The sequence below is a fragment of the Paenibacillus barcinonensis genome (genome assembly GCF_003217495.1).
In the GTDB taxonomy this organism is placed as follows: domain Bacteria; phylum Bacillota; class Bacilli; order Paenibacillales; family Paenibacillaceae; genus Paenibacillus; species Paenibacillus barcinonensis.
This window is the reverse complement of record NZ_QJSW01000007.1, coordinates 1-57,671: the sequence shown is the minus strand read 5'-3', so window position 1 is coordinate 57,671 and position 57,671 is coordinate 1. Positions and strand designations below refer to the sequence as shown.

Annotated in this window: 52 protein-coding genes, 1 tRNA gene and 1 rRNA gene (1 of these 54 running past the window's edge); 14 read left to right on the top strand and 40 right to left on the bottom strand. The window is 46.0% G+C overall.

Annotation, left to right across the window (positions count from 1 at the left end; genetic code table 11):
- The 23 genes from DFQ00_RS13080 to rpsF form a co-directional block, all read right to left on the bottom strand.
- Positions 1 to 1,368: the 5' portion of a peptidoglycan DD-metalloendopeptidase family protein gene (locus tag DFQ00_RS13080; RefSeq protein WP_110896932.1), read on the bottom strand. The gene continues 165 nt to the left of window position 1, outside the view; 1,368 of the gene's 1,533 nt are visible here — the first part of the coding sequence; its start codon is at positions 1,366 to 1,368; the stop codon falls past the left edge of the window.
- A 149-nt stretch (positions 1,369 to 1,517) separates the two neighbouring features.
- Positions 1,518 to 1,646, bottom strand: a complete 129-nt coding sequence (locus DFQ00_RS30150; protein WP_279630408.1) for a hypothetical protein — start codon at positions 1,644 to 1,646, stop codon at positions 1,518 to 1,520.
- 156 nt (positions 1,647 to 1,802) lie between these two features.
- Positions 1,803 to 2,459: a hypothetical protein gene (locus tag DFQ00_RS13075; RefSeq protein ID WP_110896931.1), complete on the bottom strand. Its 657-nt coding sequence runs from the start codon at positions 2,457 to 2,459 to the stop codon at positions 1,803 to 1,805.
- Positions 2,460 to 2,644: 185 nt separating this feature from the next.
- Complete coding sequence (locus DFQ00_RS13070) at positions 2,645 to 3,931, bottom strand: adenylosuccinate synthase (RefSeq protein ID WP_110896930.1); 1,287 nt, start codon at positions 3,929 to 3,931, stop codon at positions 2,645 to 2,647.
- A gap of 368 nt (positions 3,932 to 4,299) precedes the next feature.
- Positions 4,300 to 5,661, bottom strand: a complete 1,362-nt coding sequence (dnaB, locus tag DFQ00_RS13065) for a replicative DNA helicase (protein WP_110896929.1) — start codon at positions 5,659 to 5,661, stop codon at positions 4,300 to 4,302.
- Between the two features lies 1 nt (position 5,662).
- A complete protein-coding gene (gene rplI / locus DFQ00_RS13060; RefSeq protein ID WP_110896928.1) occupies positions 5,663 to 6,106 on the bottom strand; it encodes a 50S ribosomal protein L9 in 444 nt (147 codons plus the stop codon).
- Complete coding sequence (locus DFQ00_RS13055) at positions 6,103 to 8,094, bottom strand: DHH family phosphoesterase (protein WP_110896927.1); 1,992 nt, start codon at positions 8,092 to 8,094, stop codon at positions 6,103 to 6,105. The genes rplI and DFQ00_RS13055 overlap by 4 nt, the downstream gene beginning before the upstream one ends.
- Positions 8,095 to 8,105: 11 nt before the next feature.
- Positions 8,106 to 9,026: a DUF2232 domain-containing protein gene (locus DFQ00_RS13050; protein ID WP_244213825.1), complete on the bottom strand. Its 921-nt coding sequence runs from the start codon at positions 9,024 to 9,026 to the stop codon at positions 8,106 to 8,108.
- A complete protein-coding gene (locus DFQ00_RS13045) occupies positions 9,023 to 9,325 on the bottom strand; it encodes a MazG-like family protein (protein WP_090923575.1) in 303 nt (100 codons plus the stop codon). The genes DFQ00_RS13050 and DFQ00_RS13045 overlap by 4 nt, the downstream gene beginning before the upstream one ends.
- Positions 9,326 to 9,532: 207 nt before the next feature.
- Positions 9,533 to 9,958 carry a CBS domain-containing protein gene (locus tag DFQ00_RS13040; RefSeq protein ID WP_090923576.1) on the bottom strand — a complete coding sequence of 142 codons (426 nt, stop codon included), beginning with the start codon at positions 9,956 to 9,958 and terminating at the stop codon, positions 9,533 to 9,535.
- A 195-nt stretch (positions 9,959 to 10,153) separates the two neighbouring features.
- Positions 10,154 to 11,188 (bottom strand): LCP family protein, encoded by a 1,035-nt coding sequence (locus DFQ00_RS13035; RefSeq protein WP_110896926.1) that lies wholly within the window; start codon positions 11,186 to 11,188, stop codon positions 10,154 to 10,156.
- 253 nt (positions 11,189 to 11,441) lie between these two features.
- Positions 11,442 to 13,034: an MFS transporter gene (locus DFQ00_RS13030; RefSeq protein ID WP_110896925.1), complete on the bottom strand. Its 1,593-nt coding sequence runs from the start codon at positions 13,032 to 13,034 to the stop codon at positions 11,442 to 11,444.
- Positions 13,035 to 13,310: 276 nt separating this feature from the next.
- The gene (locus DFQ00_RS13025) at positions 13,311 to 15,737 is read right to left on the bottom strand and encodes a S9 family peptidase (protein ID WP_110896924.1); all 2,427 of its coding nucleotides are present in this window, start codon (positions 15,735 to 15,737) and stop codon (positions 13,311 to 13,313) included.
- A 111-nt stretch (positions 15,738 to 15,848) separates the two neighbouring features.
- Complete coding sequence (locus DFQ00_RS13020; protein ID WP_110896923.1) at positions 15,849 to 16,745, bottom strand: D-alanyl-D-alanine carboxypeptidase family protein; 897 nt, start codon at positions 16,743 to 16,745, stop codon at positions 15,849 to 15,851.
- Positions 16,746 to 16,917: 172 nt separating this feature from the next.
- Positions 16,918 to 18,744: an oligopeptide ABC transporter substrate-binding protein gene (locus DFQ00_RS13015; protein ID WP_110896922.1), complete on the bottom strand. Its 1,827-nt coding sequence runs from the start codon at positions 18,742 to 18,744 to the stop codon at positions 16,918 to 16,920.
- Positions 18,745 to 18,763: 19 nt separating this feature from the next.
- Positions 18,764 to 19,669, bottom strand: coding sequence for an ABC transporter permease (locus DFQ00_RS13010; RefSeq protein ID WP_110896921.1), 906 nt, complete (start codon positions 19,667 to 19,669; stop codon positions 18,764 to 18,766).
- A 28-nt stretch (positions 19,670 to 19,697) separates the two neighbouring features.
- Positions 19,698 to 20,660: an oligopeptide ABC transporter permease gene (gene opp4B / locus DFQ00_RS13005; RefSeq protein ID WP_110896920.1), complete on the bottom strand. Its 963-nt coding sequence runs from the start codon at positions 20,658 to 20,660 to the stop codon at positions 19,698 to 19,700.
- A gap of 7 nt (positions 20,661 to 20,667) precedes the next feature.
- The gene (locus DFQ00_RS13000) at positions 20,668 to 21,600 is read right to left on the bottom strand and encodes an ABC transporter ATP-binding protein (RefSeq protein WP_110896919.1); all 933 of its coding nucleotides are present in this window, start codon (positions 21,598 to 21,600) and stop codon (positions 20,668 to 20,670) included.
- A gap of 4 nt (positions 21,601 to 21,604) precedes the next feature.
- Complete coding sequence (locus tag DFQ00_RS12995) at positions 21,605 to 22,603, bottom strand: ABC transporter ATP-binding protein (RefSeq protein ID WP_110897080.1); 999 nt, start codon at positions 22,601 to 22,603, stop codon at positions 21,605 to 21,607.
- 752 nt (positions 22,604 to 23,355) lie between these two features.
- Entirely contained in the window at positions 23,356 to 23,841 is a 486-nt protein-coding gene (locus tag DFQ00_RS12990) for a M15 family metallopeptidase (RefSeq protein WP_425271021.1), read from the bottom strand.
- A gap of 361 nt (positions 23,842 to 24,202) precedes the next feature.
- Positions 24,203 to 24,472: a 30S ribosomal protein S18 gene (rpsR, locus tag DFQ00_RS12985; RefSeq protein WP_090923587.1), complete on the bottom strand. Its 270-nt coding sequence runs from the start codon at positions 24,470 to 24,472 to the stop codon at positions 24,203 to 24,205.
- Between the two features lie 57 nt (positions 24,473 to 24,529).
- Positions 24,530 to 25,012: a single-stranded DNA-binding protein gene (gene ssb / locus DFQ00_RS12980; RefSeq protein ID WP_110896917.1), complete on the bottom strand. Its 483-nt coding sequence runs from the start codon at positions 25,010 to 25,012 to the stop codon at positions 24,530 to 24,532.
- Positions 25,013 to 25,064: 52 nt separating this feature from the next.
- Positions 25,065 to 25,358, bottom strand: coding sequence for a 30S ribosomal protein S6 (rpsF, locus tag DFQ00_RS12975; protein ID WP_024629534.1), 294 nt, complete (start codon positions 25,356 to 25,358; stop codon positions 25,065 to 25,067).
- A gap of 215 nt (positions 25,359 to 25,573) precedes the next feature.
- Between rpsF and DFQ00_RS12970 the strand changes: the two genes are divergently transcribed.
- Positions 25,574 to 25,768, top strand: coding sequence for a YjzC family protein (locus DFQ00_RS12970; RefSeq protein ID WP_110896916.1), 195 nt, complete (start codon positions 25,574 to 25,576; stop codon positions 25,766 to 25,768).
- Positions 25,769 to 26,170: 402 nt separating this feature from the next.
- Here the strand turns inward: DFQ00_RS12970 and DFQ00_RS12965 are convergent.
- From DFQ00_RS12965 to DFQ00_RS12950, 4 genes are all read right to left on the bottom strand, one after another.
- Positions 26,171 to 26,261: transfer RNA gene (locus tag DFQ00_RS12965), tRNA-Ser, on the bottom strand.
- A 158-nt stretch (positions 26,262 to 26,419) separates the two neighbouring features.
- Positions 26,420 to 26,629, bottom strand: coding sequence for a DUF951 domain-containing protein (locus DFQ00_RS12960; RefSeq protein WP_110896915.1), 210 nt, complete (start codon positions 26,627 to 26,629; stop codon positions 26,420 to 26,422).
- The gene (locus DFQ00_RS12955) at positions 26,619 to 27,563 is read right to left on the bottom strand and encodes a mechanosensitive ion channel family protein (protein ID WP_244213824.1); all 945 of its coding nucleotides are present in this window, start codon (positions 27,561 to 27,563) and stop codon (positions 26,619 to 26,621) included. Before DFQ00_RS12955 ends, DFQ00_RS12960 begins: the two co-directional genes overlap by 11 nt.
- 14 nt (positions 27,564 to 27,577) lie before the next feature.
- On the bottom strand, positions 27,578 to 27,841 hold the full coding sequence (locus DFQ00_RS12950; RefSeq protein WP_174812198.1) for a putative Se/S carrier protein: 264 nt from the start codon (positions 27,839 to 27,841) through the stop codon (positions 27,578 to 27,580).
- Between the two features lie 125 nt (positions 27,842 to 27,966).
- On the opposite strand from DFQ00_RS12950, the gene yyaC reads away from it, so the two are divergent.
- Positions 27,967 to 28,572 carry a spore protease YyaC gene (gene yyaC / locus DFQ00_RS12945; protein ID WP_110896914.1) on the top strand — a complete coding sequence of 202 codons (606 nt, stop codon included), beginning with the start codon at positions 27,967 to 27,969 and terminating at the stop codon, positions 28,570 to 28,572.
- Here yyaC and DFQ00_RS12940 read toward each other — a convergent pair.
- The 12 genes from DFQ00_RS12940 to rpmH form a co-directional block, all read right to left on the bottom strand.
- Positions 28,547 to 29,047, bottom strand: a complete 501-nt coding sequence (locus tag DFQ00_RS12940) for a DUF4446 family protein (RefSeq protein ID WP_110896913.1) — start codon at positions 29,045 to 29,047, stop codon at positions 28,547 to 28,549. The two genes, yyaC and DFQ00_RS12940, sit on opposite strands and share 26 nt — an antisense overlap.
- Positions 29,048 to 29,188: 141 nt before the next feature.
- Positions 29,189 to 30,343 (bottom strand): aminotransferase class V-fold PLP-dependent enzyme, encoded by a 1,155-nt coding sequence (locus tag DFQ00_RS12935; RefSeq protein WP_110896912.1) that lies wholly within the window; start codon positions 30,341 to 30,343, stop codon positions 29,189 to 29,191.
- Positions 30,344 to 30,480: 137 nt separating this feature from the next.
- Positions 30,481 to 31,329: a ParB/RepB/Spo0J family partition protein gene (locus DFQ00_RS12930; RefSeq protein WP_110896911.1), complete on the bottom strand. Its 849-nt coding sequence runs from the start codon at positions 31,327 to 31,329 to the stop codon at positions 30,481 to 30,483.
- Positions 31,322 to 32,083: a ParA family protein gene (locus tag DFQ00_RS12925; RefSeq protein ID WP_110896910.1), complete on the bottom strand. Its 762-nt coding sequence runs from the start codon at positions 32,081 to 32,083 to the stop codon at positions 31,322 to 31,324. Before DFQ00_RS12925 ends, DFQ00_RS12930 begins: the two co-directional genes overlap by 8 nt.
- Before the next feature lie 189 nt (positions 32,084 to 32,272).
- Positions 32,273 to 33,091: a nucleoid occlusion protein gene (noc, locus tag DFQ00_RS12920; protein ID WP_110896909.1), complete on the bottom strand. Its 819-nt coding sequence runs from the start codon at positions 33,089 to 33,091 to the stop codon at positions 32,273 to 32,275.
- A gap of 413 nt (positions 33,092 to 33,504) precedes the next feature.
- Complete coding sequence (gene rsmG, locus DFQ00_RS12915) at positions 33,505 to 34,227, bottom strand: 16S rRNA (guanine(527)-N(7))-methyltransferase RsmG (RefSeq protein ID WP_110896908.1); 723 nt, start codon at positions 34,225 to 34,227, stop codon at positions 33,505 to 33,507.
- Positions 34,227 to 36,116, bottom strand: coding sequence for a tRNA uridine-5-carboxymethylaminomethyl(34) synthesis enzyme MnmG (mnmG, locus tag DFQ00_RS12910; RefSeq protein ID WP_110896907.1), 1,890 nt, complete (start codon positions 36,114 to 36,116; stop codon positions 34,227 to 34,229). The genes rsmG and mnmG overlap by 1 nt, the downstream gene beginning before the upstream one ends.
- 142 nt (positions 36,117 to 36,258) lie before the next feature.
- On the bottom strand, positions 36,259 to 37,635 hold the full coding sequence (gene mnmE / locus DFQ00_RS12905) for a tRNA uridine-5-carboxymethylaminomethyl(34) synthesis GTPase MnmE (protein WP_110896906.1): 1,377 nt from the start codon (positions 37,633 to 37,635) through the stop codon (positions 36,259 to 36,261).
- Between the two features lie 136 nt (positions 37,636 to 37,771).
- The gene (jag, locus tag DFQ00_RS12900; protein ID WP_110896905.1) at positions 37,772 to 38,476 is read right to left on the bottom strand and encodes an RNA-binding cell elongation regulator Jag/EloR; all 705 of its coding nucleotides are present in this window, start codon (positions 38,474 to 38,476) and stop codon (positions 37,772 to 37,774) included.
- Complete coding sequence (locus tag DFQ00_RS12895; protein WP_110896904.1) at positions 38,473 to 39,351, bottom strand: YidC/Oxa1 family membrane protein insertase; 879 nt, start codon at positions 39,349 to 39,351, stop codon at positions 38,473 to 38,475. Before DFQ00_RS12895 ends, jag begins: the two co-directional genes overlap by 4 nt.
- 74 nt (positions 39,352 to 39,425) lie before the next feature.
- Entirely contained in the window at positions 39,426 to 39,776 is a 351-nt protein-coding gene (gene rnpA, locus DFQ00_RS12890; protein ID WP_110896903.1) for a ribonuclease P protein component, read from the bottom strand.
- A gap of 201 nt (positions 39,777 to 39,977) precedes the next feature.
- Positions 39,978 to 40,112, bottom strand: coding sequence for a 50S ribosomal protein L34 (gene rpmH / locus DFQ00_RS12885; protein WP_019914530.1), 135 nt, complete (start codon positions 40,110 to 40,112; stop codon positions 39,978 to 39,980).
- A 527-nt stretch (positions 40,113 to 40,639) separates the two neighbouring features.
- On the opposite strand from rpmH, the gene DFQ00_RS12880 reads away from it, so the two are divergent.
- The 9 genes from DFQ00_RS12880 (at position 40,640) to gyrB (ending at position 51,642) form a co-directional block, all read left to right on the top strand.
- Positions 40,640 to 41,314, top strand: coding sequence for a GntR family transcriptional regulator (locus tag DFQ00_RS12880; protein WP_110896902.1), 675 nt, complete (start codon positions 40,640 to 40,642; stop codon positions 41,312 to 41,314).
- 225 nt (positions 41,315 to 41,539) lie between these two features.
- Positions 41,540 to 42,901 carry a GntP family permease gene (locus DFQ00_RS12875; RefSeq protein WP_110896901.1) on the top strand — a complete coding sequence of 454 codons (1,362 nt, stop codon included), beginning with the start codon at positions 41,540 to 41,542 and terminating at the stop codon, positions 42,899 to 42,901.
- A gap of 87 nt (positions 42,902 to 42,988) precedes the next feature.
- Complete coding sequence (gene gntK / locus DFQ00_RS12870) at positions 42,989 to 44,536, top strand: gluconokinase (RefSeq protein WP_110896900.1); 1,548 nt, start codon at positions 42,989 to 42,991, stop codon at positions 44,534 to 44,536.
- 721 nt (positions 44,537 to 45,257) lie between these two features.
- Positions 45,258 to 46,604, top strand: coding sequence for a chromosomal replication initiator protein DnaA (gene dnaA / locus DFQ00_RS12865; RefSeq protein WP_110896899.1), 1,347 nt, complete (start codon positions 45,258 to 45,260; stop codon positions 46,602 to 46,604).
- 232 nt (positions 46,605 to 46,836) lie between these two features.
- The gene (gene dnaN, locus DFQ00_RS12860) at positions 46,837 to 47,979 is read left to right on the top strand and encodes a DNA polymerase III subunit beta (protein WP_110896898.1); all 1,143 of its coding nucleotides are present in this window, start codon (positions 46,837 to 46,839) and stop codon (positions 47,977 to 47,979) included.
- A gap of 16 nt (positions 47,980 to 47,995) precedes the next feature.
- A complete protein-coding gene (gene yaaA / locus DFQ00_RS12855) occupies positions 47,996 to 48,211 on the top strand; it encodes a S4 domain-containing protein YaaA (RefSeq protein ID WP_110896897.1) in 216 nt (71 codons plus the stop codon).
- A 59-nt stretch (positions 48,212 to 48,270) separates the two neighbouring features.
- Positions 48,271 to 49,383, top strand: coding sequence for a DNA replication/repair protein RecF (gene recF, locus DFQ00_RS12850; protein ID WP_110896896.1), 1,113 nt, complete (start codon positions 48,271 to 48,273; stop codon positions 49,381 to 49,383).
- 13 nt (positions 49,384 to 49,396) lie between these two features.
- Positions 49,397 to 49,645, top strand: a complete 249-nt coding sequence (remB, locus tag DFQ00_RS12845; protein WP_090923610.1) for an extracellular matrix regulator RemB — start codon at positions 49,397 to 49,399, stop codon at positions 49,643 to 49,645.
- Positions 49,646 to 49,731: 86 nt separating this feature from the next.
- Positions 49,732 to 51,642: a DNA topoisomerase (ATP-hydrolyzing) subunit B gene (gene gyrB / locus DFQ00_RS12840; protein WP_110896895.1), complete on the top strand. Its 1,911-nt coding sequence runs from the start codon at positions 49,732 to 49,734 to the stop codon at positions 51,640 to 51,642.
- Between the two features lie 56 nt (positions 51,643 to 51,698).
- Here gyrB and DFQ00_RS12835 read toward each other — a convergent pair whose 3' ends face one another.
- On the bottom strand, positions 51,699 to 52,646 hold the full coding sequence (locus DFQ00_RS12835) for a YheC/YheD family protein (RefSeq protein ID WP_110896894.1): 948 nt from the start codon (positions 52,644 to 52,646) through the stop codon (positions 51,699 to 51,701).
- 427 nt (positions 52,647 to 53,073) lie between these two features.
- Between DFQ00_RS12835 and gyrA the strand changes: the two genes are divergently transcribed.
- The 3 genes from gyrA to DFQ00_RS12820 all read left to right on the top strand — a co-directional run.
- Complete coding sequence (gyrA, locus tag DFQ00_RS12830; protein WP_110896893.1) at positions 53,074 to 55,626, top strand: DNA gyrase subunit A; 2,553 nt, start codon at positions 53,074 to 53,076, stop codon at positions 55,624 to 55,626.
- 225 nt (positions 55,627 to 55,851) lie between these two features.
- The gene (locus DFQ00_RS12825; RefSeq protein ID WP_110896892.1) at positions 55,852 to 56,961 is read left to right on the top strand and encodes an HD-GYP domain-containing protein; all 1,110 of its coding nucleotides are present in this window, start codon (positions 55,852 to 55,854) and stop codon (positions 56,959 to 56,961) included.
- A 539-nt stretch (positions 56,962 to 57,500) separates the two neighbouring features.
- Positions 57,501 to 57,671 (top strand): 16S ribosomal RNA (locus DFQ00_RS12820); the annotation flags it as partial.

Sequence of the window (57,671 nt, the reverse complement as noted above, 5' to 3'; positions counted from 1 at the left end):
CGTTTCGTATCCGTTACGATGATTAATAATGATCACATTCCCGTAACCGCTCTTCTGTCCTGCAAAAGTAACCACGCCTTCATCAGCAGACTTGATGTCCCGGCTACCCACCAGATCGACGCCTTTGTGCTGACGGCCCCAACGCTGTCCAAAGCTGCTGCTCAGAGTAGCATTGGATACAGGCCATGCAAATTGTCCTGTGCCCTCACCAACAACCTTGGTTCCTTTGAGCACAACCTCCGTCACGGCCGGTTTGATCACTTCCTGACCCAGCCATTCTTCACGAACCACTTCACCATTCTCTTTGGTGATGCGATACTGCATGTTTTTCAGTCCGCTTTGGCCTGGGCGAACGACTTTCGTTGTACCTGCCTTCAGCTCGGCACTTTTACGCACCTCAACCTGCGGCTTCACTTCAATCTGCTCCACCATTTGCTCCACCGATTGAACCGTAATTGCCGGCTTCGGTACAGTCAGCGTTAGCTCTTGTCCGATCTGAAGAGAAGTCTCCTTGATTCCGGGGTTATGTTGGCGAATCTCGGCTTGTGTAATACCGTAACGGGTTGCAATGGAAGAGATGGTATCTCCTTCATGAACCTCGTAGATTAAAGGCGCATCTTTACCAACGGTTAACGCTTTAACCGCCTCCGACACATCCCATATTTTATTCGGATCAGCCTTCACTGCATCCGTGGTGACATCTTCTTTAATGTCTACCGACTTTAATGTAGTGCTCGGGCCTTTATCCTTTTTGGAAGAATTGGCTGATACCGACTTGGTCTTCAGTGAGCTTCGAACAGCCGACGCCGGTATGTATTTGCTCTGTACCTGCTGCAGGATCGCGTCTGCCGTCTCTTGATCCTTCACAATACCGATGACTTCACCGTTAACCTTGAGCTCTACACCTTTAGCATAAGCGGTTAACATTTGACCGAGTTTATCCAGAGTTTCCTCGCTGTGTACCTCCGGCTTATAGGCCTGTACCGTTTCCGTTGTAATCCCGTCTGTATTCAACACCATCTGCGCATCCGGATATTTACCCTGATATTCTTCGGTTTTCTGGGCAAAAAGCTGCTGCAGTTGTGCTTCATTAGCGATTGTACCGATCTCCTGGCCTTTAACCATGACCTTATAGTATGGCACAGTATTGGAAGCAATATATTGTTTGACACCGAATCCGACGGATGCCGCTATCAGAATACCGCACGCTGTCGTGATGATCCATTTACGCGATGCCAGCATTCTTTTCTTATTTGAACTGAAGTTGGACATGCTCATGTTGTTTTTGTCTTCGGCCGTCCGGTGTTCTCCGGATTGTTCGTGTACCCGGTTTTTGCCCGGTTGGCGTATGCCTCTGAAACCTTTCATGATTCTCTCCTTTTCAGCACTTCATTGTTCGTGTTCTGATTAGACATTACTTGCGAATTAGTCATGTGCATGCAAGTCCATTAGTATGAGTTAAATATACATTTCAGTAAAAACAGGACTTTAGCTGTGTTTATAAAAGTGTCAAAATTTTAACCTTTTATCACACCCGTATACTTTAACACAGGTTTTACAATCATTTCAACTCCTATCCTCACATCATAAAGCCGCGTCACATCTGGTTTTCCTGAAATACCCATCCATATGATCGTTTGTTCCATCACCCATTATGCCTCAACCTCAGCCCCACTATGTACTTTTTGTCTCAATCTAGGACTAGGTTCTAAGACCTATGTAATGATTATGAAATTTTTCATGTAAACACAAAAAAACCTCACCAGAGGAGCTCTGATGAGGATCATACTAAGGTTATGCCTTTATTCCGATTGCAGTACTTCTATGAGACTGTTGTACTCTTCACTTGTCAGGTACTTGGAGATCACCTGCTCAATCTCCCGCAGCTCCTGCTCTGTCAGCCCACCCTCCATTGCACCGGAGATCTGCTGCATTTCCTTTTGCGGCAGCTTGTTCATAAGCAAAGTGAAGATACGTTCCTTTTCTTCCGTTGGCAGCTTGTTTTTAGCGCCTGTTATGTCATCAGGTGATACGACAATAGCATCATCAGAGCCCGCTGCCGCACCTGAATTGCTGTCTGTTTGAGCTGCGCCCGCATTTGAAGCCTCCGGGGTTGATTCCTTGCCTGCATCCACACCTGCAGAGTCGTTCTTCGTCCCGTTAGCGTTGCCCATGACTGAAATTGAATTCTCCGGTGCTTGCTCCTTCTCCGCTCCAGTTGGCTGATTGGCTGGTGCATTCCCCTTCTTCTCACCCTCGGTGGATAAATCAGATTTACTACCTAATGCCCCTTGAAACATACCCAGCAGACCCATGGACTGCCCTTCCCACTGTATATTAAAACTGGCAAGCAATGACTTGGCATAGGATTGCACAATTAGTCCTGTCGTAAGCAGAGTCAGGGAACTGACCAGCATCACGATAAGTACAATTTTGACAAACCATAACAGCAACTTCATATCTGTTTCTCTCCCTCCAACGATACTTCCCTTTATCCAGGTGGATTGTGGGATATATGATTGATATACTGTTAGCCAGTATTGACGAAAATCTCGGGATTATATCCGATACAGACACAAAAAAACCTCCAGCCACCGCTATTTCTAGCAGTGACCGGAGGTGATTGTATGAAAAGCAAATTCATTTAAACATAGATTGGCAGAACCTGATTTGTTTGCTCACGATTACGACCTACAGAGAAGATGGCGATTGGAATGCCTGTCAACTCAGCTACACGTTTCACATAATTCTGTGTATTCACCGGCAGATCCTCCAGCTTCTTCGCTCCCGTAATGTCCTCGCTCCAGCCTGGCATTTCTTCGTACACTGCTTCGCATTCTGCCAGCATTTTCAGGCTTGCCGGATAGTGAGTGATAACCTCGCCACGGAACTTGTAACCTGTGCAGATTTTTACCGTATCCAGACCTGTCATCACGTCCAGGGAGTTCAGGGACAAACCTGTAATCCCGCTCACACGACGAGCATGGCGAACAACAACGCTGTCAAACCAGCCTACACGGCGCGGGCGTCCAGTTACCGTTCCATACTCATGACCTGTCTCACGAATCTGGTCTCCGATTGCATCATGCAATTCTGTCGGGAATGGGCCGTCACCTACACGTGTTGTGTATGCCTTGGCTACGCCGATAACTTGCTGAATACGCGCTGGGCCAACGCCGGAACCGATACATACGCCGCCTGCAGACGGGTTGGATGAAGTCACGTAAGGATACGTACCTTGGTCAAGGTCAAGCATGACACCCTGCGCACCTTCAAACAATACCTTTTTGTTCTCGTCGATAGAATCGTTCAGTACCACAGATGTATCCTTCACATAAGGACGAAGGATTTCTGCATAGCCGAGGTAATTCTTCAAAATCTCTTCAACATCTACCGGCGTACCGTTGTACACTTGCTCGATAACACGATTTTTTTCTTTGACCAGATGGCGCAGCTTCAGTTCGAATTCCTCTGCATCCAGCAGGTCCACCATGCGAATACCAATCCGTGCGGATTTGTCCATGTAACAAGGGCCGATCCCTTTTCCTGTTGTGCCAATTTTGTTCGGGCCTTTGCTCTCTTCCTCCAGCGCATCCAGAACCATGTGGTATGGCAGGATGATATGTGCGCGTTCACTGATGGACAGATTTTTCGTTGTAAAGCCATTATCATGAATATAATTAATCTCTTCAATAAGTGCCTTCGGGTTGATAACCATACCGTTACCAATCACACATGCTTTGTCTGTGTAAAAGATACCCGATGGAATCATCGTCAATTTATATTTTTTGTTGTCGATCAGGATTGTATGGCCTGCATTGTTACCACCTTGATAACGAGCAACCACATCAGCGCTTTCAGCCAAATAATCCGTAATTTTACCTTTTCCTTCGTCTCCCCATTGCGTTCCCACTACAACTACCGTTGACATAGTTAACATACCTCCGTGGGTGCCTTGCGCACCTTTGTATTGGTCTGTCCGTCCTCTATCCCGGTAGGCATGTTACGCAATAAACCAACTGAGAAGCGTGCTAACGGACAGTAGAAATGTCCTTCCTTTACATTGAAGGGAAGGTTTGCACTGCTTTAACGCAGCAGTATTAGTGTAACAGTCCGCTTTTTCAAAGTCAAATGAAATGGCGAACAATTATAATCTGTATATCTTTAATGTTCGGAATTACACCTGTATTTCAACGTAAAAAACCGGTGATGCCAGTCGTTATACCCTTGACCGCATTCACCGGTACTTTTACACTTACTGCTTATACCGTATTGCTTCATGCATATACTGCTCGTCCGCTACATCGCGAAGGCGTCGTTATGTGCCCGCTCGTAGTTGACGAATTTGTTAAAGTTTTTCAGGAAGACCAGCTCCACCGTGCCTACCGGACCATTACGCTGCTTGGCGATAATAATCTCGATAATATTTTTTTTCTCGGTTTCCTGGTTGTAGTAGTCATCCCGGTACAGGAACGCTACGATGTCCGCATCCTGCTCGATCGAGCCCGATTCCCGCAGGTCACTCATCATCGGACGTTTATCCTGACGCTGCTCTACACCCCGGCTGAGCTGGGACAAAGCAATAACCGGAACTTCCAGTTCCCTACCAATCTGCTTCAGAGTACGTGAAATCTCGGATACCTCTTGTTGACGGTTCTCTCCGGCTTTACCTCGTCCACTGATCAATTGCAGGTAGTCGATCAGAATCATGCCGAGACCCTTTTCTTTCTTGAGACGACGGCATTTGGCACGAATATCGGCCACCGTAATACCTGGCGTATCATCAATAAAGATGTTGGCCTCGTTCAGGGCCGCGATCCCCATCGTCAGCTTCTGCCAATCCTCATCACCTTTAAATTCCCCGGTACGAAGAACTCCCGCGTCCAGATTGGCTTCGGCACAGATCATACGCTGGACAAGCTGGGCAGCCGACATCTCCAGACTGAAGATGGCCACCGTCTCTTGCGCCCGAATACCTACATTCTGAGCGATGTTCAAAGCAAAGGCCGTTTTACCTACAGATGGACGGGCAGCAACAATGATCAAGTCACTGCGCTGGAATCCCGCGGTCATCTTGTCCAGATCAATGAAGCCCGATGGAATACCCGTTGTATTTCCCCGGTTCTGATGCAGCGTTTCGACTTTATCGAACACTTCCATCAGCACGTCCTGAATAGCAATAAAACCGCTGCTGGAGCGTCTGTTCGAAATTTCAAGAATGCGGCGCTCTGCTTCACCAAGCATGGCTGCCACATCTTCGCCGCCTGTGTACCCTTCACTTACAATCTGTGTTGCAGTACGAATCAAACGACGCAGCATCGATTTCTCCTCGATAATCTGCGCATAATAATCCACGTTGGCCGCCGTTGGCACACCGTGAGCGAGCTTGGCCAGATAGCTGACACCGCCAATGTCCTCCAGCTCGCCTTTATCCTTCAGACGTGAAGTCAGCGTAACAAGGTCAATCGGTTGATTTTCCTCACCCAGCTGAATCATCGCTTCATAGATCAATTGATGGGGCTTGTCATAGAAATCCTCGGTTTGCACCCGTTCCATCGCTGTAATCAGAGCCTCGCCCTGAAGCAGGATTGCACCCAGCACAGCCTGTTCGGCCTCCAGGTTCTGCGGGGGAATCCGGTCGAATAACATTTCGCCGCCCATTTTACTCCTCCGTTACCTGAACCTTCAAAGTTGCCTTCACTTCAGGATGCACCTTAACGGTCACTTGCGTTACACCAAGCGTACGGATCGGCTCCTCCAGCTCAATTTTACGTTTATCCACTTTCAGACCTTTTTTGGATAAGGCTTCTGCGATCTGTTTGCTTGTAATTGCGCCAAAGAGACGACCACCCTCGCCAGCTTTTGCTTTCAGCTCCGTCACTTCTGCCTCCAGCTTTTTCGCCAGAACCTCGGCTTCCGCCTTCTCTTCCTGTTTACGTCTTTCTTCCGCCGCATTCTGGTTATCCAGCGTTTTCATGTTACCTTCTGTAGCCAGACGTACGATTCCCCGTGGCAGCAAGAAATTCTGTGCGTATCCTTCAGATACTTCCTTCACTTGCCCTTTCTTGCCTTGACCCTTCATATCTTTTATAAAAATGACTTTCATTCGAACAACCCCTCTTCCTTTTCGATTTCAGCCAGGACGTTCATCAGCCGCTTCTCCGCTTCTCCCAGCGTTCCTTCAAGCTGCACAGCCGCATTGGTTAAATGGCCGCCACCGCCAAGCCGTTCCATCACCACTTGCACGTTCATACGGCCCAGTGATCTCGCACTGATGCCAATCAGTCCATCTGGACGCTCACTAATGACAAATGATGCGGCTACGTCCTTCATGTTCAGCAATGTGTCCGCCACCTGGGCGATCATCATCTGTGAAATTTTGCTGCCAGGTCCAGTGACCGCAAGCGCAATATTCCCATATACCATTTTAGCATGCTTTATGATTTCTGCCTTAGCAATATATTCTGACAGATCCTCTTTCATCAGCTTCTGCACCATAATCGTGTCCGCACCGCTGCGACGAAGGAAACCCGCCGCTTCAAACGTCCGGGAGCCTGTATGCAGTGCAAAATGCTTCGTATCAAGCGTTATGCCAGCCAGAAGGGCTGTTGCTTCAAGTGGAGTAAACTGTACCTTTTCATGAATATACTGCAAAAGCTCGGTTACCAGCTCAGACGCAGAGGATGCATATGGCTCCAGATAGATCAATACCGCGTCATTAATAAACTCCTCACCCCGGCGATGATGATCGACCACCACCACTCGCGTTGCGGCTTGAACCAGTTTTGGCTCCATCGTCATGGAGGCCTTATGCGTATCTACCACAACCAATAGCGTGTGCTCCGTCATTAGCTGGGTAGCCTGCTCCGGTGAGACAAGTGCTTTAGACAGCCTCTCGTCCTTGTTCACCTGCTCCATCAGCCGTTCAATGGATGGATTCACCCCATCGAGCACGATACGTGCCTCGACGTTGTACAGACTTGCAGCCTTCCACACCCCGATGGATGCACCAATCGCGTCCATATCCGGCATCTTATGCCCCATAATCAGCACGCGATCACTTTCCTGCATCAGATCACGCAGCGCATGAGCAATGACCCTCGCTCTGACCCGCGTACGCTTCTCCACTGCATTTGACTTACCGCCGTAAAAAGATAAACGCTGTCCAGACTTCACAGCCGCCTGGTCACCGCCTCGTCCAAGTGCCATATCCAGACTGGATTGCGCAAGCTCTCCCAGCTCACTGATGCTGTCCGAGCCAAATGCAAGTCCAACGCTCAGCGTCATCGGCACCTTCAGATCAGCTGTCATCTCCCGTACCTCATCCAAAATAACAAACCGGCTCTGCTCAAGCTCCTGCAGCGATTTATGATTGAGCATCATCAGATAACGATCAGATGAAAGACGACGAAGATACACTTCGTAACGCTTCGCCCAAGCTGTTATTTCGCTGGTGACTCTGGCAATGAGTGCTGTGCGCTGCTGATCATCCATACCCTGAGCAGCCTCATCCAGATTGTCCAGAATAAGAATACCCAACGCAATACGTTCATTCTCATATTTATCTCGCAGAATAGCGAGTTCAGTAATCTCATACACATACACGTACCGCTCCTGCGGGTTATGAATTACACCGTAATAACGATCATCCAGCTGAAATTCATCATGAAACTCCTTGGATGAGGGCTCTTTTGATGCTTCCTTCTTCTCCTTCGGTTGAGGAAGATTCGGAAACAGATTAGGCAGTGAGCTACCCACCAATGTTTTCTCATGAAACATCTCTGCTACAAAGCGGTTATGCCACTCTACCGTACGATCCTCACTGTACAGCACGATGCCGAATGGAAGCATGCTGACAGCCTCACCCTCCATTCGCTTAATACGAATCGTCAGGCCGTTAATGTAGTCGTTCAGCTCCCGGCGGAACGCGAGTTCTGCCTTAATCATGATAATTCCCAGCAACGAAGCCAGTATCAGACTAATCAAACCAAGCGTCCAGTTGTAGATCGTAACGAACATCACAAGCAGCAGCAGCAGTATGAACGCCCATACGGTATAATAGCCGTGCCAGCGTTTCTTCAGAAATTTAGGCATGACTCATCACCCTATCGTTTTGATTTCGATATTGCCTCACGGAGCGGGAACGCCAGATCAATAATTCCGACAATGCGAAGCGGGCCAATGAAGAAGACCGCTGCTCCCAATAGATACGGAATAACCGGGTTCCATCTTTTCAGATGTGAGAGGAAGAAGAAAAAGCCAATCGCCTGAATCATAAAGCCAAGGTTAATGAGCGGCGACATGTTCATTGCGATCATCTTCCAGTACGTACCGTCACTTTGTCTGGAGACCACTTCAATAATCAGTGCAAGGAAGTAATACCAGATCAACGAACGTGGCATACGCCACTCTCTTGCAGGTGGAAGCTTAGGCACATTCATACCCATCACGCTCAGAATAGGACGAGCAATAACATGTGTAATAAAGGCCATGACCATCGAGGTCACCACTAAAGCAAATGGAATCATTAGCTGTGTCTGCTTGGCCACATCCTCTGTCATCTCAGGTGTCCATACAAAACCATTAATCATCTGGCTGGATGAATTGGTAAGTGGTTCAATCGTAAGCTGTACCACATCTTTAATGTATGAAGACAGGTCGAAGTGGAATATGAGACTGCCCACCAAAAGCAAGAGCAGATACTCTGCCAGCATCGTACCGCCGCCAGTCATTAAAGTGAACAACGCTGACTTTTGCTTCTTATACGCATTGCCCATGACAATTGCCGGAAGTATAAAGACCAGCATAAATAACAGATAAATCGGATGTACCACTGCTAACACAACAGCAACCGGCAGAATATGCCATATAAATGATTTTACAGATAATGAAGCATACAAAATTACACCTGGAACCATCATGAAGAAAATGGAGAGTACCGATAACGGAGTGAGTAGCGATAGTAGCAAAAGTAGCCATGCTACACTCCAGACAGCTGTTTTAAAGCTAAATTTCAACAAATTCACCTCTTACGCATATGATCTTCGAGCGCGGAAATATCCTGGTACCAGTCTTCGAGCTGGTGACCTTCCTGTTTATGCTTTTTCAACTTCTCAACAAGCAGTGCATCCAGGTCTTTGAACGGAATACCGAGCCTTCGGCCCAATATGTAACTGCTCATCATTAAGCTGGCAAGACTATCTCCGATTCGAATCGTGCTGCCTTCCCACAATGCTTTGAATAATCGGGATACCTGATCAAGTACTTCGGTTTTCAGCCATTCAATCACTTTAGCCCTCTTGGCTACATCCAGTTCTTTAGGCATTTGGCGAAAGTCACTCTCCCCGAAAAAGCTTTATTCTCGATTATAGCATAAAAAGAGGGCCCGCAAAATTACCCCAAAAAGCGGAGAAATTCTCCAAAACTCAATGTCAGGTACGATGCGGAGCCCCGTACGTCTTATTCATATATATTAGTAATAATCGCTGTGATTATCCCTAAGGGCCCCATCCTTTTTTGAAAAGAATGCAAATTACTTAGCCTTCATGGACTCCTTGGCCACAATACCTTCACAATATTCGATAATCTGACTGCGTCTCACAATCCCGATAAAGCGCTCCATATCATCCACAACGGGCACAAAGTTTTGTACCTTGGCCAGATTGATCAAATCCTCCATATTGGCATCAATAGACACCGGCTTTATATCCAGTCTTAGTGGAACGTCCTTGAGTAGAAATTTTGAAGCGTTTTCAAAGCTTATCTTTCCCTCGGCATTTTTCATATACCACAGAAGATCACCTTCCGTAACCGTACCGATATACTTGCCTTCCTTATTTAAAATAGGCACTGCTGTAAAACGATGATATTCCATCCGTTCCAGCGTTTGCCGCAGCGTAGAGTCCGACGTCACACATGTAACCTCTTGTTTGGGTAGCAAAAAAAATGCGATGTTCATACCCCTGTGTATCCTCCTTGTGTATTTCTCGTTCAACTGGCTCGCTCAACTTATATTATACGTTATAGAACGATACATGTTCCAAAAAGATGGAAATCTAACATTGTAGAACGCTCCATACAAAGAAAAAAACAGCAGCCCGCTCAAAACGTACTGCTGATTGCTGTGTAATATACACCCTCTGTATGGAATTAACTATTCAATCATCTTCCGGTCAGGAATCATGACTTCACCGGCTGGAGTCGATTGATCCATCCAGTTTTTAATCAGCTCTTTGGCGTATTGGACATCCTTCTTGTCGGCACGACCATAATATACACCGTTTTTACGCATACCTTCGCTCATAATCGTGAAGCTGGAAACCTGAGGTTTGTCCTGTGTCAGCACCTGCTTTGCCAGATCAATAATGAAGGTCGGTTGCATATCAGTCTGAAAATTATCACCCATGATCTGGAACAGCTCCGGAATCTTCGCAATCTGACCCAGATTCAGCATCTTGTTTGCAAAAGCGTTCAGGAAAATTTGCTGCCGATTCGTACGGTTGAAGTCACTGTCTTCGCGGTATCTCACGTAATACAATGCTTCCTGTCCATCATAGATCGGTTTGCCACCCTGAATTGTAAATTTCTCATGATTCGGATCTTTGTTCACGATATCCTTATCAATGGGCAACGATATGCCTCCGAGCGCATCAACGACCTTTTTAATTCCCTGAAAGTCAATCGTTGCATAGTAACCTACATCTGCATCAAGGAACTTTTCTACCGTGTTGATGGACATATTCTCCCCACCGAAGGCGTAAGCATGCGCGATTTTGTCATAATCATCCGCACCGTCCTTGTCGGCATCCCTTCCGACAATCTGAACATAGGTGTCACGCGGAATGGATACCAGCAGCACCCGAGACTCCTTAGGCCTTACAACCGCGTAAATGACTGCATCCGAACGTCCGCGGGAATTCTCATAGTCACGTTTATCCGAGCCCAAAAGCAACACAGAGAAGGGCTCCTTACGATAGACTGTTGGATCAGGCGTATTGTTGCCCTCCTGCGGCACGTAAGAATGAGTTAACTGTGCTTCCACCGTATCCGCGAGAAACAGGTCAAATGCGGCTACAGCGAGCTGCTGACGAAACACATAACCGCCAATGAGCAAAACGACAAGTGAAATCAGTGTTATATATAGGCCTTTGCGACTTTTCTTCTTCTTTTCTTTAGTTCTGCTTTTCATCCATCGATTCCTTCTTCACTCTCAAAATTGAAAATCAATACTACACATTAAACGTTCAACACGTCTGATGACACGCAGTCCCCCGAACTTTTCTATCTTTTCTTCCAGAGCACCGCTGATGCTCGTTCTATTGTAATCATTCCTGCACAATGAAAAGTTACAATCGGGTTAAATTAAAAAGAACAGTATCCTCTTTTTGGGTTACAAAAGGGTCACTGTTCTTCCTTATATTGATTTCACATGTTTATCTTCGTTACACGGAGTGCAGAGGCTCCTTCTGCTTCATCTGCTGCTTCTCCTTCTGACGAAGACGTCCAGTAACAAGTGCTACAATCAAGGTAAGCACGCTAAAAATAACTGCGGACCAGAATAGCCCATTGTACCCTTGGCCTGTCGTTTCATGTACTGCCTGAAGCAGTGCTTCACGTAGATTGGCATCTGGAATTTTAGATAATCCCGTCATGAGGCTGGAGACGTCATTTGCCGATGACCCTCCTGAAGCATATTGCTCCAGCATGGCTGGTGGAACCTCGATGCCTCTTGATGCAAGACCCGCTTGAGTATTAGAACCGAGATTGGAGAACGAACGTGCCAGAAATCCGGCAAAAATCGTTGGAGCAATCGCCATCGCCATCTGGCGGAACAGGGAGCTTGTCGCCACCGCAATGCCTTTATTGTTTTCGCCCGCCTGCTCCGTAACCAGCACGTTGACCGGCGCACCCAGCATCATACCGAAACCAATCCCCACCAGAGTGCTCGCAATAACAAACTGCCATATGTGTTCCACCCACAGCGGAAATAACAGAAAACCGATCGCAGAGAGTAATCCTGCTGCAGATAACGTCCAGATTGGGCCTTTACGGTCCACGAGGTAACCCCCTCCGCCAGCTCCAATCCCCGAAGCCAGAGCAAGAGGAGTAAACCAGTACCCTGAAGCCGTGCTGGATACACCCAGATATTGCTCTACAAAACCTGGAATGAAAATAACCGAGGCCAGAATGGCTCCCGAGAAAAAAGCAATAAGCAGCGTCCAGCGAAAGGACGCAATGCCAAGCAGTTGTGTGGAAACGACCGGTTCACGGTCTGATCCCTCCAGCCTTTTTTCCATATAATAAAAAACAACCAATACAGCCACTCCGGCCAAAAAGAAGCCATAGAACATTGGCGAAGTCATGCTTTGAAGCATGTTCACACCGTTCAGATTACTGAAGCTGTACATCAGACTCAACACACCCAAGCTCAAGACCGCGATACCGCTCCAATCGACAGCTGCACGGCTAAGCTCCTGCTCCTCCTGAATATATTTGATTCCAGCGAGGAACAGCAATATTGCAATCGGTACGTTAATAAGGAACAACCCGTGCCAATTCCCGGTTACATCAAGGATAAACGCCCCGATATTGGGCCCGAGAATAGCTGCAATACCGTTCATACCTCCCAGAAGCCCAAGTGCAGTCCCTTGTCGCTGGGCAGGAAATTTACGAAGTACATAGGAGCTTGCTATGATAAATATCCCGCCACCACCGAGTGCCTGAATGACCCGGGCGATCAGGAAAAAGGTAAATGAAGTGCTCAGCGCCACAAGAAGTGACCCTATCCCAAATAAAGCTACTTCAATTAAAAACAGCTTTTTGCGTCCGAAGCGATCTGACAGCTTGCCTGCAATTGGTACGCTGATCGCAAGTCCTAATGTATAGAGCGTAATTGTCCATGCTCCCCATGTAGGCGATACGCCAAATGAAGCATTCAGCGTAGTCAGCGACGAAGTTATAATTCCGTTATCGAGTGCTGCCATAAATACACCCACCGCAAACAGAATCAACGGCCATTTCATTTCTTTTTGCATCCCTAGTTACCTCCCGTACCAATCTTTTGTTCTGCCCTCGCACCAACGGAATAATACTTAGATATAACTGTTACGAATAACAATGACTCACTGGTCATTTTAAAATAAAATCTATCCTTATGTCAATTGATGAATATAGTTCTAAGCTGTATTTAAAAAAGCTGCACCCTGATTCACAACGAATCAGAGTACAGCACCAACGATGTTTAACCTCTTTTATCACGAAGTACGTCCTTGTGATACCTTCGTTTTTATTGGATCGTTTTCCTAATCCAGCTACTGCATCAGATGGCGGCTAAGAAACTTCTCCATAGCACGATAGAGATCAAGCTGGTTATCTACGTTCGCGAAGCCGTGACCTTCGTTCGTTTTCAGCATATAAGGTACATCGACCCCGCGTTTACGCAGTGCTTCAACAATCTGATCCGACTCGGCCTGTTTGACACGTGGATCATTGGCCCCTTGAACGACAAACAGCGGTGCCTTCATCTGATCAACATGAAACAACGGCGAGATTGCTGTGAGCAATTCTTTATCTTTGACAGGATCACCTACACGTTCATAGAACATATTACGCTCAGATTCCCAGTAAGGCGGCAGAGAGTTAAGCAGTGTAAAGATATTGGATGGCCCAACATAACTGATCCCTGCAGCATAGACTTCCGGCGTGAAGGCAAGGCCCGCCAGTGCTGCATAACCTCCGTACGACCCGCCGTAGATCGCCACCCGCTTCGGATCAACCGTTCCTTCTTTGACCAGCCAGTTCACACCATCTGTAAGATCATCCTGCATTGCTTTGCCCCACTGTTTATTGCCTGCATCCAGAAACTTTTTGCCATAACCTGCAGATCCCCGGAAGTTGACTTGCAGCACGGCATATCCGCGACTTGCCAAAAACTGAATTTCTGGACTATATCCCCATGTATCCCGGGCCCAGGGTCCTCCATGCGGAAGAACGACGAGCGGAAGCTCAGAAGCCTTTGCTCCCGGTGGGAGCGTGAGATACCCATGGAGATCCAGACCATCACGAGATTTATACGTAACAGGCTTCATATCGGCCATTTTCGACTCATCAATCCACGGAGCGGTGTCTGCGAGTTTATCCAGCTTGCCTGTTTTGGAATCATAGAAATAATAGGTGCCCATCGCCTTGTCACTATAGGAGATAAACAGCACCTGACCATTATCACTTGTGCTTAAAATGCTGACCTCCTTGCCTGGAACCTTGGCTTGAATATCCTGCATTAATGTTTTGAACCCATTATCAAAGTACTCATAGTTCACCTTATCAGTCACGTAGACTGCGGCAAGAATCTTTCCTTTTTCTTTGGAAGGAATAATATTACTTACATCGACATCCTTGTTCTCAAAAAGAGTTTTGGTTACCTGCTTGGTTGCGGGACTGTATTCCACAATTGCCATCTTGTCTTGATCAAGATTAGATACCGCATACAGATTTTTATTATCACCAGTAAACATAACCGGAACAAATGTATCTCCCATTTTTGTTGTAAGCAACGGCTTGAACGGCTGATTCTCAGCCTCACGATACATCAGGGAGGACACATTGCCATCACTCGATATAGCTACCCGAATTTTCCCCTCATGGTCTGTCATCCAGCCTGTAATATTGCCTGGATTCTCGGCAGCAAGCACGGCTTCACCTGTATTAATATTAATCCGGTATACATCGAAAATTTTTGGGTCACGCTTGTTCATACCGACCAGAATCTCATCGGGAATATTCTCCAAAGAGTCAATCAGCATCGCTCTTGTGTTCGAATATGGCGTCAGATCCTTACTGTTTTTCCCATTAATATCTGTTACATACAGGTGATAGTTCTCATCTCCAGCCGCATCCTTGAAATAAAGAAGCTTCTCATTGGTTGCCCATGCAAACCCGGCAATACTGCGGTCCGTTTCACTAGTAATCCGTACAGATTTATCCTGTCCGTTCTCCTTAACGACAATATTCATCTGATTGTTCCACGGTTCCATATAAGCCAGATTTTTTCCATCAGGTGACATCTGGAAACCTGCCTGAGCTGGCTGTTTGAAGAAGTCCTCCAGAGGTGTGAGCCCTTCCTTCTTCACATCAAGTCCGAGCGCAAGATACAATGCACTGGCAAATTCGCCATGCGTTACAGCCTGTTTAGCGTTAAATGTGCTGCTCTCCATAATGAAATGCTGCTTCACCCGAATGGCATCTGTCGCATGTACAGCCGGAATCTGGTCAGCATCGCTGTAAACGACCTGTATACCGTTATCCTTCAGTTCAAAAGCCCTGGTGAACAAGGAAGCCATCTGTGCACGTGTAAGCGGAGCGTCCGGCGCATACCCCTTCACATTGCCTTGGATAAGGCCGCCTTGCTTCAATGCATAAATAGCTGGTGCCGACACATCATGCGGATGTACATCTGCAAATCCTGTAAGCACCGGTGGTGCATCCAATTCAAGTACACGCTGTAATATGATTGCTGCTTCTGCTCGTGTAATCGGCGCTGCAACTTCTTTCATTCCGTCCGTGGTGCCATCTATGTATCCCAGTTGCTGAAGGGTCTGTGTTGCCTTGGAAGCGATAGATTCCGAGACAGCCGCTGTAGGCTTTACAGCCTCTGCCGCCTGCACCGCAGGCTGAATCAGGGCCATGGACATGGCCATCGTCAGTGTAAGTGCGTATATTCTTTTGCTAAACTTGTTCAAAAGATTTCCCCCTTATAATTAAATGGTCAATAAGCATGGAATAAGTCAACCCTAATTTTACCATGTTTACATATTCAATAACAATATTTTCTCTGCTTAACTGGTGTCGCGTTAATTTACCTTCGTGCTTGAAAATCCATAATTCAGCAACTTGCGTGTCTCAACAAACCGCGCTTCCCGTGTATCCGTTCCAAAAACAACCGATATTAGACGTTTGCCATTCCGCTCAGCCGTTCCTACAAAATGATAACCACTATCCTTATCGTAACCGGTCTTTAAACCATCATTCCCATCATAAGCATAGACTCCGCCGATGGAAGACAACATCCAATTGGTATTGCTCATATAGATGCCTTTTTGATGCATGGATACCTGCATTTGGCTTGAGGCTTTAAGAATCTCTGGATGATGATTGAGCAAATATCTTGCGAGCTTGCAAGCATCCATGGCGGTCATTAACGTTTGCCCCTGTATATCCTGCGGACGATTCGGACCTAGCATAGCTTCACTTAAACCGGTGGAGTTGGTAAAGTGAGTATCTCCTGACAATCCAATCTCTGCCGCCTTTCGATTCATCCGCTCTACAAACTGATGCTCTGAGCCGCTAATATGCTCTGCAAGCGCAACCGCTGCGTCATTGGCCGAATAGACTGCTACGACCTGAAACAACTCCTCAACAGTGAAGCGATCTCCCTGTTTCAGCGCAAGCTGATTGCCACTAACCGAACTGGCGTATCGGCTGACATTCACCGGATCATCCCAGCGAATATCTCCATTTGCCACCGATTCCATAATAAGCAGCTCCGTCATGAGCTTACTGACACCAGCTGGTGCAATCTCTTCGGAGCCATTGTAGTTCATCAGAATCTGTTCTGAATTCATATCCATCAGCACAGCAGATTCTGCCTTGATGCCTGGCTTGCCCACCAGCATGTCCGGTTTTACGCCCAAATATATAATAATGAGTAAAGTGAACAGCATTCCTGCCCGTTTCCACCATTTTTTCATCGCATGATCACCTCTTACTTATATAGACGAAGCATAGAGGCATTTTGTCTGCACTTTTTTTGAAAAAAGTTAAATTTTTTTTATTTTTTGGTTACAAAAAAACATGGACTCCACCACCCATACCCGAGTGTCGGAATCCATGTCTACATCTTCATTTTAAAGAACTAATTAATTATTGAGCCACAACTGGCTTATCTGCATTTACAGCCAAGTCACTCAGGTAGACACCTGTTCCATCACCAATCGCATAGTTCATAACACGTTTGTTTACTGGAGCTACAACGGCACGATACAACGTAGGGAATACTGGAACCTCATCTACCATGTATTGCTGCCATTCATTGTAGATCTCTTTACGTTTCTCTACATCAAATGCTTCGGCAGAGATACCACGTGCCAGTAATTTGTCATTCTCTTCGCTAGAGAAGCGTGGGAAGTTATACAGAGCATCGCGTCCGTACAAGCCTGATGGATCAACGTCGATACCAACGCCCCAAGCCGCTTGATACACATCTACATTCGGATCATCTTTACCTGTGTTACCTACACGATCATAGAAGTTGTTAAACTCGATCATTTCCAGGTTTACTTTCAAGCCGATGGCTGCCCAAGATTGAACATAATAGCGAGCAAGCGGTTCAGCTGTATCGCCACCTGTCATAGAAATAAAGTTGATTTCAAGTGGTGATCCATCCGGTTTTGTACGGAATTCACCGTTCATTTTGTAACCAGCCTCGTCAAGCAATTTTTTAGCAGCTTCCGGATCATATTTCACACCTGGATTGCTTGAATCATGGAACTCAGGGTGAGAAGGCGGAATCAGCGTTGTTGCATTCCAGCGGAGACCGTTATAGAAACGTTTACCTACTTGGTCATTATCTACAGCCATCCACATCGCTTTACGCAGGTTTTTATCTCCCATTTTGGCGTCAGGGTTAGATTTAACTTTGTTGTTCGCAGCATCCCACGTTCCCAGTTTGAAACCGATGTACGTATACGCACGGTCGATTGCACCCAGGAATTCAACGTTGGACAGGTTTGCATTATCTTTATACTGATCTGTCGGGAAGGCATCTACCAGATCAACACCGCCAGACTTCAGCTCTTGAACAACCGTTGTCGGGTTGATTACTTTCAATGTCACTTTGTCCAGTTTTGGAGTTCCACGCCAGTAGTCTTCGTTTTTAACAAAAGTTACAGACTCACCAGGAGTGATGGTTTCAATTTTAAATGGACCAAAACCGATTGGCTTCTCACGTACTTCTTTGGAAGAAGACATTTTTGCTACATCCATACCACCGAAGATGTGTTTAGCGAGAGGATATGTCCATACGCCGCCTGTCAGCAGGGATGGTGTTGCTTCTTTATACGTAATGCTGATTTTTTTGTCGCTCAGCACTTTAATACCAGAGATTGTTTTTGCTTTTCCAGCATGGAACTCGTCCATACCTACTACACTTGTGAAGTTAGAATCATAACGTGGGCCGTCATAGCCCTTGCTACCAATAACCTCATATGCAAACTGCAAGTCTTCAGCCGTTACCGGCTTGCCATCATGCCAGTTTACATTGTCACGAATGGTAAGTGTGAATGTTTTACCATCCTCGGAAGTTTCATATGTTGCTGCGCCGTCATTCGTGTAGACATAGTCTTTGTCCCAAGTCAGCAAACCTTCGTCAAACCATTGCAGCACCTGTGAATCCGGATTACCGGAATAGAAGTTATAGTTCAATGTTCCTTCGAACGCTGTATCGGATACGAGACCAAAAGTCAAAGATCCACCTTCAATTGCAGTACCTTCATTTTTTTTAACATTACTGAAGTCTTCAATAGAGTAAACCCCTTCTTCTTTCGCAGGCTTTTCCTCCGTTTTTCCTTCTTCTGTTTTTGCTCCCGGTGCAGGTGTTGCTGCCTCTTTTTCGGAGCACGCCGCAAGCGCCAATACAAAGACCAGCATCATCGTGAAAAATAGTGCTCGTGAAAACAATACCTTTTTCATGAACCTTTCCTCCCTTTTTTTAACCTCTTCTTTGTCTTGCATCCGTCGCACGCTTCAAGGCTTGTCCGACATTATTTATACTCAACATCAATACTAGAATCAGTATTGATGCAGGTAGCCATATCCACCATCTGTACTCCAACGTTTGCGGATTACGTGCATAACTTACAAGTGTTCCAAGACTGGGCGTACTTTCAGGAAAACCAAACCCCAGGAAAGACAACCCGGATTCAAGACCAATATTAGATGCCAGATTCAACGTCATCGTAACGATAATAATTGAACTCAGATTGGGAAGTAGCTGTGAGACAATAATTTTGAAATGAGAAGATCCCAGCGTTTTGGATGCTTTAATATACTCCAATTCACCTTCCTGAAGGGCCTTGGATCGAATCAGCCTGGCAATCCCCATCCATAGGAAGGCAGTCATAATCAGGGAAAATGAAACGATATTATACTTCGGTACAGCCGTTACAAAGGCGATAACCATCATCAGGAACGGCAGGATCATGAAAAAGTCCACTACACGCATGAACATATTATCAATCATTCCACCGAAGTATCCCGATAATACACCCACCAAGATACCGATGAATCCGGTCATCACCGTGACCAGAATCCCGATTGTTAACGAGTTTCGTGTACCAATGACAAGCTGACCAAATACATCTCGACCACCATAATCTGTGCCCAGCCAGTACTGTGCTGATGGTGGCTCGTATAGTGCAAACAGATCAACTTTAACAATCTCATCCTGATCCAGAATCATGGACGTTCCGTACACAAGGACAACAACCAATCCTAAAAAAATGAGGGAAACCAAGGCTACCTTGTCCCTGACCAGCTCTCGCCATAATATCCTCCAGCTAGAGGGGCTTTTATCGTTTTTTTGTGAAGATATTACCACATCGTTGACACTGCTCATCTGTTTTCACCCCGAAATCTTCAAGTTCTTACTTAATGCGAATACGCGGATCGACCAATCCCAGAATAATATCAGACAGCAACGATCCTAGAATCGTAGCAATTCCGTATAATAATACGAGTGCTGTAACAACACTGAAATCCCGTAGCGAGATGGAATTCAGGAACAACTGCCCCATACCCGGATAACTGAATATACTTTCGATAAAAATGGTCCCACCAATCAGCCCCGTAATCTCATATCCGAAAAATGCTGCAATCGGCAACAGGGAGTTTCGCAAAATATGTCTGTTGTAGATTCGGGATTCTGAAGCACCCTTGGCTCTCGCCGTAAGCACAAATTCCTTGTGTTTGATGTCGATGATCTCACTGCGCAAATATTGTACCGTGGATACGGTAGAGATTAATGCCATGGATAGTGCCGGCAGGAGCAAGTGATGAATTTTACTTATCACATATTCAAATGTGCCTGGCGTGAGGCCCGGTGCCACACTTCCTCCAGTCGGGAACCAGCCAAAACGGAAGCCGAAAATCCAGACCATAACCAGAGCGAAGATAAACAGCGGTGCTGCAAATCCCAGGTATGTATAACCTGTAATCAAACGGTCAGACCACGTATCGTTGTAACGTCCGCTAATAATACCGAGCGGGATCGCGATAAGATACGTAAGAATGAGCGTTGCCAAAGCAAGCCAGAACGTGTTGGCAATCCGTTGACCGATAAGGTCGGTTACTGGCATTTTGAAACGGAAGGATTGTCCAAAGTCACCGATTGCAGCATGACTGATCCAGTCCCAATACTGCACATACCATGGATTGTTCAGTCCCAGTCGTTCACGCTGCTCTTCCAGCGCTTTCGGGTCAATACTCGGATCAAGCAGCCCGGTCAATGCGTCTCCTGGCATGGCTTTGGCCATCAGGAAGACAAGAATGCTAAGCAAAAATATTTGGGGAATCATAATAAATATTCGGCGTACAATAGTTTTCCACATATGGCCTTCAACCTTTCTGAGGTAGAGCTACCCGGTGAGTATCGGAAATGGATTGGAGCGAATAAGCAAGCCCTTCCTCATCGAAGAAATTGCGGTATGAGTTTTCATACTCGGATTTGATCTGTTGTCGGAAAGCAATCATTTCCTCACGTTTGGTCGGGTCCATATCCGGAATTGCTGCGATAAGACGCTTCGTGTAAATATGCTGGGGATTTTCAAAAATATCATCTGTCGTCCCTTGTTCTACATATCGACCTTTATACATAATTCCGATCTGGTCACACATATGGCGTATAATGCCAAGATCATGACTGATAAACAGATACGTTAGATTGAGTTCCTTCTGAATCTCTTGCATAAAGTTGAGTACCTGAGCTTGTACAGATACATCAAGTGCGGATACTGGCTCGTCAGCGATAATCAGCTTCGGCTTGAGAGCAATGGCACGAGCAATCCCAATCCGCTGTCGCTGCCCGCCTGAAAATTCATGCGGGTATTTGTAGATGGATTCGGGACTAAGCCCTACCTTTTCCAGCAAACTTGCGACCTGTCTCTTCTCTTCTGTTGCCGTCAGACGTTCATAGTTACGAAGAGGCTCAGCAATGATATCCAAAACCCTCTTCTTAGGATTAAGCGAGGAATACGGATCTTGAAAAATCATCTGCACATCCCGCTGGAGCTGACGATCTTTACGTCGTTCTCGGGTTAAATCCTTGCCGTTAAATAAAATTTTTCCTGCCGTTACATGGTTCAGACCAATTACAGCTCTACCTGTTGTAGTCTTGCCTGAGCCTGATTCTCCAACAAGACCATATGTCTGGCCCTCTCCGATGGAGAAGCTGACATCATCAACAGCCTTGACGCTGCCAATCTCCCGTTTAAGTAATCCTCCGCGAATTGGAAAGTGTATCTTGAGTCCCTCTACTTCGAGTAATGCCATTATGTTATTCCTCCTCCGCTTGATCAGGGAAATGAAAATGCTGATAGCAGGTACACCTTACGAAGTGACCTGGTGCAATTTCATGCATTTGCGGGTTTTCTTCGTGAGCTGATTCGCTGATCCAAGGAATACGCGCCTTAAAGCGGCAGCCTTGTCGAGGAAGATTTTTGAGCGATGGTACAATACCTTGAATAACATGCAACTTGGATTTTTCTTCGGTTATAGTAGGAATAGAGTTCAGCAATGATCTTGTGTATGGATGCTTTGCGTTTGTCATGAGTGTTACGATATCCGCTATTTCAACAATTTCACCTGCGTACATTACTGCAACCCGATCTGCCATCTCGGCTACAACACCAAGATCGTGGGTGATAAGAATAATGCCCGCATTAATTTCGTGCTTCAACTCGCGAATCAATTCAAGAATTTGCAACTGAATCGTAACGTCAAGCGCTGTTGTCGGTTCATCGGCAATCAGCAGCTCCGGCTTGTTCGCTATCGCTATCGCAATAACAACACGCTGTCTCATGCCACCAGATAATTCGTGGGGATATTGCTTGTATAATTGTTCGGGACGAGCAATCCCTACTTGGTCCAATAAGTGAATAACCTTATCTTTCTTTTCCTTTGAAGACAGCTTCGGTTGATGAAGCGTAAGAATCTCTTCAATCTGTTCACCTATGATCATGAGAGGATTGAGTGCGGATAAAGGGTCCTGAAAAATCATGGCTATTTCTTTTCCACGCAGTTTGTTCATCTGACTTGGAGGGAGATTAGCGATATCCTGCCCTTTGTAGAGAATTTGGCCTTCGATTTTGGCTTTATTGTGTAGGCCCATCAGCGAGAATGCAAAAGCACTTTTACCTGAGCCGGACTCACCTACAATAGCCAATACTTCATTTTTTTTAACTTTAAGGTTCACGTGGTCAACTGCTGCATAATAATCATCTTCAATTCTGAATGATGTAGTAAGTTCCTTGACTTCCAATAGCTCATTATTCAAATCAATCACCCTAACCCCGTAAATTCCGCAGACTGTATTCGTGAGTAAATGAATGCATCCACTGTATATTTCTATGTTCTTTTAAAAATGAACAAAAATGTATACAAATTGCCTTTTCGTAGACAGAATCCAGATTATAAGAATCAATTTAAACCATTGGTCAATTAATGTTGATAATTCCTAGCGGAATTATAATTACAAATAATTACTGTAATCATACGTGTAATTTTAGCTAACGTCAATCATTATTTTGTGTTTCTTGGAATAAATGTTTTCTTTACTATAGTTTTGGGTATTAGTTTTAACCAAAAGGTATCTATATCGAGGATTATTAAGGTTTGACAAGGTTTAATCGTTCATGTGGGGGCTAATTCTGATAGATAGCAGGAGTGAGTTTTGCCAAGCTCTCAAGGTCTATATATAACATATATATAACACCTATTGTATTTTTTATGATTATGCTCACACTGAATAACATAAATATGTAATTTACATGTCATATATAGGGGGATTTTGTCGATTAAAAAGAAATGTATTTTAAGAATCCAATAGCGCTACGATAAGCATCTATGCAACATTTGTAAGGAAAGCGTCAAAATCTAGTTATTCTAGTATAGTTTTATTTATTTGTTGCTGTAAAGAGTTAATTGTCACTTTTGTACATTTATTTTACAAAAGAAAGAAAAAAGTCCTACGATACGCAGGACTTTTCTAATATTTATACATAAAAACGAATATTATATAATATCTCATTATGGCGCAGCTGGAGGTCTTTTCCCACGCTTCAGATCACGGATGCTTAAACCAAAGTCCATCTGCAGATGAGGATAATCTGGAAAGTCCGTCCAGTCGCCGCCCCAGGTAAATCCCATCTCTTTCGCCAAAGCTACAACTTCCATCCAATCCGCTTTCCCATTGCCATTATCATCACGTTCCATATCCCACACGATATCTCCCTCAGGAGTTTTTAAGGCAAAATCAATGGCAAGCCCATAGTTGTGATAGGACTCCCCTCCTCTTGCATTCGTAACAATATTTCCTGATGTGGATCGTCCCTGGGCAAAGAGTGCATCCTGTTCTTCCACACTCCTGTACCCATGTGTAATTACAACATGAATACCACGCCTCGCCGCCATACGAACCAGTACACCCTCGTTCTCAGCAACCACCGGATGTAATCCCGTGATAGGCATCGGTTCGGGGATCGTCTGCGTCTGATCCGGCCATAACTCACCCATATCTCCTTTTTGCTGTAACCATAGATATACTATAGATATAAACATTGTTGCAATGATCCAGTTCCTCAAGCTTTTCCTTCTTCGTAATTTTTCCTTACGCTGTATAGAATTCATATACTCTCCCGATGTTATTTCTGATTCAATCCTTATTCACATGCTGCATAGCAAATTTTTTTTCACGACTAGTTATACTCTATTATAATTCATCTCCCTTTTGAAAGCTTCTTTTGTAAACAATACATGATTATACGTTTTCATTTTCTCTAATTTTCATAAGAACTGTTCCTGCAGCAGATGTTCAAAAACACAAAAAAGCAGCCGGCTATAAGCCGACTGCTCTTGTATGCAAACTGAGTAGAAACTACTCAGTTGTGTATGGCAGCAATGCGATTTGACGGGAGCGTTTGATTGCAATCGTCAGCATGCGTTGATATTTAGCGCTAGTACCTGTTACACGGCGTGGCAAAATTTTTCCACGTTCGCTGATAAATTTACGAAGCAAGTCCGTATCTTTATAGTCGATGTGAGTGATTTTGTTCGCTGTGAAGAAGCACACTTTACGACGTTTGTTGCGACCACCACGACGTGCCGGTCTTTTATCGTCTCCGCCTTCTCTTTGCTTGAAGCCCATGCTTTTCAGTCCTTTCCTATCATGTAACCCATATCTCGTAACGAGTATCGGCTCACGTTAAAATGGCAAATCATCATCCGATATATCAATCGGTTTTCCGTCATCGGAAAAAGGATCCTGATTGTTGCTACGCGCAGCATTATTGTTGCTGGCACGTCCGCCGCCTCCATAAGAAGGCTCTTCACGCATAGGTTGTCCCCCGCCGCCACCGCCATCACGGTTAGCTGACTCCAAGAAACGAACATTATCGGCAATGACTTCGGTCACGTATACACGTTTACCTTCGTTATTTTCGTAGTTCCGTACTTGAATGCGTCCTTCGACTGCAGCCAGACGACCTTTACGCAAATAGTTTGCACAGGTCTCAGCAAGCTGTCTCCAGGTTACGACCGGAATAAAATCTGCTTCCCGCTCTCCCCCCTGGCTTGTAAACGGTCTGTCTACGGCCAAAGTAAATTGTGTCACGGCTACTCCTGCTGGAGTGTAACGCAATTCAGGATCCCGGGTTAACCGGCCGATCAGAATGACACGGTTCAACAATGTAATCCCCTCCTTCTGAGCGTATTGGTGCGATAATCACGAGTTAATTGTCTTAGGCAGACTTAACGTCGTTAGTAATGAGATAACGAATAACTTCGTCGGAAATTTTCATGAGACGCTCAAGCTCAGTAACTACTGCTGGTTCAGCAGTGAAGTGTACCAGAACATAAACACCATCACGGAATTTCTTGATCTCATACGCAAGACGGCGTTTACCCATAACGTCGTGAGCTGTAACCTCACCACCGCCGTTGGAGATGATGCCTTGGAATTTATCGACTGTAGCTTGAACAACTTCTTGCTCAACGTCAGGACGAATAATGTACATCACTTCATATTTGCGCATAATTTTCACCTCCTTATGGACTCTGGCCCTCAATCCAGGTTGAGAGCAAGGAACGAGCACAAACTCGAACTATATTAATATAACAAATCTCCAGACGAAATGCAAGCAAACGTTCCCTGTGCAGATTGGTACATATTCTCCAACATGATCAGTCCATAACTTGAACACACTATAGAAGCAACACTGATCTCATTCTGTTAAGGAGGCTGTTTGATATGGGTGAACGAACCGAATTTGAACCAGGTGATAAAGCACCGAACGATGGAGAGTACACGGAAGTCGGAGAGAACAGTTTTCATACGGAAATTAACAATCCTAAGCGAGTTACGTTGAAGAAAGGCGAAGCCTTCCCGGAAACCAGCAACCATAACCGCAAGTGGAAAAAGCTGACCAAGGCTCGGGTGCACTAAAATATTTTCGTATTGTTCACGTATATAAAAACTCAATATGCACATAATACAATCAGGCGGTACACAAGAGAGGTGTGGTTCCGTTGGACAACGAAGCCGATTTTTCGCTGTTGGAGATGCATCACGTAATATAAGAAGCATATGGGTGTGTAAGACCTTGTTCTGAAGCACACGTATTGCAAGCATGCAGTACAGCCAACGTTTCTGTCGTTACGACCGATTGTGATCTGACTAAACCTGTGCCGCCGGATAGAGAGCCCTTCGGGGCTCTTTATTTTTTCATTCACAAAACAATAAAAAAAGAACCTTCCCAATGGAAGGCTCTCTGCATCCTATAGTTCAAAACTCCATTCCAGGAGCTTATATAAACATTTGTAGTTACCACTAAGTAAAAAAGTGAAGTGGCGGAAAGGGTGGGATTCGAACCCACGCACGCTGTGACACGCCTAGCTGATTTCGAGTCAGCCCCCTTGGGCCTCTTGGGTACCTTTCCGCAGCAAAATTGATTATATCATGCTTGCAGAAGGATTGCAATACCTATGCCCCGCCTGCATGTAAACGTTATTTTCGAGCATATAACGTTCACTCCATCCATGTGCTGATATAATTGATTCGGGCTGCAAAACAGCCATTCGCTTACGCGTCAGAGCCTCAGGATTCCGCGTTTTCTTCTGCGGAACGCAGCACTTTTTTCATATTTTTCTCAAACTTGGCTCTAGGAATTAACACGCTGTGTTTGCAGCCAACACATTTGATCCGTATATCCATACCCATGCGAATGATTTCCATCTCATTGCTGCCACAGGGGTGCTGCTTTTTCATCTGCACAATATCTCCAAGCTGGAAAACTTTACGCTCCACCTGCACCATCTCCCTCATCATTATCCAGCGCAGCGGCCTGTTCCAATGCAGCCTGCTTGCTTCTCTCATGATACTCCAAAATTTTCTTCACATCACCTTGGATCTGCCTTTCCACCGAAGCTCTCGAATTGGGCATACATTCAGATACAATACGAATAACATATTCCGAGGTTGACATGGACTGTATACCCAACACATCAGGAACCTTCACGATATTCAGATTGCGCTCCTCGATCCCAGCCAGTGACTGCTTCACCAGATGTACAGACTCATCTAGTGTCAGATCGGCCTTCATCGGGATATCAACGACCGCCAAGGAATTGGACATGGAATAATTAGTCACACTTGCAATCGTGCCGTTCGGAATAATGTGAACTTCCCCCTGCCAGCTTACAAGTTTGGTGGTTCTTAGCCCAATAACCTCAACCGTTCCCTTATACGACCCTGTCTGGATAACGTCCCCTACGGCAAATTGATCCTCTAAAATAATGAAGAATCCGGTGATCACGTCCTTCACCAAACCCTGAGCACCAAAACCAATGGCAAGTCCTAGTACACCGGCACTGGCAAGTAAAGGACCGACCTGAATATCAATCTCCGATAGCAGTAACAGAATCATAATGAAATTACAGGTTATCGAGGTCGCATTTTTTAACAGCTCTCCAATCGTTACGAATCTACGGGGATTCACACGAATTTTGCCTTCCTGTTTACGAGCCATAGAGCGATCAATAATCCGGTACACCACTTTAATCACAATACGCGTAATAATAAAAATAATCAGGATGCGGATCGAACTGAACATGATGTTAAGCCACATATCCGCATCTGAAATTTTGTCCCATACCTTATCCGTCCAGCGAATGGCGTTACTCACTGCCTGTGTAGCAGTATCTGATTCTTGCTTTCCTTGAGCAAAGTAAAAAGGCCCCATGCCTGATCTCTCCTCTACATCGGTATGTTATCATAGCTGTCTTCCGTTTTGAAATAGAGGCCGCGAATCTCAACAAACTCATCCCGAATAATTTTCTGTACGCGTGGCAAATCCTCTTTGGGAAATTGAATACACAGAGCACATCCTGCAGTAATCTCCTTAGGGGTCGGAAACAAGTCAATCTCGATCTCGGCGAACTCCAGCAGCATCTCTGCTCGCAAAGCCTGTTGTGTAGAGTCAAAAGCAATCAGCATCCAATCATCGATCCATTCGTCCATATTCTGCTCCTTTCATGCTATGGCCGGCTCTCTTCCCAAAAGCAAAAAGCCTGTCCTTCCGAAGTATAAAACACTCTACCTTTCCATATACTGTTACTACTATTCCAAGGGAAAGGATAGATCCTATGAATCCTACTTCGCGTTCCTTTTCGTCACAAGATATGACTAGTTTGAAAATACCTCACACCGAGCCAGGCGTGCATTCTGCTATTGTACATCGTTTGATGTTTCATCTCTACAAGGCGCATTCCCTGCAAAATGTAGTCATCGTCTGCATCGGCACAGACCGCTCTACCGGCGATTGCCTTGGACCTCTGGTGGGTACGTCACTCGCCAAATGGGACAGCCCTCTGTTTCACCTGTATGGTACGCTCGATGAACCGGTGCATGCGGTTAATTTGCAGGATACACTTCAGAAGATTTACGAAACCCATCACAATCCATATGTAATCGGCATTGATGCTTGTCTCGGCCAATCCTCCAGTGTGGGCTGTATTCAGGTCGTAAACGGCCCTCTCAAGCCTGGCGCAGGGGTAAATAAAGAATTACCGCCGGTCGGCGATATCCATCTGACAGGTATCGTTAACGTCGGCGGTTTTATGGAATACTTTGTGCTCCAGAATACACGACTTAGTCTAGTCATGCGCATGTCTGAAATTATATCCAGCAGTCTCTATTCAGCCATTCGGGAATGGCATACCCGTTCTACTCTGCTTGCTGTGCCAGAATAATTGCTTCCTTCTCCTCTGGGGAAAGTGTATACGATGACTCTCCCCCTTTTAGAGGTTTTGCATATACATATGAACCGTCACGATTGAATAACCCCGTAAGAATCATACCATCCTGACTGTCATTAATCATGGCTATAGAAAAGCTCAGGTCGCTACCACGCTCTCCGTACGCGTTATACCTTTTCACGCCGACCTTGCCCTGTATACGAGCCAACTTCTGCAATGCTGCTTGCAGCTGATTCGTCTGCAGCTTGTGTTCATCCTCGATGCTGTCCATCTGAATTTTCAGATTAATCAGCAGGGATTCCAGGTCCTCCACACCACTGCCAGCCATCATGGCTTCATATTTACGTTTGAATTTCCGTAACCTTGCCCCTTGAGCAATACTTACAATCAATAGAATCAACGTAAGTAATGCCAATCCGCCAATAATCCATAACAGCTGTTCCAGAATCAGCTCATTTAATTCAGCCATGTAAGTGCAACTACCCCTCTATGTTTTTGATCAGATTCACGTCTGTCCGCATTCCTTAGCTTTTATTATAGATCAACCTGTTATACAAGCAATTCATCATATATTTCCAAAATAAATATAGTGCATTCATATGGTGTGTCGTTAGTTCACCTTGGTTAGCTCCGTTACTGCCCGAATCAATTGATCCACCTGTCCTTGCGTCGAATTGTAGCCTACACTGGCTCGAACGGCTCCAGTTCCCGTGGTACCAGCCGATTCATGTGCCAGTGGTGTACAATGAAAGCCAGAACGTACAGCAATACCATAGTTTCGATCCAGTCGGAATGCCAGCTGAGCAGCATCATATCCTTCCACAACAAAGGATACTAATCCCGTTCGTGGTTGTCCAATATCAGGACCTAACATTCGAATACCTTTTATAGAAGAAAGTCCTTCCATAATACGCTGCGTTAGCTGCCATTCATGCTGATAGATCCTTGAAGGTGTCATCCCAAGTACATGCTTTACTCCTGCTCCTAATCCTGCAATGCCTACCGTATTTGGAGTACCTGCCTCATAGCGATCAGGGCGCACCTTTGGCTGCTCCAAAGCTTCGGACTGACTACCTGTTCCCCCATGCAGCAGAGGCTGTATATCCAGCTCAGGAGCGATATATAAACCACCTGTTCCCTGCGGTCCCAGCAAACCTTTATGTCCGGGAAAAGCAAGCATATCAATGCCAAGCTGCTGTACATCTATGGGAAGTATTCCAGCACTCTGAGCGGCATCAACAAGTAATATAGACCCGTGCTTACGACACAGCTGTGCAATCTCACCAATAGGCAAGATGCTACCTAGAAGATTGGAACTATGGGTACAAACCACCAAACGGGTGTTTTTACGAAACATATGTTCCATCTTTTTTAGCTCGATTACACCAGAAGCATCTACAGGTACATAATCAACCTCTATTTTACCTTGCATGCGCAAAAACTCCAACGGCCGTCTGACCGAATTATGCTCTGCCATCGTCGCAATCACATGATCACCTTGCCGAAGAGCACCTTGAATTGCAAGGTTAAGTGCCTCCGTTGTATTGGAGCCAAATGAAATATCATTCGGATTGTTGACAGCAAACAGCTTCGCGATCTCTTTCCTTGTTTCAAATAAGACTCTGCTGGCCTGCACAGCCATACGATGACTACCTCTTCCAGGGTTAGCACCGGCGAACTCCAGCGCATGCATCATCGCCTCACCCACAGCAGGTGGTTTGGGCCACGAAGTTGCTGCATGATCAAGATATATCATCTTCTCCATTTCTAACCACCTCTGTTCATAAGGGTGCATTGCTAGGGTCACACAAACAAAGAATGACATATCGTTTCTCCAGAACACAGAGTCGATATGTCATGACATGAGTAGCTCTGCATGTTGTTAACGAACCACTCAAGCTGCTATTGTAACAATTCCAATAACCGCTCGAGATCCTGCTTGCTGTAGTAGTTGAGCTCTATTTTACCTTTATCCTTTTGACCATGCTTTATTTTCACTGTCGTTTTAAACCGTTCACGCAGTGATTCTTCCAGGGTATCAATAAAGGGATCTTTCTTTTTTAATTTGCTCTTAGCTTTAGCTTCACCTGTTTTGGAACGATCCAGCTGTTGAACAGCCTCTTCAAGCTCGCGCACACTCCACTGCTGATCAATGGACTGCTTAGCCAGCTGCTTAACCAGACTTTCATCCTTCACACCCACAATGGCACGTGCATGGCCCATTGATAATGTTCCACGTGAAACATGATCCTTAACTTCCTCTGGTAAAGACAGCAAACGCAAAAAGTTGGCAATATGAGAGCGTGATTTACCCACCTTCACAGACAACTCTTCTTGAGTTAGCGAAAATTGATCCATCAGCCCTTGATAAGCTACCGCTACTTCCATTGCGTTCAGATTTTCCCGCTGCAGGTTTTCAATCAGAGCAATCTCCATAACCTGCTGATCATTAAAAGTACGAACTACAGCGGGAACGGTAGCATTGCCACAATACTGTGATGCTCTGAATCTGCGCTCTCCTGCTATAATCTCATATCCTCGAAGCACAGGTCGAACGATGATGGGTTGAATCACACCATGCTGCCGGATTGATTCCGCCAGTTCATGAATGGCTTCCTCATCAAATGCTTTACGCGGCTGATAAGGGTTAGCCCGCAGTTGGCTAATCGGGATTTCTACGACTTTATCGTCGTCATTAATTGAAAGCGAAGGAATGAGGGCATCCAGTCCTTTTCCAAGCCGCTTACTCATAAGAAATCACTTCCTTTGCGAGCTCTAAATACACTTCCGCTCCTCTGGATCGAGGATCATACGTAATAATAGACTGCCCGTGAGATGGCGCTTCACTAAGTCGTACATTACGAGGAATTATAGTCTGATACACTTTTTGTTGAAAATACTTCTTCACTTCTTCTATAACCTGAATACCCAGATTGGTACGAGCATCAAACATCGTCAACAACACACCCTCAATCTGAAGGGAAGTATTCAAATGCTTCTGCACCAGACGAACCGTGTTGAGCAACTGACTCAGCCCTTCTAATGCATAGTATTCACACTGAATAGGAATAATCACTGAATCAGAAGCGGTCAACGAGTTAATTGTCAGCATACCGAGCGACGGCGGACAATCAATCAGAATATAATCGTAATTATTTTTCACCTGTGCAAGCGCCTTTTTCAGACGAACTTCTCGCGATATGGTAGATACCAGTTCGATCTCGGCTCCGGCAAGTTGGATCGTTGCAGGTATGATATGAAGACCATCAATCTGTGTCTCCGCGATTGCTTCCTGGGTAGGCACATCATTAATAAGAACGTCATATATACAATTCGCCACATCTGCTTTATTAATCCCGACTCCGCTCGTTGTATTCCCTTGGGGGTCAATATCTACAAGCAGTACCTTCTTTCCGAGTGAAGCAAGTCCTGCACCCAAGTTAACCGATGTCGTTGTTTTCCCCACACCGCCCTTTTGATTTGCTACGGCCATAATCTTAGACAATACCTTCACCTCAAATAAAATAGAAGTCTTTTCTAGTAGGTTGTGAGTTACAGTTAACAATAAGCAGGCGGACATTGTGCGCACGAATAACAACTACCGTTTTAGCAAAACGATTGTTCATCTTCACGTCATACACCATCTGACTATTGAGACAGAAAAAGCGGCCCATTGCCGCCTTGGAAGCTTCAATTATTTGCGTTTTGGGATATGAATAACGATCTCATAATGATCCTCATGATCAGCTTCTTTAGTTTTGATATCCATACCTGAGCCAGTCACCATATCAATGGATTGACGAATCGTATTGAGCGCCAGCCTTACATCCTTGGTGAACGATACACGCTTGGACTTTTTGATCTTCGATGCTTCCTTGTAAAAGGCAACACGTGCCTCTGTCTGCTTCACATTCAATTCCTTGTCGATAATCTCACCCAGCAATTTTAGCTGCAGCTCTTCCGTATCAAGGGATAACAATGCTCTTGCGTGTCGTTCTGATATTTTTCGCTCCATTAAGGCTGTTTTTATACCTTCAGGAAGCTGCAACAATCGAATCTTGTTGGCAATGGTAGACTGACTTTTGCCAAGCCGCTGTGCAAGGCTCTCCTGCGTCAGATGATGCAGGTCTATCAGCTTTTGGTAGGCAACCGCTTCCTCAATAGAGGTTAAGCCCTCACGCTGTAAATTCTCGATCAAAGCAATGGATGCCGCCTGAGAATCATTAAATTCACGCACAATAGCTGGAATATGTTCTAAGCCCAGCTTACGAACCGCACGCCATCGCCGCTCACCAGCGATGATCTCATAGGAGCCATTTCGTACACGTACAACAATCGGTTGAATAACGCCATGAGTTTTGATCGTTTGCAGTAGCTCATCAATTTTATCGTCATCAAAAATAGTACGGGGTTGATATGGACTACTCACAATTTCATTAACAGGGACCTGTTTAACTTCATCTCCGTTATTGCGATCCGCCAAACCAAACAACTTCGAGAATTGTTCTTTCATTCCGTAGATTACCACCTAGTTTCGTAATAGCTCCCGCATGCAAGCAGGTGCTTCTTATTCCATAAGCGAGATTCACATTCAACTTCCTGAAATAAGTTATGCCATCGTATCACTTGCTCTTGCTAACATGAAATGCTTATCATTATATCTATATGAACTAATCTATGATCACTGATTATGCAGGATCGGCTACTTCTATTCTATCATCTTTTTGTCCATAATCCTATGTTTACCTATTCTTTAAAGCCAGCAAATTTTCCTGCTTTATTTTGATTATTGTGGGCAAATTGATATTTAGTTTTATTATAAAAATAAAACAAAAGAGGATGTTTCACGTGAAACATCCTCCCTGCTTTGCCATCTTCTATTTTTGACGTAATCTAGTCAACTCCATTACGTTCAAGCTTTCTTTTTTACACCAGCGGTGTCTTGAGTGGTGTTCCAGGTTTACGAGGATACTTATGCGGAGTCTTATCAAACTTCTGAATCAAAATGATATGACGTTCCGATTCCTCCACGGGCAGCTGAAACGGATGCACAGCCTTTACCCGGCCCTTTAACTGATTAAAGCTGAACTCCGCTTCCTTCATTTCATCGCGCGGGTCTCCCCCCTTCATCGCAGCAAACATACCGCTCTTACGCACAAAAGGAAGACAAAATTCATTCAATACCGCAAGCTTGGCTACTGCGCGTGCCGTAACCAGATCATAGCTGTCGCGATATCCTTCCTTGCGGCCCAGCTCTTCGGCACGACCATGGATCAGCTCCACCTGTTCAAGCCCCAGTGTATCCACTACATGCTGCAGGAAGCCAATTCGTTTGTTTAACGAGTCAATGATCGTAAGCTGCAGATGAGGAAAACAAATTTTCAGCGGCAATCCAGGAAAGCCTGCTCCCGAACCAATATCAGCAAGTTTATATACCTTCGTCATATCCGTATAAAATGCCAACGATACCGAATCATAGAAGTGCTTTGTATACACCTGCTCACGGTCAGTAATACCGGTCAGATTCATTTTTTCGTTCCAGGAAACAAGCTCTTGATAATACAATTCGAACTGTTCCAACTGGAGTTCTCCGATTTCCAAGCCATGCTCTTTCAAGCGTAGCTGTAGTTGCTTTTGAATATCGTCCATTATTGTCCCCTTGCTGCGGTAACGCGGTTATAATGCTCCAGATATACAAGCAGGATGGAGATATCCGCAGGTGTAACACCAGCAATACGAGATGCTTGACCAATGGAGATTGGACGGATCTTCGCAAGCTTCTGCTTGGCTTCCATCGCAAGACCATGAATCTCATCATATACGATCGTGTCTGGAATCTTCTTTTTCTCCATTTTCAACAAACGTTCCACGTGGATCAATTGCTTCTCAATATAACCCGCATATTTAATTTGAATCTCGACCTGTTCTTTCATGTCAGCCGTCAGCTCCACCTCGGAAGGTGAAATCTGCTCAATCCAGTCATAACCGATCTCTGGACGACGCATTAGATTCAGCAGCGTGCTGCCATCCTGAATCGGTGTTGAACCAATCTCGCCCAGCTTTGCATTGACGTCAACAGGACGAACCTTTGCCTCTTTCAAACGATTGATCTCCTGCTCCACTTTCGCTTTTTTGTCCAGGAAAGTCGCATAACGCTCTTCCGTAATCAAGCCAATATCATGGCCGATTTCAGTGAGACGCATATCCGCATTGTCATGACGGAGCAGCAGACGATACTCGGCGCGAGAGGTCAGTAGGCGGTAAGGCTCATTCGTTCCCTTTGTAACGAGGTCATCAATGAGTACACCGATATAACCTTGGGAACGGTCGAGTACAATGGCTTCCTTGCCCTGTACTTTCCGTGCCGCATTAATGCCTGCCATAACCCCTTGTCCCGCTGCTTCTTCATAACCGGATGTCCCATTAATTTGACCCGCAGTGAATAGACCTGGGAGACGCTTCGTTTCCAGTGAAGGCCACAATTGGGTGGGCACCATTGCATCATATTCAATCGCGTAACCGTTACGCATCATTTCGACCTTTTCCATACCTGGAATAGAGCGCAGTACAGCGAGTTGTACATCCTCTGGCAGACTTGTAGACAAGCCCTGAACGTAATACTCGGACGTATTTTTACCTTCCGGCTCAAGGAAAATCTGGTGCTTCGGCTTATCGCTGAAACGTACGATTTTGTCCTCAATGGATGGGCAGTAACGTGGGCCTGTTCCTTCAATTACACCAGAGAACATCGGTGCACGATGCAAGTTATCATTAATGATCTGATGTGTCTCCACAGATGTATAGGTCAGCCAGCAAGGCAGCTGCTCATTGTCTGAAGATTTGGTCTCATAGGAGAAAAACTTCGGCTCATCGTCACCCGGCTGAATTTCAGTTTTGCTAAAATCAATCGTATCCTTGTGCACACGTGGTGGTGTACCTGTTTTGAAACGAACCAGCTCGAAGCCCAGCTCACGCAGATGCTCCGACAATTTAAGGGAGGGCTGCTGATTGTTTGGTCCACTCTCATACATCAGCTCACCCATAATTACTTTACCGCGCAGGTATGTGCCTGTCGTCAGCACCACCGCTTTGGCACGATACTCTGTACCTGTTTGAGTAACAACCCCGACACACTGGCCATCTTCCACGATCAGACGATCAACCATCCCCTGACGCATCGTCAGATTAGGTTCCTTCTCCATCGTTTCCTTCATTGTATGCTGATAAGAGAATTTATCTGCCTGCGCACGCAGTGCATGAACAGCAGGGCCTTTCCCCGTATTCAACATCCGCATCTGGATAAAGGTTTTGTCGATATTCCGTCCCATTTCTCCACCAAGTGCATCAATCTCACGTACGACGTGTCCTTTAGCCGGTCCCCCAATGGATGGGTTACAAGGCATGAAGGCCACCATGTCGAGGTTGATCGTAATCATCAGCGTTTTGGAACCCATGCGGGCTGCTGCAAGAGCTGATTCCACCCCGGCATGTCCTGCTCCAACGACAATGACATCATAACTGCCGCCATCAAAAGCCATGTGTAATTACCTCCTTATTTCACTGTTATCTATATGAAACCAACACTTCCTGGCAACAACATCATTCCATCCTTTGACAACGGGCAGAGATTGCACCTTTCCATCATACACGACCCTTTCAATAAATAGGGGGTATAATGATTTACTTTCCTAGACAGAACTGGGAGAAAATCTGATCAATTAACGCGTCATGCGCCGTATCTCCCACGATCTCTCCGAGCTGCTCCCACGCCAGACGCACATCAATCTGGATCATATCAATGGGAACAAACTGATCTGCAGCCTCATAAGCATCCACCAGGGATTGCTTTGCCTTTTTAAGCAACGCAATATGACGAACATTGCTGACGTAGGTCAAATCTGCCGACTCCAGCTTGCCGCTGAAAAACAACGTGGAGATCGCCTCTTCCAAACGATCTACACCCAGATCATCCTTAACCGACATCGGTACAAGCCGCTCCTCTGGAATATAACGGAGCAGCACGTCACGTTCAATCTGTGGCGTTAAGTCCATTTTATTCATAATGATAATTGATTGTCTACCGCGGATTTGTTCCAGCAGTTCAATCTCATCCTGATGCAGCGGCTCAGCCGCATTAACCACCATCAAAATCAAATCTGCATCATTTACAGCCGAGCGGGAACGCTCCACCCCGATCTTCTCAACAACGTCCATCGTCTCCCGAATGCCAGCAGTATCAAGCAGCTTTAGCGGGATATTGTTAATGGTAATGAACTCTTCAATGACATCACGAGTTGTACCTGGAATATCGGTAACGATTGCACGGTTATCCTGTGCGAGTGTATTCATTAATGAGGATTTACCCACGTTAGGACGTCCAACAATGGCTGTAGTAATACCTTCACGCAAGATTTTGCCTTGTTCAGCCGTAGTAAGCAATTTATCTATCTCAGCCATAACCTGACTGGACTTTTCTTTAATAAATTCAGATGTTAATGATTCCACATCATGCTCTGGATAATCAATATTGACTTCAATATGAGCCAGCGTCTCAACCAATGTATGTCTCAGATCCCGTAGCTTGGAGGACAGCTTGCCTTCCACCTGCTTCAGTGCTACCGAGAAGGCCCGATCCGATTTCGAACGAATAAGATCCATTACCCCTTCTGCCTGAGACAAGTCAATTCGCCCATTAAGGAATGCCCGTTTCGTGAACTCACCTGGTTCCGCGAGTCGGATATTAAGCTGCAACAGAAGGTCCATCACACGTTTAACCGATACGACTCCACCATGCGCACTAATCTCGACAACATCCTCTGTTGTAAATGAACGAGGCGCTCGCATCACCGTTACCAGCACCTCTTCGATCTTGTCCCCACTTGCTGGATCTATAATATGCCCGTAATGAACGGTATGGGTTGCTGCTTGAGTCAAGGGGATTTTACTGCGAAAAATTTTTTCCGTCTCTGCCACTGCATCTGGACCACTGACGCGAATAACAGCAATGCCGGCTTCACCGACCGCTGTAGATATGGCTGTAATCGTATCGCTTATCATCGTGATATCTCTCCTTACTTCTCTATAATCAACGGTCATCCAACGGTTCTGTAGAATGCCAATATATATTCAAGCGGTACGAAAAAAGCAATGGCTTCTGCACCGAGCAGGAAGCCATTGCGTCTTCAATTGCGTGTTATTTCAACGTAATAACCACACGCCGATTAGGCTCCTCGCCCTTACTTAATGTCTTAATCTGCGGGTGATTTTGCAGTTTGGCATGAATCACTTTCCGTTCGAGCGGAGGCATCGGCTCAAGCACAACTTCCTTACCTGTGCGAATAGCTTGTCCAGCTAATCGTTCAGCCAGGTCCTCAAGCGTTTTGCGTCGGCGTTGGCGAAAGTTTTCCGCATCGAGCACGATGCGTACGAAGCTTTCCGAGTAACGGTTCGCTACGATATTGGTCAGATATTGAAGAGCATCCAGCGTCTGTCCGCGTCTACCAATAATCATCCCCAGATCTTCACCGGATATATTAAAGATATGACCATCACGCTGTTTTTTAATATGCACTTCCACCTCTAGGCCCATACCAGCCGCAACCTCTTTCAAAAATGCAGCCGCTTCTTCATATGGATTATGGAGTGCTACACCCTCAAGTAACACATCGGTCTCAGGTTCAGGTGTGGCTGGTTTGATCGACTGCTCAGATGGAGCTTCAGGTACTGGCAGCAGTTTGACTTCAACTTTGGCAGCCTTCACCCCGAACAAACCCAGGAATCCTTTTGACGGCTGCTCTAACACTTGTATCTCGACCTTGTCCCGGCTCACGCCCAGCTCAGCCAATCCTTGGTTTACAGCATCTTCAACGGTTTTTCCTGACGTAATGACTGTGGTCATTTCGATTTTTTGGCCCCTTTCGACCCTTTCCCAGAGACAGTAGCTCTGCCACCGTTTTTGCGTTTAGCTCCATTCTTGGAAGAGCTGCTCTGCTTCACGTTGACCTCGGCCACAACTTTATCATTATTCCGGTAAAGGAAATAGTTTTGCACGATTGTGTAGATATTACTGTAGAACCAGTAAAGCGGCAACGCTGATGGGAACTGATACGACATCACGAAAATCAGAATCGGATACACCCACAGCATGAACTGCATTGGTCCAACTTGCTGTGTAGGATTCATGCGCATCATCATCCACGTTTGGATGAATGTTGTGATGGCAGCCAGTACAGGCAAAATAAACAGGTGATCCGCTTCTCCAAGCTGAAGCCACAAGAAATCGTGGGTTCTGAGACTGGAGTTTCCGTAAATGGAGTTATAAAGTGCGATGTAAATCGGCATCTGAATCAGAAGTGGCAAACAACCCGCCATTGGATTGACTTTGTTCTCCTGAAACAATTTCATCGTTTCTTGCTGAACCTTTTCAGGCGTGTCTTTATACTTGGTTTGAATCTCCTTCAGTTGCGGCTGAATAGCCTGCATCGCTTTGGAGCTGCGAACCTGCTTCAACGTTAATGGTAAAATCAATGTCCGTACAATTAGCACCATCACAAGGACAGCTAGTCCATATTCACCGTTAAACCAGTTGGCGAATGTATCGAGTGCCAGTGAGAACCAGTACACAACATTACTTTGCCAGAATGACCCACTATTCTTCAAATCTTCCGTAGTTACCCCGGAGCCTTGCGGAGTACAACCGGCGAGTACAGTGACCATTGCAATGACTGCAATGAGGAGAATCCACTTCCCCTTAGATGTCTTCAATCGCGACACTTCATAACCCCTCTCTTAACCATTCCATTCCACCGTAAATCATACCATAATTAGGAGGACAAATAAACCGAAGCTTACCGCTTGCACGACTTCAGCAGCGAGGCCTTACGCAGTACATGGAGCAAACTTTTCTCCATCTCCTTATAAGGCATATCGAGTGCCCCTTTGCGAACGATGAAAATAAGGTCCATCTGCGTAACAATCTCCTGCTCATGATGACGTACAATTTCCTTGATCATGCGCCGCATCCGGTTACGCACGACAGCGTTTCCGATTTTTTTGCTGCATGACACGCCCACCCGAAATTGCTCCGTATCTTTACGGCGGCATCCGTACACCACAAACTGATGATTGGCAAACGATTTTCCAAAGCGATATACGCGGCTAAAGTCCGCCCGGTTTCGTAGACGTAATCTTTTATACACGGCGCTGCTCCTTGCTGTCCCCCATCCATGTTATTGACGGAGGCCTCATTACTGATTTAGTATAGGCTTTCTTGAACGACGGTAAACCGTCACGGCGACAAATATATATTAAGGTAAGTTCCCTACTAAAGTGGAAATAGAATCCACGTGAAAAACCCTCATTTAAGAAAAAAAAGACCACCTCGGTGGTCTTCACATGCATTAAGCACTCAGGACTTTACGGCCTTTAAGGCGACGTGCAGCCAGAACTTTACGGCCGTTTTTTGTGCTCATTCTTTTCCGGAAACCATGAACTTTTTTACGTTTGCTAACGTTCGGTTTGAATGTAGGTCTCAATGTATTGCACCTCCTTACAAGGAAATACTTATGTGATGAATCATTTTCATCTTCACAGAAAACACCTTTATACATTTAACCACGTTCAACTGGAAAAGTCAACTGAAAAGCACCCCCTTGCTCCTCTTTTTCGTGCGCTTTCCAGCATTTGAGACTCACATTATTTTGACCTGACCTTTTGCACCCAATTCAGTGGACCCGCTCAAGCGTCAAAGTTATCCCCAACAAGTTCGGAAAACCGCAGTACTAAGCACTTTCCAGGTTATCCACACCTTATCACATTAGACTTTTTTTATTTCTTGCTGTTTGAAGTTATTCACATGTGGATAAAGAATATTTAGTTGAATTTGGTTCATTGCTCCTCGCTGTATCCGCTTTAATGTGAAGGTTTACAAGCTTTCAAGAAAGGTGTAGGATTAAAAAAATATCTTGTATACAAGTATACTTATTGTTTTTTTCAGGGCTGCCTCACTGTATGTTATGATAAATAACTGTACGGATCACATCATTTTAGGAGCGTTAGCCATATGCAGTTTCCATCTTCCTGGCTTCAAGGAGCATCCCGCGGTGAGGCCATAGCATGCGAATTAAGGCTGAGAATTATTAGCGGAACCCTTCGGCCTGGAGACATTTTGTCGGAAAATCGAATTGCTGCTGATTTTGACAGCAGCCGCTCGCCTGTTCGCGAAGCGCTGAGAACGTTGTCTAATGAGGGTCTGATTCGCCTTGAACGAATGGGCGTTGTGATCCTCGGCCTGAATATGAAGGATGTCGAGGAGCTGTACGATGTTCGCTTTCTCATTGAAAGCTTTGTGCAGCAGAGGTTGTCTGCTGATGTTCCCCCATCACTAATCACACAGCTACACAACACTATCGACAAAATGCAGCTCGCTGGCAAACACCAGAATGCTGTCGAATTTGCCTATCAGGATCTTACGTTTCATGAGACCATTATTGAAGCGGCCGCGCACTCCCGCATTTCTCATCTGTGGAAGAGCATCAGATATGTCGTGATGACGGTCATGCTGCTAACAACACGCCGGGTATTTGCTCAAGGCGAGGGCAAAGTAAGCGCTGTAGTTGAGAAGCATCGCTCGCTTGCAGCAGCTCTGGAATCAGGCGACAAGCTTCTGATCCAGGCTGGGGTACGCACTTATTTCAAAGACTCAGGACAAACGTTACACGAAAGCTTTGAATTTTAATGGGCTTTACCAGTAGCTTCAATAATAGGGGGAGCTCGCAATCAATCCGTTACGAGTTGATTGCACTCAACTTGTCGACAAGTATACAAAATGCGATTTTCTATCCTTTTTAGGGCATGATAACCTCTCCAGGATTTTTAATCGTACTGCTCAAGCAGAGAACTGTTATTTGTCGGTACGACCATTTGTAAGCGTTTATAACTCAGACAAAGGAGTAATCTCATCATGAGTACTATTTTTGGACTATCCCATAATGCGACACTGCTGGTCTGGACGTTGATCGCCATCATCTTCCTGATCCTGTTAATCTCCAAATATAAATGGAACCCGTTCATTACCCTTCTATTATCCGCATTGATGCTTGGTTTACTGACGGGAATGAAGCCGGCCGATGTCATATCCTCCATTACGGGGGGGCTTGGCAGTACATTAGGCACCATTGCAATCGTCATTGGACTTGGCACCATACTTGGTAAAATGATGGCCGAATCCGGTGGTGCCGAGCAGATTGCTACGACTCTCGTGGACCGCTTCGGTGTAAAACGAGTGCACTGGGCGATGATGATTGTTGGTTTTATCGTAGGTATTCCCGTTTTCTTTGAAGTGGGCGTCATTCTCATGATCCCGATCATTTTCACTGTGGCCCGCAAAACAAACATGTCCCTGCTTCAGATCGGAATTCCTATTCTGGCTGGTCTATCCACTGTGCATGGGCTTGTTCCACCGCATCCGGCCCCTATGATAGCAATCGAAGCCTTTAATGCGGATCTGGGAAAAACGATTCTCTACTCCCTGCTGGTCGGCATTCCTACAGCGATTATTGCCGGACCTGTTTTCGGTAAATTTATTGGCAAAAGAATTCATACTGAACCACCGGCAGAACTTGCTGAACAGTTTTCTGCCAAGAAGAACAGCAACCTGCCCGGATTTGGCATTACACTGTTTACCATTTTGCTTCCGGTCATTCTCATGCTCATCGGTTCAATCACCAACATCGTTGATCCTGAAGCAACGAGCAGCCTGACTGTTTTCAGTGCGTTTATTGGTAACGAAATTATTGCTCTGCTGATCTCCGTCGTCTTTGCCCTCTTTTCACTGGGCTTTGCGCGCGGATTCACCAAGCATGAACTTTCCCGTTTCACCAGCGAATGCCTGGCACCTACTGCAACAATCATTCTCATCATCGGCGGCGGCGGCGCGTTCAAGCAGGTGCTGATCAATAGCGGTGTGGGCAACGCCATTGCCGAATTTGCTACACATGCCAACATTAATGTCATCCTGTTCGCATGGCTTGTAGCTGCGCTCATTCGTGTTGCAACCGGCTCAGCTACAGTAGCCATGACTACAGCGGCAGGCATTGTAGCCCCAGTGCTCGCGCTTACACCTGGAGCCAATATTGAGCTGGTCGTGCTTGCTACGGGCGCAGGCTCTCTCGTTCTGTCGCACGTAAACGATGCAGGCTTCTGGATGATCAAGGAATTCTTTAATATGAGCGTGGCTCAAACTCTCAAGACGTGGACCGTTATGGAAACACTACTCTCCGTTGTCGGACTGCTCTTTATTTTGCTGCTAAGCACAGTGGTGTAAAATCAAAATATACGTGTAAACCTGTTTAACTGTAGGCCTGTCTTCAATAATATGTTCTAAGCTCTTTAAAGAAAGAGGGATCACTCTATGACCAACTATATGATTGGAATGGATATCGGCACCACCAGCACCAAATCCGTGTTATTCACAGAGCAAGGCGAGGTGGTCACGACCTCCACTCAGGAATATCCGCTCTATACCCCTGCACCGGATGTTGCGGAACAAGATCCCGAAGAGATCTTGCAGGCAGCTATTCGCTCGGTACGCGGCGTGATGAGTGAAAGCCAGATTGCGGCTGATCAGATTCTCTTTGTATCCTGCAGCTCGGCTATGCACAGCGTCATTGCCATGGATCAGCAGCATCAGCCATTAACACGCTGCATCACCTGGGCTGATAACCGCAGCGCAGCCTGGGCAACCAAGCTTCAGGAGAAGGGTATCGGCCATCAGATCTATCTGCGTACGGGCACACCCATTCATCCGATGTCACCTCTGACCAAATTGATGTGGCTGCGCCATGATGAGCCTGAACTGTTCCAGCGCACGGCAAAATTTATTTCAATTAAAGAATATTTATTCTTCCGCCTGTTCGGGCAATATGTTGTCGATCATTCCATCGCCTCCTGCACCGGGCTGCTTAATCTGGAGCGGCTGGACTGGGACAAGGAAGCCCTTGACGTGGCAGGCATTACAGCCAATCATCTGTCAAAGCTTGTGCCGACCACATATACAATAGAGGGAATACATCCTGAATGGGCTGAAAAAATGGCTCTCTCCCCCTCTACGCCCTTTGTCATCGGCGCAAGTGACGGAGTATTGTCCAACCTTGGTGTCAACGCCATTGAACCCGGCGTTGTCGCCGCCACCATCGGCACCAGTGGTGCAATTCGTACTGTTGTTGATCGTCCTGTAACTGATCCAAAAGGCCGTACCTTCTGTTATGCACTGACCGAAAAAATGTGGGTCGTTGGCGGGCCTGTGAATAATGGTGGCATGCTGTTCCGCTGGGTACGCGATGAGTTCGCTGCATCCGAGGTGGAAACGGCGAAGCGTCTTGGTATTGATTCCTATGATGTCCTGACCAAAATTGCAGAGCGTGTCCCGCCAGGTTCAGAAGGGCTGCTGTTTCATCCGTACCTTTCGGGCGAACGTGCCCCGCTCTGGAATCCGGATGCCCGTGGCTCGTTCTTTGGGCTGACACTTCACCATCAGAAGCAGCATATGATTCGTGCTGTGCTTGAAGGCGTTATTTTTAATCTCTACACCGTCTTGCTTGCAATGGAAGAGCAGATCGGGCAGCCAACCTCCATTCAGGCGACCGGTGGATTCGCACGATCTCCATTATGGCGCCAAATGATGTCCGACATCTTTAATCAGGAAGTCGTTGTACCTGAGAGCTTCGAGAGCTCTTGTCTTGGCGCCGTTGTTCTTGGCCTCTACGCGACAGGGAGAATCAAATCCCTGCATGCTGTCTCCTCTATGGTAGGTACAACTCATCGGCACACACCAATCAAAGAGCATGCCTCCCTCTATCGGGAGCTGCTGCCAATCTATATTCGTATTTCACGCAAGCTGGAAGAAGAGTATGCAGATATTGCAGCCTTTCAGCGCAAAATGTCTACCCCTCAGATGTAAGGCGAGGAAGGCCCCGCAGCCCAAAACCGGCTGCGGGGCCTTCCTCTTTATATAAATTTATGTCCTCAATTCCATGCAGACACCTGCATTCGGTACTATGCCCGCCTACCTCTTTTCCTAAATATGTTTTCTCTATCCGATTCTCAACCTGTCCATCTCGTTACGATCCGAGCACACAACCATGAAAACTATCACACTTTTGCTCGTGGGCACCTTATGAGGGTGAAGGCATATCCCATATAACGACTCATTTTGCATCCGCTTCGTTCTTCGCAGCCCTCGAATTATCCACAACGAGGTTATTCACATCCCCGGAGCACTTTTGCACACAAACAGGCATCTTTCGACGGATATCCTGTGTATAAAATAATTTGTTCTTTTGGGTCGTGTTGTCGAAACTTAAACAATTTATAAACAATATATTGTGTTGTGACTAAAAATTATACACAAGTTATTGAATTTGTGGATAAAATCTCGCGATACGTTGAAATGCGGGGCTTCTTTTGCTATGATTGTATTACTTTTGGATGTGAATATGTGATCTGACCCATAATATTATCAACAGCCTGTGGATAAAGTTGTGAACAATTTTCCGTTGTTCATTCTTTTTTTGTTTTTGACCTGCGGGGGTTTGGGGATAAATTAAGGCAATATATCTCGAATTTCGACACTGCATCATGGCTTAAGCCACACTTGGAACATGTAAAAGGAGTGACAGTCTGTGGACAGCCATACTTCTGATTTATGGCAGCAAATTTTATCAATCATACAAAACAAACTCAGCAAACCCAGCTTCGACACCTGGTTCAAAGCAACGAAGGCAACCAAGCTGAACGATCAGACTATTGTCATCTCTGCCCCAACCACGTTTGCCGTCGAATGGCTGGAGAGCCGTTACACCAAGCTCGTCGGTTCGACGGTCTATGAGCTGCTTGGCAAACAGGTCGATGTGAAATTTGTCATCGAGGAGAACAAACCTGCTGAGCCGGACCCTCAACTGCCGGCGCCGACGCCAACGGTCGTGCAAGAAGAAGCGGTGCTCAGCATGCTGAATCCAAAATATACGTTCGATACCTTCGTCATCGGGCCAGGCAACCGTTTTGCCCACGCCGCATCGCTGGCGGTCGCTGAAGCGCCCGCCAAAGCCTATAATCCTCTTTTTCTATATGGAGGTGTAGGACTTGGCAAGACCCACTTGATGCATGCGATCGGACATTACATTTTGGAGCATAACCCGAGCAGCAAGGTCGTTTATTTGTCATCTGAGAAATTCACGAACGAATTCATCAACTCCATCCGTGATAATCGCGGGGAGAGCTTCCGTAACAAATACCGAAGCGTAGATATTCTGCTCATTGATGATATTCAGTTCCTGGCCGGAAAAGAATCAACACAAGAGGAATTTTTCCATACGTTTAATGCGCTGCATGAGGAACGGAAGCAGATCATCATCTCCAGCGACAGGCCACCGAAGGAAATTCCAACTCTGGAGGAGCGACTGCGCTCCCGGTTTGAATGGGGTTTAATTACGGATATTCAGCCTCCGGATCTGGAGACGCGGATTGCCATTTTGCGTAAAAAGGCGCGTGCGGAGAATCTGGATATTCCGAATGAAGCGATGATGTATATCGCTAATCAGATTGATACGAATATTCGAGAGCTCGAAGGAGCTCTGATCCGTGTAGTAGCATACTCTTCACTGACCAATCAGGACGTAAGTTCTCATCTGGCCGCTGAAGCCTTGAAGGATATCATTCCTTCCAGCCGTCCCAAAATGATCACGATTCAAGACATCCAACAAAAGGTCGGCGAGTATTACAGCCTCAAGCTTGAAGACTTCAAAGCACGGAAACGGACAAAAGCTGTTGCCTTCCCGAGGCAGATTGCCATGTATCTTTCTCGAGAACTAACAGACTTTTCTCTGCCCAAAATCGGGGAAGCTTTTGGAGGACGAGATCATACTACAGTCATTCACGCCCATGAAAAAATCTCTCAAGCGATCAAGAACGATCAAGATCTCTATAAAGTTATCAACAACTTAACCGAAAAAATTAAGAATCCAACCTGAACAAGTCCCAAGCCTATGCACAACGTGTACACATGTGGATAGGCTTAATTTTATGGGTTTAACCCTACTTATCCACATATTCAGTGCCCCTATTACTATTATTACTATAAAGATCTAAAGATATCTTCTCCAAAAAGCCGTCGCAAAGCACGGCCTTCGGCCTATTAATCAACACCTTTTCTGGACCACACCAATACAAGGTCAACCCAAAAAATCAGCTAGGAGTGAAATCATGAAAATCAGCATAATGAAAAGCTATCTTAACGAATCCATTCAGCAAGTATCCAAAGCAATCTCCAGTCGTACGACGATTCCCATTCTGAGCGGTATCAAATTCGACGTGAATCACCAGGGTGTGACGTTGACAGCAAGTGACACCGATATCTCCATTCAGTCATTTATCCCGCTTGAAGATGGAGACAAAAGTGTAGTGCAAGTAGAACAACCGGGAAGCGTTGTGCTGCCAGCCAAGTTTTTCGTTGAGATCATCAAAAAGCTGCCTTCGCAGGAAGTGCATATGGAGGTCAAAGAGAATTTCAACACCTTTATCTCCGCCGGAGCTACCGAGATTCAGCTCGTTGGTCTGGACCCGGAAGAATTCCCTGTGTTGCCAAGCATTGAAGAGAACCAAACTGTCTCCATTCCTGGAGATCTGCTGAAAAATATGATTAAGCAAACGGTCTTCTCTATTTCCACACATGAAACGACTCCGATTCTAACGGGTGTTTTGTGGAGCCTTGCAGACAACGAGCTCAAATTTGTGGCAACCGACCGTCATCGTCTTGCTACACGTTCGGCAATGCTGGATAATGCAGAGGGCATTCGTTTCAACAACGTGGTTATCTCAGGTAAAACGCTGAACGAGCTTAGCAAAATTGTGCCGGACCAGAACACACTTGTGGATATCGTAGTTGCAGACAATCAGGTATTGTTCAAAATCGACCGTGTATTGTTCTATTCCCGCATTTTGGACGGAACATATCCGGATACTTCTAGAATTATTCCGACGTCCTACAAAACAGAACTTGTTTTGGATACAAAAAAACTAAGTGAATCCATTGACCGGGCTTATTTGCTGTCACGTGAAGAGAAAACAAACATTGTTCGCATGCAGACGATGGACTCCGGCACAATTGAAATATCCTCCAGCTCCTCTGAGCTTGGTAAAGTAAGAGAAGAGATCGAGCCCGCTGAATTTACCGGTGATCCGCTCAAAATCTCGTTTAACTCCAAATATATGCTGGATGTGCTGAAAGTTGTGGAAAGTGAACAGCTAATGATTGCCTTTACCGGTGTCATGAGCCCGATCATCCTTAAACCACTGGACGACAGTCACAGCCTGTACGTCATCCTGCCTTATCGGACGACCAACTAACGAAAGGAAGATCATGATGAAGCAAGTAACGATTCGTACGGAATACATCAAGCTTGACCAATTTCTGAAGCTGGCAGACTGCATCCCTACTGGAGGCATGGCCAAAGCGATACTACAGGAAGGACTTGTACGTGTGAATAAAGAGCCCGAGGAACGTCGTGGACGGAAGTTATACCCTGGGGATATCGTAGAGGTTGACGGAGAAGGCACATTTGAAGTGGTTGCCGAATAGAAAAACCAGGGTGCAACCCGGCTGCCTCCTGACGGACGGGAAAAAAGGGAGGTTACCGCGTGTTTGTGAACAGCATAGAGTTGCAGCAATTCCGCAATTATGAACATCTGAGGCTGGATTCGTTTGGTCCCGTCAATCTGTTGATTGGACAAAATGCGCAAGGCAAGACCAATCTGGCCGAAGCTATTTTTGTGCTTGCACTCACCAAGAGCCATCGCACCTCCCGGGATAAGGAATTGATTCGCTTTGGCGAAGAACGGTCACGACTTTCCGCGGAAGTTGACAAGAAATACGGGAAGGTCAAGCTGGAGCTTTCCCTATCGCAGCAAGGCAAAAAAGCGAAAATCAACGGGCTGGAGCAGCGAAAATTAAGTGACTTTGTTGGCTCGCTTAATGTGGTGATGTTTGCTCCCGAGGATCTGGAGATCGTCAAGGGCACACCGGGGGTTCGCCGCCGGTTTCTTGACATGGAAATCGGGCAAGTCGCTCCAGGTTATCTGTACCACCTGCAGCAGTATCAGAAGGTGCTGGTACAGCGGAACAACCTGCTCAAGCAGCTATGGGGTCAGGGAGCATCCGCTCAGACGATGCTGGAGGTCTGGAACGAGCAATTGGCAGAGCATGGTGTTAAAATCGTCAAAAAAAGGAAACAATTCATAAAGAAACTGCAAAAGTGGGCTGAAACGATACATCAGGGCATCACCGGAGGCGGCGAAGTCCTGCGCCTGGCCTACCTTCCCTCCTTCAGCGAAGCGGCTGAGGAAGATGAAGCTGTCTTAATGGATCAATTTATGATAAAATTATCACAAATGAAAGAGCAGGAGATTCGCCGAGGCACAACACTAAGTGGGCCACATCGGGATGACCTGTCCTTTTTCATTAACGAACGGGAAGTACAAACGTACGGCTCTCAGGGGCAGCAGCGCACTACAGCGTTGTCTCTTAAGCTTGCGGAAATTGAACTGATTCATGAGGAGATCGGAGAATATCCGGTGCTTCTGCTGGATGATGTGTTATCCGAACTCGATCCTTTTCGTCAAACCCAACTGATCGAAACATTCCAAAGCAAGGTACAGACCTTTATTACCGCTACGGGAATCGAGAGCCTGAACGTTGACAAGCTTAAAGATGCCAGTATTTATCACGTTCATGCCGGACAGGTGGAACGCTAAGGAGTGAGGGCTTATGTACATTCATCTGGGCGGAGAGAAAATCATCCGTTCTTCTGAGCTGGTAGCTATTTTTGATATATCCATTGAAAAATCTTCAAAAATATCGAAGCAGTATGTTACACATGCCGAACAGGAAAAAACCGTTGAGCATATCGGCGAAGAGGAAGCCAAGTCCATTGTGGTGACGAAAAATATTGTGTATTATTCACCGATTTCCTCCGCTACGCTCAAGAAGCGTGCTCACCATTTTCCCGATCTCTAGTGTTATTTCAGAGAACCTCGGTGCTGCTCATATTTTTAAGTTAACGCATATTCGAGATATTGAATCTATAGAAGTAGGTGAAAGGCATGTCTATGAATCAACCGTCATATGATGCGAATGAAATTCAGGTCCTTGAGGGACTGGAAGCCGTACGTAAACGTCCGGGGATGTACATCGGTTCCACCAGTGCCAAAGGTCTGCATCATCTGGTCTGGGAAGTAGTGGACAACAGTATTGATGAAGCGCTGGCCGGTTACTGTGATCATATCGAGATCAGCATCCACGAAGACAACAGTGTAACCGTTGTGGATAATGGACGGGGTATTCCGGTTGGCGAACATGCCAAAATGAAACGTCCAGCTCTCGAAGTCGTAATGACTGTTCTGCACGCGGGTGGTAAATTTGGCGGCGGCGGCTACAAGGTCTCCGGTGGTTTGCACGGTGTAGGTGTATCCGTTGTTAACGCGTTGTCCGAAAAAGTGGTGGTTACCGTTAAGCGTGACGGTCATATCTATCAGCAGGAATACCGTCGTGGTGCTCCGCAGTATGACCTTAAAGTGATCGGTACGACAGATGAGACGGGAACAACCGTAACATTTCATCCGGACCCGGAAATCTTTACGGAGACGACTGTATACGATTACGACACACTGTTGACGCGTGTCCGCGAGCTGGCTTTTCTGAACAAAGGCATTGGCCTGACTCTGACGGATGAGCGTACAGGTGCAACCCATTCCTTCATGTACGAAGGCGGGATCATTGAGTATGTATCCTTCCTGAACCAGAAGCGAGAGGTACTGCACGAGAATCCAATCTACGTTGAGGGTGCGCGGGATAATATTCAGGTTGAGGTTGCGTTGCAATACAATGACAACTACACCGAGAATATCTATTCTTTTGCCAACAACATCAACACTCACGAGGGCGGAACGCATGAATCGGGCTTCAAGAGTGCGCTGACCCGGATTATCAATGATTATGCCCGTAAAGCTGGTGTAATCAAGGATAGTACCGGCAATCTGTCAGGAGACGATGTGCGGGAAGGTCTGACGGCCATTATTTCAGTCAAAATTCCTGAGCCGCAATTTGAAGGACAGACCAAAACCAAGCTCGGAAACAGTGAAGTGCGTGGTATTGTAGAATCTCTGTTTGCAGAGAAGCTGCAGGAGTTTCTGGAGGAGAACCCTTCCGTATCCCGTCGCATTTTGGAAAAAGGTTTGCAGGCAGCTCGTGCCCGTGAAGCAGCACGTAAAGCTCGTGAATTAACACGCCGTAAAGGCGCACTTGAAGTCAGCTCCTTGCCAGGTAAACTGGCGGACTGTTCATCCAAGGATGCGTCCATCAGCGAATTGTACATCGTCGAAGGAGACTCTGCCGGCGGTTCTGCGAAACAGGGACGTGACCGTCACTTCCAGGCTATTTTGCCACTGCGTGGTAAGATTCTGAACGTGGAAAAGGCACGTCTGGACCGAATTCTGGGTAATGCCGAGATTCGAGCTATCATTACAGCGATGGGAACAGGGATCGGCGATGATTTTGATATTTCCAAGGCGCGTTATCACAAAATCATTCTAATGACCGATGCCGACGTCGATGGTGCTCACATCCGCACCCTGCTGCTGACTTTCCTGTATCGGTACATGCGCAAAATTATTGAGGCGGGTTATGTATATATTGCACAGCCACCACTTTTCAAGATTGAACGCAACAAGGTGATTCGTTATGCGGGCTCAGAGAAAGAGCGTGACGAAATCATCGCTTCTCTGGGAGAGAATGCCAAGTACAACATCCAGCGTTACAAAGGTCTGGGTGAGATGAATGCCGGACAGCTGTGGGAAACTACGATGGACCCGGAGAGCCGCACGATGTTGCAGGTGTCGATCAGCGATGCGATGCTGGCAGATGCCATGTTTGATACACTGATGGGGGATAATGTTGAACCTCGTCGTGATTTCATTCAGGAAAATGCAAAATACGTGAAAAACCTCGATATTTAATGGAGTTGCGAAGAGGCGCCTGTGAGGGCGCCTTTTTATTTTTATAGACGATATCCTTATCTGGCATTTCGGCGTCTGGCAGCGGAGGCACGCGCTTTGGCAGGAGTATTGTTCGTTTTACCCTTTTTGGAACCGGGCAGACGTCCGTAAGCAATTGCATAACGCTTGATCTTGCGATAGGCCTCTTTGTCAGGCAGCAGGCCAAAAGCATAGATGCCAGGCAGCGTATTCACCTCCAGAATCCAGGGGCGCCCTTGATCATCAATTGCAATATCAATACCGATCTCCTTGAGTCTTGGAAAGGTGCTCTGTAGCTGAACTGCCGTATGGATACCGAGACGATATAATTCATGCTTCAGCTTCTGGAATCGTTCCTTTTTCAGATGAGGGAGTACCAATTCTTCAAATGTGGCGAGTCTACCGCCCCCGTGAATGTTGGTAATGATTTTTCCCGGTGCGGCGATCCGGCCGAGGATACCTGTCGTTTCCCAATTATGCTGCAGGTTCTTCTGGGTTAACACACGCAGATCAAAAGGCAAACCTTCATGTTTCATCAAGGGAATGCCCTGCTGAATGATGTAGTCACGCTGCTGAATGCGTTTGTTTAGTGCATGTTCCAGCTCATCAAGAGACTGGAAGGTCTGTTCCTCTAACCCATGCTGGAGATGATAGGTGAGAATTTCGAGCTTGGCTGGACGAGGCTGTTCTGCCGATTGGGAAGGTGATGACTTTGATTCATCCGGGGTATCACCATCACTTGTGCTTGTTGCCTTTTCTTCAGGTACAGATGTTGCCAGAGTGACGCGTGTAGTCTTTACTCGCATCACGCCGTTGCCATACGTTCCGCGATCCGGTTTGATATAGTTCGCCGGAAACAACGCTGTCATCCGTTCCAGCGTTTGCCGACTGTATTTTCGAGTCACGGGTATATATTCATTCACATGACGATTTCGCTGAAGGACAGTCGTTTTGGCCCACTTGCTGGAGACGCGCTGGATACTCAATGTGCATCAGTCCTTTCTTGTTTTGATCGGTAACTCTGAGGGGCTGCATGCAGAAAATCAAAGGACAAGAGACGATTTCAGTGGTATAATAGAGGAATATGGCGTTTTGTGCTGTCAGCTGCTAAAGTTGTGGTTTGATTGCCAGCTGGGAACGGCTCCAGCCTTGATTTAGACAGTACATATGCCGCTTTTCTAGCATTGTATGTGGTTTTGGAGAGGAAGGCAGGGCTAATCCCCAGACACATATAAGTTCCCGGAAGAAAGGCTATTGCCCAGCGGACGTTTAATTGTGTAACTTTTGTGAAAGTAATATAATAAAGAGTAGCGTTCTTGCGCGGTTTTAGCCTTGTTAGGCTTTTCACATATATTATTCTTTTCGAAATGATTGATTTGGAACGTTGGTTACAGGACAAGAAGGAGGTCCAGCATGGCGGAAGAAATGAACTCGCAGATTAAAGATCGGGATATTGGCGTCGAGATGCGTGAATCGTTTATGGATTATGCGATGAGCATCATTGTAAGCCGTGCCCTGCCTGATGTGCGTGACGGATTGAAGCCGGTTCACCGGCGTATTCTGTATGCAATGTCTGAGCTTGGCATGACACCTGATAAACCCCATAAAAAATCGGCCAGAATCGTCGGGGAAGTTATCGGTAAGTATCACCCTCACGGTGACTCTGCGGTATATGAGACGATGGTACGTATGGCTCAAGATTTCTCCCTGCGTTATATGCATGTGGATGGACATGGTAACTTCGGTTCAGTTGATGGAGACATGGCTGCAGCGATGCGTTATACCGAGGCACGTTTATCCAAAATCGCGATGGAAATGCTCAGGGACATCAACAAGGATACGATTGATTTCCAACCGAACTATGATGGTGAGGAAAATGAACCGGTGGTTCTGCCAGCTCGCTTTCCGAACTTGCTTGTTAACGGTGTAGGCGGGATCGCCGTCGGGATGGCCACCAATATTCCTCCTCATAATCTGGGAGAGGTTATTGACGGCGTACAAGCGATGATCAAAAATCCGGATATTACATCCATGGAACTGATGGATTATATTCAGGGGCCGGATTTCCCGACATCGGGTTATATTCTGGGACGTTCAGGCATTCGCCAGGCTTACCAGACTGGACGCGGATCAGTAACGATGCGTGCCAGAACGAATATTGAAGAGAACAACAATAAAGCCCGCATCGTCGTTACGGAGCTTCCGTATCAGGTGAACAAGGCAAGACTCGTTGAGAAAATTGCTGAACTGGTACGTGACAAAAAAATCGACGGAATCACGGATCTGCGTGATGAATCTGACCGTAACGGTATGCGGATTGTGATAGAGCTTCGTCGAGACGTAAATCCTGGTGTTGTGCTGAATAACTTGTACAAGCATACTTCCATGCAGTCCACGTTCGGTATTAACATGCTGGCGATTGTGAACAAAGAGCCGAAGATTCTGAATCTGCGTGAAGTGTTGTATCACTACCTGCAGCATCAGATCGAGGTTATTCGCAGACGTACCCAGTTTGAACTGAAAAAAGCAGAGGCTCGTGCGCACATTCTGGAAGGTTTGCGTATTGCACTGGATCATATCGACGAGATCATTGCCTTGATTCGTTCGTCCAGCAATACAGATGCCGCTAGAGAAGGATTAATTGAGCGCTTCTCACTCAGCCACGATCAGGCTCAGGCGATTCTGGATATGCGTCTGCAACGTTTGACAGGCTTGGAACGCGAACGAATCGAGAACGAATACAACGAATTGATGGTCAAAATTCGCGAGTATCGTGAAATTTTGGCTAATGAACATCTTGTACTTGAGATCATCAGTACAGAGCTTCAAGAGATTCGTGAGCGTTTTGGCGACGATCGCCGTACCGAGATTACTGTGGGAGAAGAAAGCATTCTCGATGAGGACCTGATTCCGCGTGAAGAGGTTATCATTACGATTACACACTCGGGTTACGTGAAACGTTTGCCAGTATCGACATACCGCAGCCAGAAGCGTGGAGGGCGTGGTGTTGTAGGGATGGATACGAAGGATACCGATTTTGTCGAGCATCTGTTTGTAACCAATTCTCACAACTACCTGATGTTCTTTACGGATAAAGGTAAGGTGTATCGTTTGAAAGCATACGAAATTCCGGAGCTTGGACGTACAGCACGCGGAACACCAATTATCAATCTGATTCAGATTGAGCAGGGAGAATCCGTCAATGCGGTTATTCCAGTTCAGGAATTCGAGAGTGACAAGTATCTATTCTTTGCGACACGTCAAGGTGTAGTGAAGAAAACACCACTTGAGGATTACACAAACATCCGTAAGGGTGGTCTGATTGGTATTTCCTTGCGTGATGATGATAGTCTGATTGATGTGAAGCTGACAGACGGCCAGCAGGAGATTATCATGGGTACCGCTCACGGAATGTCTATTCGTTTCTCGGAAGGCAATGTACGTTCCATGGGACGTAGTGCAACCGGGGTTAAAGGTATCACACTAGATGATCAGGATGCAGTTATCGGCATGGATGTTGTCGATACAGCTCTGGATGTACTCATTGTTACGGCCAAAGGATACGGTAAACGTACACCAGTCAGTGACTATCGGATGCAGACTCGTGGCGGTAAAGGAATCAAAACGATCAATGTTACCGAGAAAAACGGCGCTGTGGTTAGCCTCAAAATGGTTAAAACAGAAGAGGATCTCATGATCATCACGTCCAGTGGTACGTTGATTCGTATGAGTATGGACGGCATCTCGACTATGGGTCGTTATACACAGGGTGTGAAGCTGATTCATATCCGTGATGAAGATGCTGTTGCTACCGTCAGCCGAATTGATAAAAATGAAGAAGAACCAGATGAAGATAGCGTCGAAGTAGCGGAAGCCGAAGCATCCTTTGATCCAGATTCAACTCTGGAAGAAGGGCTGACGTCTGGAGCGGAAGTTGAAGGCGAGGATTCAGGTTCTGAAGAATAGCATCAAACAGCTTGTTGTTTAATTATGAGCATGATTAAGCACAATTGCTGAGGGCTCCCGAGAGGGAGCCTTTTTAGTATAAGCAGAATAAAGAAAAATCCACTTCGAAATCTAGGATGTACAGCCAGTTTTCTGAGTAATATAATGGGAAATAAAACGAGAAATTGGGACTATGGTCTTGTGATATCATCATCTTTAAGAGAACGATGAGTGAGGGGAATCAGTATGGGATTAATTACCCTGTCCGAAGTGAAACCTGGATTGAAACTGGGCAGTGATGTGCAGACGTTGCGCGGCAATGTGTTGCTGCAAAAGGGGAAAGTCATTTTACCCAAAGATGTGGAAGTTCTCAGAGCCTTTATGATTCATCAAATTGATATTGAACAGGATAAGGTAGGAGCGGGTAGCAACAGTTCTTCAAAGGGGGCAGCAGCATCGGGGACAACCGTTGCTACAGAGAAGAGCGGGGAACGCACAGGCACGTTGGTCTCAGCACCAGTGAGTACACTACAGGATGAATACGAGAAGATGGTTATCTTGACCAAAAACGCTTTTCTCTCCTCCCTCGCTGCTGAATTGCCTGTATATGAGCTAAGAACACAGCTGGAGACGCTCTTCGGACATCTGAAACAGTATAATGTGCTTACCTTCAGTCCACGTGCGATGAAAGAACATGATTATATATACCATCATGCTGTATTGAGTGCGATCACTTCTTATCAGCTTGCCCAGTGGTTGGACCTTCCCTCTAAAGACTGGATGCAGGTTGCTTTTGCAGGATTGTTTCATGATATCGGCAATAACAAGGTTGATCCGCAAATTCTGCATAAACCCTCTTCTCTGACAGCCGAGGAGCAGGAGGAGATCAGACAGCACACCAAGTATGGTTATCAGATACTTAAACAAGCCAAAGCCATTAATGAGGGAGCGAGACTGGCGGCACTGCAGCATCATGAAAAAGTAGATGGCTCAGGATATCCACTGCACCTTACCGGCACACAGATTCATATCTATGCGAAAATTGTAGCTATTGCAGACATCTTTCATGCAATGACACTGGATCGAATCTATCGAAAAGCACAGTCTCCGTATCGGGTACTGGATCAGATTCAAAGTGAGGCATTTGGTAAACTGGACCCTTCTATTGTGAATGCTTTTGTACAACGCTCCACCCAGATTCATAATGGTATTCGAGTGAAACTGAGTAATAATCAGATTGGCGAGATTGTTTTCTCCGACCGTGATCATCCGACACGCCCTATGGTGTCTGTGGAGGGAACGATCATTAACCTGATGCAGCAAAGACAATTGTATATCCAGGAAGTGCTTGGATAGTAAATAATGCGTGTTAGCATGGCTATAGGCCTCCTCAGAGATGGGGAGGTTTTATGTTTATCAGAGTTAGTTATCAGTAATAAAATAATATGGATGAAATGAAGTAGCACGCTATACTGGCAGATATATAAACATTTTTAAAATAAAACTTGCATTCGTAATCTATACATGGTATATTCTAATTCCGGCCAAGAAAACACGGTTTACACGGTGCGGCAAGCAACTTAATATGAAAGCTTCAAAAGAAGCTTGAAAAAAAGAGCTTGCAAAGTTGGTTCGGAAATGCTATGATATAAAAGTTACTGAAGCGAACAAGCGATGGTGACAAAACGAAGTTTGATCTTTGAAAACTGAACAACGAGTGAGTAATCATTCTGCTTGCAGAATGAACGTGAAGGTTTTTGGTGCAAGCCATCTGGCTGTATGAAAACTGGAACAACAATGAGATTAACAATCTCGTCAGATTCAAAATGAGCTTATCGCTCTTTTCGATATCCCGATGAGTTGCACAGCGTTGAACGACGCTGCGGAATTCATCTTTATTGGAGAGTTTGATCCTGGCTCAGGACGAACGCTGGCGGCATGCCTAATACATGCAAGTCGAGCGGACTTGAAGAGAAGCTTGCTTCTCTGATGGTTAGCGGCGGACGGGTGAGTAACACGTAGGCAACCTGCCCTCAAGCTTGGGACAACTACCGGAAACGGTAGCT

Bases quoted from the DNA above. Each gene is read 5' to 3' on its own strand.
- DFQ00_RS13075 (WP_110896931.1), bottom strand. From the start codon at position 2,459: ATGAAGTTGCTGTTATGGTTTGTCAAAATTGTACTTATCGTGATGCTG.
- DFQ00_RS12880 (WP_110896902.1), top strand. From the start codon at position 40,640: ATGCAGTTTCCATCTTCCTGGCTTCAAGGAGCATCCCGCGGTGAGGCC.
- rpsF (WP_024629534.1), bottom strand. From the start codon at position 25,358: ATGCGCAAATATGAAGTGATGTACATTATTCGTCCTGACGTTGAGCAA.
- DFQ00_RS13010 (WP_110896921.1), bottom strand. From the start codon at position 19,669: ATGAGCAGTGTCAACGATGTGGTAATATCTTCACAAAAAAACGATAAA.
- DFQ00_RS13045 (WP_090923575.1), bottom strand. From the start codon at position 9,325: ATGCCTAAAGAACTGGATGTAGCCAAGAGGGCTAAAGTGATTGAATGG.
- DFQ00_RS13040 (WP_090923576.1), bottom strand. From the start codon at position 9,958: ATGAACATCGCATTTTTTTTGCTACCCAAACAAGAGGTTACATGTGTG.
- DFQ00_RS12935 (WP_110896912.1), bottom strand. From the start codon at position 30,343: ATGGAGAAGATGATATATCTTGATCATGCAGCAACTTCGTGGCCCAAA.
- DFQ00_RS13000 (WP_110896919.1), bottom strand. From the start codon at position 21,600: ATGGCATTACTCGAAGTAGAGGGACTCAAGATACACTTTCCAATTCGC.
- DFQ00_RS12930 (WP_110896911.1), bottom strand. From the start codon at position 31,329: ATGAGTAAGCGGCTTGGAAAAGGACTGGATGCCCTCATTCCTTCGCTT.
- noc (WP_110896909.1), bottom strand. From the start codon at position 33,091: ATGAAAGAACAATTCTCGAAGTTGTTTGGTTTGGCGGATCGCAATAAC.
- rpsR (WP_090923587.1), bottom strand. From the start codon at position 24,472: ATGGGCTTCAAGCAAAGAGAAGGCGGAGACGATAAAAGACCGGCACGT.
- rplI (WP_110896928.1), bottom strand. From the start codon at position 6,106: ATGAAAGTCATTTTTATAAAAGATATGAAGGGTCAAGGCAAGAAAGGG.
- gyrA (WP_110896893.1), top strand. From the start codon at position 53,074: ATGGCGGAAGAAATGAACTCGCAGATTAAAGATCGGGATATTGGCGTC.
- DFQ00_RS30150 (WP_279630408.1), bottom strand. From the start codon at position 1,646: ATGGAACAAACGATCATATGGATGGGTATTTCAGGAAAACCAGATGTG.
- DFQ00_RS13035 (WP_110896926.1), bottom strand. From the start codon at position 11,188: ATGAAAAGCAGAACTAAAGAAAAGAAGAAGAAAAGTCGCAAAGGCCTA.
- DFQ00_RS13055 (WP_110896927.1), bottom strand. From the start codon at position 8,094: ATGCCTAAATTTCTGAAGAAACGCTGGCACGGCTATTATACCGTATGG.
- DFQ00_RS13020 (WP_110896923.1), bottom strand. From the start codon at position 16,745: ATGAAAAAATGGTGGAAACGGGCAGGAATGCTGTTCACTTTACTCATT.
- mnmE (WP_110896906.1), bottom strand. From the start codon at position 37,635: ATGATAAGCGATACGATTACAGCCATATCTACAGCGGTCGGTGAAGCC.
- DFQ00_RS12950 (WP_174812198.1), bottom strand. From the start codon at position 27,841: ATGGACGAATGGATCGATGATTGGATGCTGATTGCTTTTGACTCTACA.
- mnmG (WP_110896907.1), bottom strand. From the start codon at position 36,116: ATGGCTTTTGATGGCGGCAGTTATGATGTCATTGTCGTTGGAGCAGGA.
- yyaC (WP_110896914.1), top strand. From the start codon at position 27,967: ATGAATCCTACTTCGCGTTCCTTTTCGTCACAAGATATGACTAGTTTG.
- DFQ00_RS12990 (WP_425271021.1), bottom strand. From the start codon at position 23,841: ATGGGTGAGTTATGGCCGGATCAGACGCAGACGATCCCCGAACCGATG.
- DFQ00_RS13015 (WP_110896922.1), bottom strand. From the start codon at position 18,744: ATGAAAAAGGTATTGTTTTCACGAGCACTATTTTTCACGATGATGCTG.
- DFQ00_RS13070 (WP_110896930.1), bottom strand. From the start codon at position 3,931: ATGTCAACGGTAGTTGTAGTGGGAACGCAATGGGGAGACGAAGGAAAA.
- DFQ00_RS12970 (WP_110896916.1), top strand. From the start codon at position 25,574: ATGGGTGAACGAACCGAATTTGAACCAGGTGATAAAGCACCGAACGAT.
- DFQ00_RS12825 (WP_110896892.1), top strand. From the start codon at position 55,852: ATGGGATTAATTACCCTGTCCGAAGTGAAACCTGGATTGAAACTGGGC.
- remB (WP_090923610.1), top strand. From the start codon at position 49,397: ATGTACATTCATCTGGGCGGAGAGAAAATCATCCGTTCTTCTGAGCTG.
- dnaB (WP_110896929.1), bottom strand. From the start codon at position 5,661: ATGGGCGGCGAAATGTTATTCGACCGGATTCCCCCGCAGAACCTGGAG.
- jag (WP_110896905.1), bottom strand. From the start codon at position 38,476: ATGACCACAGTCATTACGTCAGGAAAAACCGTTGAAGATGCTGTAAAC.
- gntK (WP_110896900.1), top strand. From the start codon at position 42,989: ATGACCAACTATATGATTGGAATGGATATCGGCACCACCAGCACCAAA.
- DFQ00_RS12955 (WP_244213824.1), bottom strand. From the start codon at position 27,563: ATGGGGCCTTTTTACTTTGCTCAAGGAAAGCAAGAATCAGATACTGCT.
- yaaA (WP_110896897.1), top strand. From the start codon at position 47,996: ATGAAGCAAGTAACGATTCGTACGGAATACATCAAGCTTGACCAATTT.
- gyrB (WP_110896895.1), top strand. From the start codon at position 49,732: ATGTCTATGAATCAACCGTCATATGATGCGAATGAAATTCAGGTCCTT.
- DFQ00_RS12940 (WP_110896913.1), bottom strand. From the start codon at position 29,047: ATGGCTGAATTAAATGAGCTGATTCTGGAACAGCTGTTATGGATTATT.
- rsmG (WP_110896908.1), bottom strand. From the start codon at position 34,227: ATGGACGATATTCAAAAGCAACTACAGCTACGCTTGAAAGAGCATGGC.
- DFQ00_RS12875 (WP_110896901.1), top strand. From the start codon at position 41,540: ATGAGTACTATTTTTGGACTATCCCATAATGCGACACTGCTGGTCTGG.
- DFQ00_RS13030 (WP_110896925.1), bottom strand. From the start codon at position 13,034: ATGCAAAAAGAAATGAAATGGCCGTTGATTCTGTTTGCGGTGGGTGTA.
- dnaN (WP_110896898.1), top strand. From the start codon at position 46,837: ATGAAAATCAGCATAATGAAAAGCTATCTTAACGAATCCATTCAGCAA.
- opp4B (WP_110896920.1), bottom strand. From the start codon at position 20,660: ATGTGGAAAACTATTGTACGCCGAATATTTATTATGATTCCCCAAATA.